At 43.6% G+C, this 57671-nt stretch carries 55 protein-coding genes; 40 read left to right on the top strand and 15 right to left on the bottom strand.

Annotated elements, in window-relative coordinates; genetic code table 11:
• Nucleotides 1-281 precede the first annotated feature (281 nt).
• Both ppc and argE read right to left on the bottom strand, forming a co-directional pair.
• Complete coding sequence (ppc, locus tag I1A42_RS15000; protein ID WP_196123936.1) at nucleotides 282-2915, bottom strand: phosphoenolpyruvate carboxylase; 2634 nt, start codon at nucleotides 2913-2915, stop codon at nucleotides 282-284.
• A 238-nt stretch (nucleotides 2916-3153) separates the two neighbouring features.
• Entirely contained in the window at nucleotides 3154-4293 is a 1140-nt protein-coding gene (gene argE / locus I1A42_RS14995; RefSeq protein ID WP_196123935.1) for an acetylornithine deacetylase, read from the bottom strand.
• Between the two features lie 457 nt (nucleotides 4294-4750).
• Between argE and argB the strand changes: the two genes are divergently transcribed.
• The 3 genes from argB to argH all read left to right on the top strand — a co-directional run bounded on the left by argB (nucleotide 4751) and on the right by argH (nucleotide 8898).
• Nucleotides 4751-5542: an acetylglutamate kinase gene (gene argB, locus I1A42_RS14990; RefSeq protein ID WP_161153599.1), complete on the top strand. Its 792-nt coding sequence runs from the start codon at nucleotides 4751-4753 to the stop codon at nucleotides 5540-5542.
• A gap of 71 nt (nucleotides 5543-5613) precedes the next feature.
• Entirely contained in the window at nucleotides 5614-6828 is a 1215-nt protein-coding gene (locus I1A42_RS14985) for an argininosuccinate synthase (protein ID WP_161153600.1), read from the top strand.
• Between the two features lie 195 nt (nucleotides 6829-7023).
• Nucleotides 7024-8898: an argininosuccinate lyase gene (argH, locus tag I1A42_RS14980; protein ID WP_196123934.1), complete on the top strand. Its 1875-nt coding sequence runs from the start codon at nucleotides 7024-7026 to the stop codon at nucleotides 8896-8898.
• 239 nt (nucleotides 8899-9137) lie between these two features.
• Here the strand turns inward: argH and I1A42_RS14975 are convergent, their stop codons facing one another.
• The 3 genes from I1A42_RS14975 to I1A42_RS14965 all read right to left on the bottom strand — a co-directional run bounded on the left by I1A42_RS14975 (nucleotide 9138) and on the right by I1A42_RS14965 (nucleotide 11854).
• Nucleotides 9138-9407, bottom strand: coding sequence for a DUF3624 domain-containing protein (locus I1A42_RS14975; RefSeq protein WP_161153602.1), 270 nt, complete (start codon nucleotides 9405-9407; stop codon nucleotides 9138-9140).
• Nucleotides 9408-9541: 134 nt separating this feature from the next.
• A complete protein-coding gene (locus I1A42_RS14970; RefSeq protein WP_196123933.1) occupies nucleotides 9542-10999 on the bottom strand; it encodes a dihydrolipoyl dehydrogenase in 1458 nt (485 codons plus the stop codon).
• Between the two features lie 123 nt (nucleotides 11000-11122).
• On the bottom strand, nucleotides 11123-11854 hold the full coding sequence (locus tag I1A42_RS14965) for a glutathione peroxidase (protein WP_196123932.1): 732 nt from the start codon (nucleotides 11852-11854) through the stop codon (nucleotides 11123-11125).
• 158 nt (nucleotides 11855-12012) lie between these two features.
• Here I1A42_RS14965 and oxyR point away from each other — a divergent pair, with 158 nt between their 5' ends.
• Complete coding sequence (oxyR, locus tag I1A42_RS14960; protein ID WP_196123931.1) at nucleotides 12013-12936, top strand: DNA-binding transcriptional regulator OxyR; 924 nt, start codon at nucleotides 12013-12015, stop codon at nucleotides 12934-12936.
• A gap of 75 nt (nucleotides 12937-13011) precedes the next feature.
• Here oxyR and I1A42_RS14955 read toward each other — a convergent pair whose 3' ends face one another.
• On the bottom strand, nucleotides 13012-15549 hold the full coding sequence (locus I1A42_RS14955) for a penicillin-binding protein 1A (RefSeq protein WP_196123930.1): 2538 nt from the start codon (nucleotides 15547-15549) through the stop codon (nucleotides 13012-13014).
• Nucleotides 15550-15693: 144 nt separating this feature from the next.
• Between I1A42_RS14955 and pilM the strand changes: the two genes are divergently transcribed.
• The 16 genes from pilM (at nucleotide 15694) to I1A42_RS14875 (ending at nucleotide 30872) form a co-directional block, all read left to right on the top strand.
• A complete protein-coding gene (gene pilM / locus I1A42_RS14950; protein WP_196123929.1) occupies nucleotides 15694-16644 on the top strand; it encodes a pilus assembly protein PilM in 951 nt (316 codons plus the stop codon).
• The gene (locus I1A42_RS14945; RefSeq protein ID WP_196123928.1) at nucleotides 16628-17170 is read left to right on the top strand and encodes a PilN domain-containing protein; all 543 of its coding nucleotides are present in this window, start codon (nucleotides 16628-16630) and stop codon (nucleotides 17168-17170) included. The genes pilM and I1A42_RS14945 overlap by 17 nt, the downstream gene beginning before the upstream one ends.
• A complete protein-coding gene (locus tag I1A42_RS14940) occupies nucleotides 17171-17749 on the top strand; it encodes a hypothetical protein (RefSeq protein WP_196123927.1) in 579 nt (192 codons plus the stop codon).
• Nucleotides 17746-18273 carry a hypothetical protein gene (locus I1A42_RS14935; protein ID WP_196123926.1) on the top strand — a complete coding sequence of 176 codons (528 nt, stop codon included), beginning with the start codon at nucleotides 17746-17748 and terminating at the stop codon, nucleotides 18271-18273. Before I1A42_RS14940 ends, I1A42_RS14935 begins: the two co-directional genes overlap by 4 nt.
• The gene (locus tag I1A42_RS14930; RefSeq protein WP_230389533.1) at nucleotides 18270-19616 is read left to right on the top strand and encodes a type IV pilus secretin PilQ; all 1347 of its coding nucleotides are present in this window, start codon (nucleotides 18270-18272) and stop codon (nucleotides 19614-19616) included. Before I1A42_RS14935 ends, I1A42_RS14930 begins: the two co-directional genes overlap by 4 nt.
• A gap of 186 nt (nucleotides 19617-19802) precedes the next feature.
• Nucleotides 19803-20321, top strand: coding sequence for a shikimate kinase AroK (gene aroK, locus I1A42_RS14925; protein ID WP_161153612.1), 519 nt, complete (start codon nucleotides 19803-19805; stop codon nucleotides 20319-20321).
• A 28-nt stretch (nucleotides 20322-20349) separates the two neighbouring features.
• Nucleotides 20350-21435, top strand: a complete 1086-nt coding sequence (gene aroB / locus I1A42_RS14920; protein WP_161153613.1) for a 3-dehydroquinate synthase — start codon at nucleotides 20350-20352, stop codon at nucleotides 21433-21435.
• Between the two features lie 44 nt (nucleotides 21436-21479).
• On the top strand, nucleotides 21480-22982 hold the full coding sequence (locus I1A42_RS14915; protein WP_161153614.1) for an SPOR domain-containing protein: 1503 nt from the start codon (nucleotides 21480-21482) through the stop codon (nucleotides 22980-22982).
• 70 nt (nucleotides 22983-23052) lie between these two features.
• The gene (locus I1A42_RS14910; RefSeq protein ID WP_196123925.1) at nucleotides 23053-23895 is read left to right on the top strand and encodes a Dam family site-specific DNA-(adenine-N6)-methyltransferase; all 843 of its coding nucleotides are present in this window, start codon (nucleotides 23053-23055) and stop codon (nucleotides 23893-23895) included.
• Between the two features lie 105 nt (nucleotides 23896-24000).
• Nucleotides 24001-24705, top strand: coding sequence for a ribulose-phosphate 3-epimerase (gene rpe, locus I1A42_RS14905; RefSeq protein ID WP_161153616.1), 705 nt, complete (start codon nucleotides 24001-24003; stop codon nucleotides 24703-24705).
• A gap of 100 nt (nucleotides 24706-24805) precedes the next feature.
• Nucleotides 24806-25486: a phosphoglycolate phosphatase gene (locus I1A42_RS14900; RefSeq protein ID WP_196123924.1), complete on the top strand. Its 681-nt coding sequence runs from the start codon at nucleotides 24806-24808 to the stop codon at nucleotides 25484-25486.
• A 169-nt stretch (nucleotides 25487-25655) separates the two neighbouring features.
• Nucleotides 25656-26672: a tryptophan--tRNA ligase gene (trpS, locus tag I1A42_RS14895; RefSeq protein WP_161153618.1), complete on the top strand. Its 1017-nt coding sequence runs from the start codon at nucleotides 25656-25658 to the stop codon at nucleotides 26670-26672.
• Between the two features lie 106 nt (nucleotides 26673-26778).
• The gene (locus I1A42_RS14890) at nucleotides 26779-27372 is read left to right on the top strand and encodes an aminodeoxychorismate/anthranilate synthase component II (protein WP_196123923.1); all 594 of its coding nucleotides are present in this window, start codon (nucleotides 26779-26781) and stop codon (nucleotides 27370-27372) included.
• 356 nt (nucleotides 27373-27728) lie between these two features.
• On the top strand, nucleotides 27729-28940 hold the full coding sequence (locus tag I1A42_RS14885) for an aspartate aminotransferase family protein (protein WP_196123922.1): 1212 nt from the start codon (nucleotides 27729-27731) through the stop codon (nucleotides 28938-28940).
• A gap of 101 nt (nucleotides 28941-29041) precedes the next feature.
• Nucleotides 29042-30061 carry an arginine N-succinyltransferase gene (gene astA / locus I1A42_RS14880; RefSeq protein ID WP_196123921.1) on the top strand — a complete coding sequence of 340 codons (1020 nt, stop codon included), beginning with the start codon at nucleotides 29042-29044 and terminating at the stop codon, nucleotides 30059-30061.
• 13 nt (nucleotides 30062-30074) lie between these two features.
• Entirely contained in the window at nucleotides 30075-30872 is a 798-nt protein-coding gene (locus tag I1A42_RS14875; RefSeq protein ID WP_196123920.1) for a DUF1338 domain-containing protein, read from the top strand.
• A gap of 81 nt (nucleotides 30873-30953) precedes the next feature.
• Here the strand turns inward: I1A42_RS14875 and crp are convergent, their stop codons facing one another.
• The 6 genes from crp to I1A42_RS14845 all read right to left on the bottom strand — a co-directional run bounded on the left by crp (nucleotide 30954) and on the right by I1A42_RS14845 (nucleotide 36434).
• On the bottom strand, nucleotides 30954-31586 hold the full coding sequence (crp, locus tag I1A42_RS14870) for a cAMP-activated global transcriptional regulator CRP (RefSeq protein WP_004728582.1): 633 nt from the start codon (nucleotides 31584-31586) through the stop codon (nucleotides 30954-30956).
• Nucleotides 31587-31827: 241 nt separating this feature from the next.
• Entirely contained in the window at nucleotides 31828-32697 is an 870-nt protein-coding gene (locus I1A42_RS14865; protein ID WP_161153623.1) for a phosphoribulokinase, read from the bottom strand.
• 84 nt (nucleotides 32698-32781) lie between these two features.
• Nucleotides 32782-32991, bottom strand: coding sequence for a YheU family protein (locus tag I1A42_RS14860; protein WP_161153624.1), 210 nt, complete (start codon nucleotides 32989-32991; stop codon nucleotides 32782-32784).
• Between the two features lie 43 nt (nucleotides 32992-33034).
• Complete coding sequence (locus tag I1A42_RS14855) at nucleotides 33035-34003, bottom strand: hydrolase (protein ID WP_196123919.1); 969 nt, start codon at nucleotides 34001-34003, stop codon at nucleotides 33035-33037.
• Nucleotides 34004-34032: 29 nt separating this feature from the next.
• Nucleotides 34033-34515 carry a TIGR02444 family protein gene (locus tag I1A42_RS14850; RefSeq protein ID WP_161153626.1) on the bottom strand — a complete coding sequence of 161 codons (483 nt, stop codon included), beginning with the start codon at nucleotides 34513-34515 and terminating at the stop codon, nucleotides 34033-34035.
• Nucleotides 34515-36434: an ABC transporter ATP-binding protein gene (locus tag I1A42_RS14845; protein ID WP_196123918.1), complete on the bottom strand. Its 1920-nt coding sequence runs from the start codon at nucleotides 36432-36434 to the stop codon at nucleotides 34515-34517. Before I1A42_RS14845 ends, I1A42_RS14850 begins: the two co-directional genes overlap by 1 nt.
• A 236-nt stretch (nucleotides 36435-36670) precedes the next feature.
• Between I1A42_RS14845 and kefG the strand changes: the two genes are divergently transcribed.
• The 7 genes from kefG to motX all read left to right on the top strand — a co-directional run bounded on the left by kefG (nucleotide 36671) and on the right by motX (nucleotide 43603).
• Nucleotides 36671-37231, top strand: coding sequence for a glutathione-regulated potassium-efflux system ancillary protein KefG (kefG, locus tag I1A42_RS14840; RefSeq protein WP_408063535.1), 561 nt, complete (start codon nucleotides 36671-36673; stop codon nucleotides 37229-37231).
• Between the two features lie 9 nt (nucleotides 37232-37240).
• A complete protein-coding gene (gene kefB / locus I1A42_RS14835; RefSeq protein ID WP_196123917.1) occupies nucleotides 37241-39049 on the top strand; it encodes a glutathione-regulated potassium-efflux system protein KefB in 1809 nt (602 codons plus the stop codon).
• Nucleotides 39050-39057: 8 nt separating this feature from the next.
• Nucleotides 39058-39258 carry a YheV family putative zinc ribbon protein gene (locus I1A42_RS14830; RefSeq protein WP_161153629.1) on the top strand — a complete coding sequence of 67 codons (201 nt, stop codon included), beginning with the start codon at nucleotides 39058-39060 and terminating at the stop codon, nucleotides 39256-39258.
• 102 nt (nucleotides 39259-39360) lie between these two features.
• Entirely contained in the window at nucleotides 39361-39894 is a 534-nt protein-coding gene (gene slyD, locus I1A42_RS14825; RefSeq protein WP_196123916.1) for a peptidylprolyl isomerase, read from the top strand.
• 148 nt (nucleotides 39895-40042) lie between these two features.
• Nucleotides 40043-40984, top strand: a complete 942-nt coding sequence (locus tag I1A42_RS14820) for an isoaspartyl peptidase/L-asparaginase family protein (RefSeq protein WP_196123915.1) — start codon at nucleotides 40043-40045, stop codon at nucleotides 40982-40984.
• Between the two features lie 127 nt (nucleotides 40985-41111).
• Nucleotides 41112-42410: an adenylosuccinate synthase gene (locus tag I1A42_RS14815; protein ID WP_161153632.1), complete on the top strand. Its 1299-nt coding sequence runs from the start codon at nucleotides 41112-41114 to the stop codon at nucleotides 42408-42410.
• 548 nt (nucleotides 42411-42958) lie between these two features.
• Nucleotides 42959-43603 carry a flagellar protein MotX gene (motX, locus tag I1A42_RS14810; protein ID WP_161153633.1) on the top strand — a complete coding sequence of 215 codons (645 nt, stop codon included), beginning with the start codon at nucleotides 42959-42961 and terminating at the stop codon, nucleotides 43601-43603.
• A gap of 41 nt (nucleotides 43604-43644) precedes the next feature.
• On the opposite strand, the gene I1A42_RS14805 is transcribed toward motX, so the two are convergent.
• The 3 genes from I1A42_RS14805 to I1A42_RS14795 form a co-directional block, all read right to left on the bottom strand.
• Nucleotides 43645-45441: an ABC transporter ATP-binding protein gene (locus tag I1A42_RS14805; protein ID WP_196123914.1), complete on the bottom strand. Its 1797-nt coding sequence runs from the start codon at nucleotides 45439-45441 to the stop codon at nucleotides 43645-43647.
• Nucleotides 45434-47176 (bottom strand): ABC transporter ATP-binding protein, encoded by a 1743-nt coding sequence (locus I1A42_RS14800; RefSeq protein ID WP_196123913.1) that lies wholly within the window; start codon nucleotides 47174-47176, stop codon nucleotides 45434-45436. Before I1A42_RS14800 ends, I1A42_RS14805 begins: the two co-directional genes overlap by 8 nt.
• Before the next feature lie 198 nt (nucleotides 47177-47374).
• Nucleotides 47375-48778 (bottom strand): amidohydrolase, encoded by a 1404-nt coding sequence (locus tag I1A42_RS14795; protein ID WP_196123912.1) that lies wholly within the window; start codon nucleotides 48776-48778, stop codon nucleotides 47375-47377.
• Between the two features lie 233 nt (nucleotides 48779-49011).
• On the opposite strand from I1A42_RS14795, the gene rnr reads away from it, so the two are divergent.
• The 13 genes from rnr (at nucleotide 49012) to rpsQ (ending at nucleotide 57576) form a co-directional block, all read left to right on the top strand.
• A complete protein-coding gene (rnr, locus tag I1A42_RS14790) occupies nucleotides 49012-51456 on the top strand; it encodes a ribonuclease R (protein ID WP_161153637.1) in 2445 nt (814 codons plus the stop codon).
• Nucleotides 51457-51463: 7 nt separating this feature from the next.
• Nucleotides 51464-52204 carry a 23S rRNA (guanosine(2251)-2'-O)-methyltransferase RlmB gene (gene rlmB, locus I1A42_RS14785; protein ID WP_161153638.1) on the top strand — a complete coding sequence of 247 codons (741 nt, stop codon included), beginning with the start codon at nucleotides 51464-51466 and terminating at the stop codon, nucleotides 52202-52204.
• A gap of 434 nt (nucleotides 52205-52638) precedes the next feature.
• Nucleotides 52639-52950 (top strand): 30S ribosomal protein S10, encoded by a 312-nt coding sequence (gene rpsJ, locus I1A42_RS14780; protein WP_001181007.1) that lies wholly within the window; start codon nucleotides 52639-52641, stop codon nucleotides 52948-52950.
• A 13-nt stretch (nucleotides 52951-52963) separates the two neighbouring features.
• Nucleotides 52964-53599 carry a 50S ribosomal protein L3 gene (gene rplC / locus I1A42_RS14775; protein WP_161153639.1) on the top strand — a complete coding sequence of 212 codons (636 nt, stop codon included), beginning with the start codon at nucleotides 52964-52966 and terminating at the stop codon, nucleotides 53597-53599.
• Between the two features lie 16 nt (nucleotides 53600-53615).
• Nucleotides 53616-54218, top strand: coding sequence for a 50S ribosomal protein L4 (rplD, locus tag I1A42_RS14770; RefSeq protein WP_161153640.1), 603 nt, complete (start codon nucleotides 53616-53618; stop codon nucleotides 54216-54218).
• Complete coding sequence (gene rplW / locus I1A42_RS14765) at nucleotides 54215-54517, top strand: 50S ribosomal protein L23 (protein ID WP_161153641.1); 303 nt, start codon at nucleotides 54215-54217, stop codon at nucleotides 54515-54517. The genes rplD and rplW overlap by 4 nt, the downstream gene beginning before the upstream one ends.
• Before the next feature lie 16 nt (nucleotides 54518-54533).
• A complete protein-coding gene (gene rplB, locus I1A42_RS14760) occupies nucleotides 54534-55358 on the top strand; it encodes a 50S ribosomal protein L2 (RefSeq protein WP_161153642.1) in 825 nt (274 codons plus the stop codon).
• Nucleotides 55359-55378: 20 nt separating this feature from the next.
• The gene (gene rpsS, locus I1A42_RS14755) at nucleotides 55379-55657 is read left to right on the top strand and encodes a 30S ribosomal protein S19 (RefSeq protein WP_161153643.1); all 279 of its coding nucleotides are present in this window, start codon (nucleotides 55379-55381) and stop codon (nucleotides 55655-55657) included.
• A gap of 10 nt (nucleotides 55658-55667) precedes the next feature.
• Nucleotides 55668-56000: a 50S ribosomal protein L22 gene (gene rplV, locus I1A42_RS14750; RefSeq protein ID WP_161153730.1), complete on the top strand. Its 333-nt coding sequence runs from the start codon at nucleotides 55668-55670 to the stop codon at nucleotides 55998-56000.
• Nucleotides 56001-56019: 19 nt separating this feature from the next.
• Nucleotides 56020-56709, top strand: a complete 690-nt coding sequence (rpsC, locus tag I1A42_RS14745; RefSeq protein ID WP_161153644.1) for a 30S ribosomal protein S3 — start codon at nucleotides 56020-56022, stop codon at nucleotides 56707-56709.
• Nucleotides 56710-56720: 11 nt separating this feature from the next.
• Nucleotides 56721-57131 carry a 50S ribosomal protein L16 gene (rplP, locus tag I1A42_RS14740; RefSeq protein WP_161153645.1) on the top strand — a complete coding sequence of 137 codons (411 nt, stop codon included), beginning with the start codon at nucleotides 56721-56723 and terminating at the stop codon, nucleotides 57129-57131.
• Nucleotides 57131-57322, top strand: a complete 192-nt coding sequence (gene rpmC, locus I1A42_RS14735) for a 50S ribosomal protein L29 (RefSeq protein WP_004728606.1) — start codon at nucleotides 57131-57133, stop codon at nucleotides 57320-57322. Before rplP ends, rpmC begins: the two co-directional genes overlap by 1 nt.
• Nucleotides 57322-57576: a 30S ribosomal protein S17 gene (rpsQ, locus tag I1A42_RS14730; protein WP_161153646.1), complete on the top strand. Its 255-nt coding sequence runs from the start codon at nucleotides 57322-57324 to the stop codon at nucleotides 57574-57576. Before rpmC ends, rpsQ begins: the two co-directional genes overlap by 1 nt.
• Nucleotides 57577-57671: the final 95 nt, after the last annotated feature.

Raw genomic sequence — 57671 nt, 5'->3', positions numbered from 1 at the left:
CTAATGGCACTCATTATTTGTAGTTTAAGCAGCCTCGAGCACGATACTGCTGTGCTATTTTTGCCACCTTTAAAGCCGTTAATCACCTAGAACTGCGACTTATAATTATTAAAGGGTTATCGCAAAGGAAACGTAGTATATCTAAATAATAAGCATAAAGTGGAACAGCAATAAGGAACCTCTAAAAAAACTGACATTATTCTCAATATAGATCCTGATGCCAAATAAAAGGCCGCATCACTGCGACCTTTTGGGGTATTTACAGAATAATATACTGAACGTTAACCTGTATTACGCATACCTGCGGCGATTCCGGCAATGGTTACCATCAACGCTTCTTCCAATTCTGGACTCGGAGTCTCAGTTTTACGGGTACGGTAAAGCAGCTCAACTTGCAACATATTCAATGGTTCAACGTAGATATTACGTAAACGGAATGACTCGTGTCCCCATGGGTCACTCTGCATAAGATTGTCGTTGTTTTCGACGTTCAATACCGCTTTGATGTCTTTCTCTAGCTGAGTACGCAAGTGTTCGCCTAGCGGACGTAACTCTTCATCCACCAAACGTTCATCGTAATGTTGTGCCACTTTAGCGTTACATTTGGTGTATACCATTTCTAGCATACCCAAGCGCGTTGAGAAAAAAGGCCACTCACGGCACATTTCTTCCAATAAAGCTTGATGGCCCTTATCAATTGAATATTGAATGGCTTCGCCAGCACCTAACCAAGCCGGTAAAACTAAACGGTTTTGACTCCATGAGAAAATCCAAGGAATCGCACGCAAGCTTTCAACACCACCTTTTGGATTACGCTTAGAAGGGCGAGATCCCAAAGGTAACTTACCCAGTTCTTGTTCCGGAGTCGCTTGACGAAAGTAAGGGACAAATTCAGGCTGACCACGAACAACTTTGCGGTATGCTTCGCAAGACACTTCAGAGAGCACTTCCATTAGGTCACGCCATTCTTGCTTCGGCTCAGGAGGCGGTAGCAAATTGGCTTCGAGAATGGCACTGGCGTACATGTTGAAGCTATTTACCGCAACTTCAGGTAAGCCGAGTTTAAAGCGAATCATTTCTCCTTGCTCTGTCACTCGCAAGCCGCCTTTCAAACTCTTCGGTGGCTGAGAAAGCAAAGCTGCATGAGCTGGCGCACCACCACGACCTGTTGTACCGCCACGACCATGGAACAGTGTTAATTCGACATTAACGTTTTCACATACGCGAACCAATGATTCCATTGCATGATACTGTGCCCAGCCAGCAGCCATGCCGCCAGCGTCTTTCGCTGAGTCGGAATAACCAATCATGATCATCTGATGATTGTTGATAAAGCCACGGTAGAGATCGATATTCAATAACTGTGTCATCACACCTTCGGCGTTATTCAAGTCATCAAGAGTTTCGAATAGTGGGCAAACATCAATGCGATAAGGGCAGCCAGCTTCTTGCAGCAATAGGTGTACAGCAAGTACATCTGACGCAGTACGAGCCATAGAGATGACGTAGGCACCAAATGCTTCACGCGGTTGTGCTGCCACGATACGGCAAGTATCAATGACCTCTTGTACTTCAGGAGATGGCTCCCAATCAAGCGGTAGCAGTGGGCGTTTAGATGCGAGTTCATTCGTTAAGAACGCGATTTTGTCTTGTTCAGTCCACTGATCATAATCGCCAATGCCAAGGTGGCGAGTTAATTCTGAAAGAACGTCTGAGTGACGGGTACTTTCTTGGCGAATATCTAACTGAACCAAGTGAACGCCAAATGCTTTTACTCGACGTAGTGTATCGAGTAACAGGCCATCAGCGATGACTCCCATGCCACATTCATGTAAAGACTCATAGCATGCATGTAGCGGTTCCCACAGCTGTTTTGATGTTCTAAGTGGCGCTTTGACCGCTAAGATTTGACCGCTGATTTTTGCATCCAACACATCTTTGGTTTCTTGAAGCAAAGCGCGAATACTTTTCAAAATGGCACGGTAAGGTTCATGCTCTTCTGGACCAGCCAGTTCACGAACTTTATCGTTACATTTAACCATCGATAACTCACTGATTAAGTCATTGATATCAGCAAGATAAAGGTCAGCTGCTTTCCAGCGTGACATCCGCAAAACTTCACGAGTTATGGTATGTGTGACAAATGGGTTGCCGTCTCGGTCTCCTCCCATCCAAGAAGAAAAGTGCACGGGGCGGGCATCAATAGGTAAGCCTTGGTCATAGTAATCTTTTAGGCGGTCATCCAAGTCGCGTAAAAAATCAGGTACTGCTTTCCATAGTGAGTTTTCTACAACTGCAAAGCCCCATTTAGCTTCGTCGAGCGGAGTTGGTCGTTGTTTACGAATGGCATCAGAATGCCATGATTGTGCGATCAATTGTTCCAAACGCAATTCAGTGCGGTGACGCTCTTTCTCTGAGAGCTCACTTAACTCTAATTCTGATAAACACTCATTGATTTTGACCAGTTTATTGATCATCGTACGGCGAGCGATTTCAGTTGGGTGAGCAGTGAGAACAAGTTCGATGTTTAAGTCTCGGATAGCTTGAGCGCTATCGAGTTTACTCACTTGGTTTTCATCTAACTTATCGAAGAGTGCACTGAGGGGATTGGGTTCACAGATATACTCGTCACAGTGACGAGAAATGCTGTGATATTGATCGGCAATGTTGGTGAGATTAAGAAATTGGTTAAATGCTTGAGCGATAGGAGTCATTTGATTATCGGGAAGATTTTCAATTAGCTCTATCAGTCGTTGTCTGTCTTCTTCATTCCCTTTACGGGCTGATTTTGACAGTTTTCTTATTGTTTCTACTTTCTTTAAAATAACGTCGCCGTCAGAATCTTGGATTGTTTTACCCAAGAGTCGTCCAAGCATACTCACGTTACTTTTGAGAGCAGCGTATTTCTCGTTCATTGTCGTCGTCCTGCTTTGAAAAAAAATTACATCCAATGTTTTTTTGTTAGCTACACAATCTAACTACAGTTGTATACTGGCGTCAAATCGCACGGCTTTGCTTGAGTTGTATCAAAAATTGAACGGATTTCGTCGTAATCTGTTGCTTATCAACATCTCAAGTGAAACTTTCTTTCATGTAAAGTGCATATGAATGAAAGATCGTGCTTCAAAAGTACGATCTTTCAGTCTTTATGCATCAAAAACAATATTTGTACATTGCTTTTGACAGTATATCGATCGTCGGGTCGATATACTCAAAGGCGAGGTATTCATCTGGTTGGTGAGCTTGGTCAATTAAGCCAGGCCCCATAACGATAGTTGGACAGACTTCTTGTAGGTATGGCGCTTCAGTACAGTAGTTAACTGTTTCAGCTTCTTTACCTGCTATTTCACTGACGTCATGCACGAATGGATGATCGTGATCACATTCATAGCCTGGAATTGAACCGTGTAAAGGCGTAACTTGAATTCTATCTGGCCACTTAGCTTCAACTTCTTTAAGTGCATCTTTCAGTAAATTGTTTAGTCCATCTAAACTCATTCCTGGTAATGGGCGCACATCGTAATGCAGTTCACAACAGCCACAAATTCGGTTGGCACTGTCGCCCCCGTGGATATGACCAAGGTTAAGTGTGGGGTGTGGTATTTCAAAACCAGGGTGATGGTATTTCTTCACTAAAGTATCACGTAGTTGCATAAGTGCGTACAGCACTTCGTGCATGATTTCGATCGCATTCACACCAAAGGCCGGGTTAGAAGAGTGTCCCGATTTACCGGTGACACGCACCGCATTAGCCATATGACCTTTATGTGCATAGATAGGCGTTAATCCTGTGGGTTCACCAATGATGCAGTAATCAGGGTTAAAGGGTGAGTTTTTTGCGAAGTGCTGTGCACCAAGCATTGTGGTCTCTTCGTCACAGGTTGCTACGATATAAATAGGCTTTTTCTGTTTACTCCAATCATCGATCTTTTTCACAGCTTCCATCACAAAAGCAAAGTAACCTTTCATATCAGCGGTACCAAGACCATAGAAACGGTTGTCGGCTTGGGTGAGAGCGTGAGGATCAAAATTCCAGCGGCCAGCATCGTAAGGGACGGTATCGGTATGGCCTGCAAACATTAGCCCACCTTCACCTTCACCTTTTTTAGCCATTAGATTGACTTTACCGGGTTCAACTTGTTCTGTCTCGACTTTGAAACCTAGCGAAGTAAGCCAAGTGGCGAGTAATTCGGCCACTTTTGCGTTTCCTTCATCCAATTTTGGATCGGTCGCGCTGATTGAAGAGGTTGAAATGAGTCCTTCATAAACCTCAAGAAAACTAGGTAATTGCATAGAAACTTTGCTCCTACTATTGACAGAAATACGCTGAGAAGGTAAAACACATATTAAATCACTTTTAATGAATAAAAAACCGAATTAAGCTTTATTTTAAAAATTTATACTCAATTTTAAATGTCGGCTTTTATCGAGTACTTTGAATAAGTTTAGGTGCTAAAACCATCATCATAGGCACAAATGGCGACACGAAAGCCAAATAGAACTTGATGGTGAGAAAACGCCCAGAGCTCAAGCTAGCAGCTTTACATGTTCACGCCAATAGTGAGGTCGCAGGAAAATAATTTTGTAACGACCTGGCGAGTACATCATTGTTATTACAGCGATGGAAAATTTGTTAAAGGGTGCATCAGCGTAAGCAATGCAATGTTTAAACATTCATTACGGTTTCGGTGACATAAGTTCATCGACTTACTGCCTCTAAGAGTTAACCGTGTAGAGTTAAGGATCCAACATGTCGGATACACAACAACGTCCTTTGGTGATTAAGTTAGGTGGTGCTGCTTTATCAAGCACAGAGACACTAAGCAAATTGTTTGGTGCCATGGCAGAGTATCAAAACCAAGCCCACCGACGAATCGTCGTAGTGCATGGTGGTGGTTATTTGGTCGACGATCTAATGAATAAACTGCAGCTTGAGACCATCAAGAAAAATGGTTTGCGTGTCACCCCTTATGATCAAATTCCAGTGATTGCTGGGGCGTTAGCCGGAACTGCAAATAAAATACTGCAAGGTCAAGCAATTAAAGATGGTCTGAATGCTGTGGGGCTATGTTTAGGTGATGGTGGTTTATGCCAAGTAGAAGAACTCGATCCTGAACTTGGTGCTGTTGGCAAAGCATCAGCTGGCGATGCCACGATTCTAAATGCTCTACTAGACGCGCATGCATTGCCTATCATTAGTTCTATCGGCCTAACAAAAGAGGGCCAAATGATGAATGTGAATGCTGACCAAGCGGCTGTTGCGGTTGCTGAAACATTGGATGCTGAAGTTGCTCTGTTATCCGATGTGAGTGGTGTACTTGATGGCAAAGGCCATTTGATTCATCGCTTAGATGAACAACATGCTGATGAGTTGATTGAAGCAAAAGTTATTACAGATGGGATGATCGTAAAAGTGAAAGCAGCGTTAGAAGCTGCGAAAGATTTAGGTCGTCCTGTTGAGGTTGCGAGTTGGCGCTACCCTGAAAAATTAACCCAATTATTTGCCGGTGAAAATATTGGCACCCAATTTTTACCTCACTAAGTCGTAGAGTTTTGTATATAGCCTGAGCACTGACCGCCAAGCGCAGAGCCAGGAAATGGAGAGTAGAACAAATGAGTAAAGTAAACGTAAATAAAGTAGTAGTGGCTTATTCTGGCGGTCTTGATACCTCAGTAATCATCCCATGGCTAAAAGAAAACTATGGTTGTGAAGTTGTGGCTTTCGTGGCCGATGTTGGTCAAGGTGCTGATGAGTTGGTTGGCGTTGAAGAAAAAGCACTAGCATCAGGTGCTTCTGAATGTTACGTCGTTGACCTGAAAGAAGAAATGGTAAAAGACTACATTTACCCAACACTAAAAACAGGCGCATACTACGAAGGTAAATACCTTCTAGGTACTTCAATGGCTCGTCCAATCATTGCTAAAGCACAAGTTGAAGTGGCTCGTAAAGTTGGTGCTGATGCACTGGCTCACGGCTGTACTGGTAAAGGTAATGACCAAGTTCGTTTCGAAGGTGCATTCGCTGCACTAGCACCAGACCTACACGTAATTGCACCATGGCGTGAATGGGATTTAGTGAGCCGTGAAGAGTGTCTAGACTACCTAGCAGAACGTAATATCCCATGTACTGCATCGCTGACTAAAATCTACTCTCGTGATGCGAACGCATGGCACATCTCAACTGAAGGTGGCGTTTTAGAAAGCACTTGGAACGCGCCAAACGATGATTGCTGGGCTTGGACAACCGATCCAGAAAAAGCACCAAACGAAGCTGAATACTTAACCATTAAAGTTGAAAAAGGCGAAGTGGTTGCGCTAAATGGTAAAGAGTTATCACCATACGAAGCATTGATTGCGCTTAACGAAGTGGGTGCAAAACACGGTATCGGTCGTATCGATATCGTTGAAAACCGTCTTGTTGGTATGAAATCTCGTGGTTGTTACGAAACTCCTGGAGGCACCATCATGATGGAAGCGCTTCGTGCAGTAGAGCAACTTGTACTAGATAAAACGTCGTTTGAATTCCGTGAAGAGCTAGGCATCAAAGCTTCTCAACTTGTTTACGATGGTCGTTGGTTCACTCCACTATGTAAATCAATCATGGCGGCAGCGGAATCATTGGCTGAAGACGTAAACGGTGAAGTCGTGATTAAACTTTACAAAGGTCAAGCAACTGCAACGCAAAAACGTTCAGATAACAGCTTGTACTCAGAAGAGTTCGCTACATTCGGCGCTGATGATGTTTATGACCAAAGCCATGCTGGTGGTTTCATTCGTCTTTACTCGCTAGCAAGCCGTATCCGTTCTCTAAACGCAGCAAAAAAATAATCGAGAACAAGATAGATTAAATGAAGAGGGAGCGTCTATCGGCGCTCCCTTATGTAACCAAGTAATATGTAACCAAGTAATTTATACTCAAGTGACTTTATTTAAGGTGACTTCGGTATAACAAACACTGGCAATAATGAAGCAATTCTAGTCACCTCCTTAGTGATTAGGCACTAAAGTAGCAGGAGAAACGCAATGGCATTATGGGGCGGAAGATTTACCCAAGCAGCAGATACAAGATTTAAACAATTTAATGATTCATTGCGCTTTGATTACCGCTTGGCTGAGCAAGATATCGTTGGCTCAATTGCCTGGTCGAAAGCCTTGTTGTCAGTGAATGTACTGACAGAAGAAGAACAGCAACGTTTAGAACTTGCTCTAAATGAACTTAAGATGGAAGTGATGGAAGATCCGGAGCAGATTCTTGCTTCTGATGCAGAAGATATTCACTCTTGGGTTGAACAGCAGTTGATTAACAAAGTGGGTGACTTAGGGAAAAAACTGCACACGGGCCGTTCACGTAACGACCAAGTGGCAACCGATTTAAAACTATGGTGTCGCCAACAAGGTCGTCAAGTATTGATGACACTTGATCACCTACAAAACAAACTGGTTCAAGTGGCCAGCGAGCATCATGACACTGTATTGCCGGGTTATACCCACTTACAGCGTGCTCAACCAGTGACATTTGCACACTGGTGTTTAGCCTACTCAGAAATGTTTGAACGTGACTATTCACGTTTACAAGATGCCATTAAACGTTTGGATACATGCCCGCTAGGATCTGGTGCTTTGGCTGGTACTGCTTATCCAATTGATCGTGAAAAACTGGCTTACAATTTAGGCTTCCGTCGTGCAACTCGTAACTCACTTGATTCTGTTTCTGACCGTGATCATGTTATGGAGCTGATGTCTGTTGCTTCTATCTCTATGCTCCACTTATCTCGTCTTGCTGAAGATATGATCTTCTATAACTCTGGTGAGTCTGGCTTTATTGAACTGTCAGATACCGTTACTTCTGGCTCTTCTTTGATGCCACAGAAGAAAAACCCAGATGCATTAGAGTTGATTAGGGGGAAAACTGGTCGTGTTTATGGCTCTTTGGCTGGCATGATGATGACAGTTAAAGCATTGCCTTTAGCCTACAACAAAGATATGCAGGAAGATAAAGAAGGCCTGTTTGATGCGTTAGATACTTGGAATGATTGTATGGCGATGGCGTCACTTTGCTTTGATGGTATCAAAGTAAATGACAACAGAACGATGGAAGCAGCAAAACAAGGTTATGCGAACGCTACTGAACTAGCCGATTATTTAGTATCAAAAGGTATTCCTTTCCGTGAAGCGCACCATATTGTTGGTGTTGCGGTTGTTGGCGCTATTGAAAAGAGCTGTGCATTAGAAGAATTATCTTTGGATGAGCTCAAAGTTTTCTCTCCGGTGATTGAAGATGATGTGTATGCCATTTTAACGATCGAATCGTGTTTGGAAAAACGCAGTGCGAAAGGCGGCGTTGCTCCTCAACAAGTGGCTTACGCAGTTGAAGAAGCACAGAAACGGTTAGCAAAACGCGATAGTGCGTCGGTACAAGTACGTCCCGCTCGTTTGACGGATGTTGAAGCCTTAGAAGGTATGGTGACTTACTGGGCGAACATGGGGGAAAACCTACCTCGTTCACGTAATGAAATTGTTCGCGATATCGGTTCGTTTGCTGTTGCAGAGCATAATGGTGAGATTACTGGGTGTGCATCACTTTATGTTTATGACTCTGGTCTGGCTGAAATTCGCTCGTTAGGGGTTGAAGCTGGTTGGCAAAGCCAAGGGCAGGGAACGGCAATTATTCATTATCTAGTGAATAAAGCGCGTCAAATGGCAATCAAAAAAGTGTTTGTCTTAACTCGTACTCCTGAGTTCTTTATGAAACAAGACTTTATTCCTACATCAAAAACACTGTTGCCGGAAAAAGTATTGAAAGATTGTGAACAGTGCCCTCGCAAACATGCTTGTGACGAAGTGGCTCTAGAAGTTAATCTAGTTGAAAACTTGATTGCAAAATCGAGCGTCGCTTAATCATCGATAGGATTTAGGGAGCAAATAATGTTCAGCTCCCTATGGATAGGGTTGCATTTTTTACTAACTTAATGATCTTTAAGTATTAGCAAAAAATATTAAAAAAAGCGCTTTTTCTAGGAACCAAGTCTAAAAAGTAGTGTCTATTAAAGTACCACTGCTTTTTCTTAGATGAATCTAAGAGAGCCTCAGAATAACTGCTAGTTCTGAGGCTTTTTTTATGTCTGTTATTTCGATAGTTATTGGTGTGGATCGTGATGCTCTCGCTTCTGACGTTTACGCCATGGCAGAATCACAAATTTCATCCATAAGTGTAAAAACAGTAAGGCATTAAAAGCGAATCCCGCAAAGAGCAGTGCAATCGAGCCGATACTCTTCGGCGTATCTCGAAAAAAGAAATACCAAATCACCCAGCACACCACAGAAAGACTGGTTAATTGATCCATACAGCGTTGGCAGCGCCCAATTTTTTTCCAGAACCAATTTTCTTTACATGAATTACACGCCATGATGTCACTTGAGTTGTTGTGATATTGAATGTGAATAGTATATCGAATAAAAAAGCCCAGCTCTATTGAGCTGGGAAAAGTAGGGCGAGTTATGATTTAATATTTCTGGTTATTGGAAGTCTTAATAACTTGAATTAGCAACCTGGACCGCAATCAAGGCAATGTTTCACCATTTCAGGGCCAAGGTGTAACTTAGCATTCACATCACGTAGTGCAGTGCGAACCCCTTCTTCGATGACTGGGTGATAAAATGGCATATCGAGCATTTGCGAAATTGTCATTTTGTTCTGATGCGCCCAAGCTAATAAGTGAGCCAAGTGCTCGGCATTTGGCCCCATGATTTCAGCTCCTAGGAAGCGGCCGGTGCCTTGCTCTGCATAGACATGTAGCAAACCTTTGTTACGCAGCATGACGCGAGAACGTCCCTGATTTTCAAACGATACCTCACCCGTTGCAAAGCAACCGCAGTTCCCTAGACGGGCAGAAAGCTGTTTGAAGTTTTCGCCTACCATTGCAATTTGAGGATCGGAAAAGACCGCAGAAATTACTGAGCGACGCAATCCGGCCCGAATATCAGGGTAACGACCTGCATTGTCGCCTGCGATACGAGCTTGATCAGCGGCTTCATGCAGCAATGGAATTTGGTTGCTCGCGTCCCCTGCAATAAAAATATGTTTTACTGAGGTTTGTAGTGTGAAGTAGTCGGCGGTTGGTACGCCACGCTCATCCAGCTCAAGCTCCGTGTTTTCCAAAGCAAGCTTATCAACATTTGGTCGGCGCCCTGTTGCGGCTAATACATAATCTACGATAAAGGTTTCTAATTCACCTTGATGGTTAATGAACTGAATTTCCACTTTATCTTCGCCAGCTATACGCTGCATGCTTTCGACTTTTACATCAGGGTCTAGATAGAATTCTTCTTGGAATGCCTTAGTAGCATAGTCCATGACTTCTGGATCGGTGAGCGGGCCAACTTGGCCACCTAAGCCGAAGACTTTGACCTTTACACCTAGGCGGTGTAAAGCTTGGCCTAGTTCTAAACCAATCACTCCTGGGCCAAATACCGCAACCGATTCTGGTAAGTCATCCCAACTGAATACGTCATCATTGACAACTAAGCGATCACCCAACTCATTCCACACGGCAGGATAGGCTGGACGAGAGCCAGTCGCGATCACGATTCTTTCTGCATGAATTTCAGTATGGTCATCGACAAGTAACGTGTTTTGATCTTTGAACTTAGCGTATCCAGCAATTTTATCTTCTGCTGGAATCTCATCGACCCCTTCTAGTACAAAGCCAACAAAGCGGTCGCGTTCACGCTTAACGCGGTCCATCACTTCTCGACCATTAATATGGATGTCACCTTGTGGATGAATACCAAATCCAGGTGCTTTTTCAATTTGGTGTACACTTTCAGCTGCGGCAATCAGTAGCTTAGAAGGCATACAACCAACGCGCGCACAGGTCGTGCCGTATGGGCCGCCTTCAATCATAACGACGCGATTTGAATGAGCTTTAGCGGCGCGGTAAGCACCTAAACCAGCGGTACCACCACCGATAACAGCAACATCAACATTTATTTTATGCATAACGGGTCCTTAGCGATGATGTAGCTACCATCACTGATAATCATAGTGTTTGAATATCGGACCCATCATGGGTCCCGAGAAGAATGAAACAGTAGGTGCATGATGCACCTACTGTTGGGGTGCTTATTTAGCTAGGTAAGTATCTAGTTCTTCGCTACCACCGATGTGTTTACCACCGATGAATACCTGAGGAACTGTTGCACGGCCAGTCACAGCACGTAGGCTAACCGTTGTTGCATCTTTGCCTAGAACCACTTCTTCATACTGTAGGTGCGCATCTTGAAGTGCTTGTTTCGCTTTTGCACAGAATGGGCAGCCTGGTTTAGTGAATACAGTAATGGATTCTTGAGTTTTGTAATCAGGCGCGATGTATTTCAACATAGTATCTGCATCAGACACTTTGAACGGGTCGCCTGGTTCGTTTGGCTCGATGAACATTTTCTCAACCACGCCATCTTTTACTAGCATGCTGTAACGCCATGAACGCTTACCGAAGCCTAGGTCGTTTTTATCAACTAACATACCCATGCCGTCAGTGAACTCGCCGTTACCATCTGGAATAAAAGTAATATTCGCTGCTTCTTGGTCGGCTTTCCATGCATTCATTACAAATGTGTCGTTCACTGATACACATAGAATGTCATCGACGCCGTGTTCTTTGAATACTGGGAATAATTCATTGTAACGAGGTAAGTGGCTTGAAGAACAAGTTGGAGTGAACGCGCCTGGTAGGCTAAATACGATCACAGTCTTACCTTTGAATAATTCATTAGTAGTCACCTTAACCCATGCATCACCTTGGCGAGTTGGGAAAGTCACTTGAGGGACGGCTTGGCCTTCTTTAGCAATAGTCATATCTTGGAATCCTTAACATTTTTTAATTAATGGTGAATTACTTAACAGCATAGTGATCTGTGTTCGTTTTGATGTGATTAAGATAAAAGAAATGCTTTGATAGTTCTAATCGTTTGATGCTATGGTTTCGATAGGTTACTTCTATGAGAGGGCGATAAATGAACATTCGAGACTTTGAATACTTAGTCGCGTTGGCGGAACACAAGCATTTTCGTAAAGCTGCTGAGGCTTGTTTCGTGAGTCAGCCAACCCTAAGTGGACAAATTCGTAAGTTAGAAGATGAATTAGGCTCAGTGTTACTTGAACGTAGCAGTCGCCGAGTGCTTTTTACTGATGCAGGCCTTAAGTTAGTTGAGCAAGCAAAACGTATTCTTAGTGAAGTAAAAACCTTCAAAGATATGGCCAATGAGCATGGTGGGTCTATGAGTGGACCGATGCATATTGGCTTCATTCCAACGCTTGGTCCGTATTTATTACCGCGTATTGTACCGGAATTAAAAGATCACTTTCCTGAATTAGAGTTGTATCTTCATGAGTCGCAAACGCATGATCTTGTAAAGCAGCTTGAAGAAGGAAAATTGGATTGCTTGATTCTAGCTTCGGTCGAAGAAACAGAGCCATTTAAAGAGATCGAGTTTTATCAAGAACCATTAAGTCTTGCTGTACCGAGTGATCATGAATGGCATGATCGTGATGAAATCGATATGCATGAACTGAAAGGGCGAACAGTCCTTGCTCTAGGTGATGGTCACTGTTTACGCGATCAGGCATTAGGTTTTTGTTTCGCCGCTGGTGCAAAAGATGATGAGAGCTTTAAGGCCACGAGCCTAGAGACATTACGCAATATGGTAGCTGCGGGGGCGGGAATTACATTATTGCCTGAATTAGCTTTGCCAACTGAACATGAGAAAGATGGTGTAAGTTACATTAAAGCCGTCAATCCAATTCCATCTAGACGTTTGGTTGTTGTTTATCGCCCAGGTTCACCACTGCGTGAACGTTTTGAAAAACTAGCAGAAGTGATCGAGCAACGATTACTACAAATGAAGAAAAAGGCGCTAGATTTGCAATCCCAAGCGTAAACTATTTGCACTACTTTGCGCATAAAAAAAGGCTGCCAGCGTATTGAACTGGCAGCCTTTTCACTTTGATGACGACTAGAACAAGCTACTGTCATCACCTGATGGCGTCGTATAGATGTTGTCTGAAACACCATCAGACACATACTCTTTGGGTTCGGTCCCTTTAATAAAGTATTCGAACATGGATGTGTAATCAGGTTTATTGGTTAGCAGACCTGTTGCGCGGTCAATACGCACTCGAATAATGCCGTCAGGGATTTGTTTATTCTGGTGCGGTACGTCGGCTAATGCATGTTTCATAAACTCTATCCAAGCTGGTTGGGCGGTTTTTGCTCCCGCTTCTGCACCATGAATATCGTCTTTGATATTTGGATTTGGTGTTGTATGACCTAAATCGCGGCTATGGTCATCGAATCCGACCCAAGCTGTTGCAACAAGGTCTGGGGCAAAACCATCATACCAAGCATCTTTTGAATCGTTGGTTGTCCCTGTTTTACCACCGATATCACGACGGTGTAGGACTTGAGCTCGCCAACCAGTACCGTTCCAACCCGTGCCATGAGACCAGTTACCGCCACCCCAAATGTTGCTGTACATCATTTCACGCACTAAGAACGCATTTTGTGCAGAGATGACTTGTGGAGCATATTCTGTATTGGCATCGTGTTCATCAAAACCTGCATTATCTTTGTTGGTCTGACAATCTTTACGACAAATTATCTTTGGATTCGCTTTATATTCCACGTCACCAAAAGGACCTTCAACTCGATTGATATAGAAGTGTTGTACGTAGTAACCACCGTTGGCGAAGACAGAATAGCCTTGAGCCAATTTCACGGGAGTTAAGCTACCAGCACCTAATGCAATGGTCTCTGAGCGAGGTAATTTGTCCAAGTCAAAACCAAAACGTGTTAAGTAATGACGAGTTTTATCCAAACCAACTTCACGCAGAGTTCGTACTGCCATCACGTTTTTCGATTGTGCTAAACCAATACGAATACGTGTTGGGCCACCATACGTTGGAGGTGAGTTTTGTGGACGCCATGCTGTACCTTGGCTTTTATCCCACTGGTTAATCGGGGCATCATTAATCAAGGTGGCTAGAGTCATGCCACTATCAATGGCTGCGGAATAGATAAATGGCTTGATACTTGAACCGACCTGACGTACCGATTGAGTGGCACGGTTAAATTTGTTATGCACAAAGTTAAATCCGCCAACCAACGCTTTTACCGCACCATTTTCAGGGTTCATCGCAACGAAGGCGGTATTCGCGTTAGGTACTTGGCTAAGTTTCCAATGAGTAAATCTCTGTTCATTTAGCACTTCAGGATCTTCTGAAGGTAAATCTTCAGACTCTTTCTTATCATCAGTTAGCGGTTGTACCCAAATCTGATCGCCTGGGCTGAGTATGTCACTCGCCGTTTCTGGAAGTGGACCTTGTCTGTTGTCAGTGATAAAGCGACGAGCCCAGTTCATATCTTGCCAAGCAATCACTTGTTGGCCGTGGTTTTTCACTGTAACTTGCGCTGTTTGATCATTAACTTGAGTAACGACTGCAGGATAAAGCTCACCATAAGTAGGTTGGTCAGTGAGATAATCTTCTATTTTGTCTGTATCCCAAGCAGGCTGATCATCTTTCCACAATTGCTTAATCGCACCACGATAGCCGTGACGTTCGTCGTAAGCTAATAGGTTATTTACTGCCGCGTGGTTAGCTGCTTCTTGTAGTTTCGAGTTCACCGTGGTGTAGACTTTTTTACCTGAGGTATAAACGTCATCACCATAGTGTTTTACCATCCATGCACGGGCTAGCTCTGCGACATAAGGAGCATTTAGTTCGACTTCTGCGCCATGATATTTTGCTACCAATGGCTCTGCTTTCGCTTGCTCATATTGTTCGCGAGTAATGTAGTTCTCATCGAGCATACGAGCTAAAACAACGTTACGACGTTTTGTCGCACGCTTAATTGAGTAAATAGGATTCATGGTGGATGGCGCTTTAGGTAAGCCAGCAATCGTCGCCATTTCACCTAATGTGAGGTCTTTTACTTCTTTACCAAAATAGACTTGAGCGGCAGCACCAACACCATAAGAACGATAACCCAAGTAAATTTTGTTGAGGTAAAGCTCGAGAATCTCATCTTTAGTCAGCAACTGCTCGATGTGAACAGCGATAAAAATTTCTTTTATCTTACGCATAATTTTCTTCTCATTACTTAAGAAGAAATTTCGCGCTAATTGCTGTGTGATAGTACTTGCCCCTTGTGTCGCACTGCCAGAAATCATCACTGCAACGGCGGCGCGAGCAATCCCGATAGGGTCGAATCCATAGTGTTCGTAAAATCGGGAATCTTCTGTGGCAATAAATGCGTCGATCAGTTCTTTTGGCATCTGATCGAGTTTTAAAGGAATGCGGCGCTTTTCACCAAATTGAGCAATCAATTTGCCGTCTTGGCTATAGACCTGCATTGGGGTTTGTAATTTGACGTCCTTTAGTGTCGCTACATCGGGCAATTCTGGTTTCACATAAAGGTAAAATCCAAAAATAGTAGTGACTCCAAGAAATGTGCAAATTAATGAAAATATTACTAATCGCTTTATGAACTTCACCGGAGAATCCCTGTTTAATAGAGGCCGCTGTTAGGCAAACCCTTGTACTCTAGTGATCCTCTGAGCTTGGTGCAAATCTTGTTGCACTACCTTACAACATTGTAAAGGCATATTGGGCTAAGATGATCACAGGAGTTGAGCTGCATGGGTATATCATCACGAGTTACAGGTGTCGATATTGGCCATTACAGTATAAAAGCTGTCACTTTAACGCCGACACACCATGATATGTATTCAGTGGTGTTCTGTGCGGAGTTGCTCGTACCCTGTGGTATTTTCGCTGATAACCACATGCTGGATTATCAGAAAATTGTAAAGAAACTCAAAGAACTAAAAAAGACCTTACCGGTATTTAGTTATAAAGTTGCTACTAGCATTCCTGACTCAGCAGTAATAACTAAACAATTACAGTTAGATAGCTACCAACTTTCGCATTTAGACATCAAGTCTCATGTTCAAGAACAATTGCCATTTTTATCAGAAGACCTTAGTTTTGACTACATTCCGAGCGTGGAAGTTCACTCTAGCACTCATTTAGGTCCTCGTTATCAAGTCGTTGCAACGCGCCAGTCCTTAATCGCAAATAGAACCTCATTATTCGAAAGTGCCGGTTTTACCCCATTAATGGTAAATCAACAAGCGAATAGTTTATCTGCTGTATGGCACTTTTTAGCTCAGAAAATGGGGCAACAACATTGGTTCATTTTAGAGATAGGTTTAACCCAAGTGACTTTATGTCATGGGGGTGCTGATGAGATGTCTTTTTACCAAACCAATACCCGATATGAAGAATTGACTGACTCTGGACGACCATTATGGGTGGAATGGGTTGAACAGCAAATTGCTATGTATCGTTCAGGTGCTGATGTTAGACGTATTGATGGTATCTGGGTTGGTGGTGGGGGTGGCTGTTCAGCGCAACTACTCCATGATCTCAATCGTTGGTTGGCTTTACCAACGAAGGCTATTCCAATAGATCAACTTTGTGATATGCGCAGTACTCAGCTCGTTCTGAGTTCTAACTATACCGCTGCCTTTGGTATGGCACTTAGTGGGTTGCACTGGATGAGGACTCGCCATGCATTATGCAATTAACTTACTTCCGTGGCGGGAGCAACGAAGTGTTAGGCTGCGGCGTCGGCTGCTTATGTGCTCGACTGGCGTTGCGGTATTGCTACTTGTTATTCAAGTTACTTTGTACTTTGTGTTACAGCAGGAAAGTGATTTGATTGAGCAGCAAATGAATGCTTCTCGATATAGACAACATCAACTACATAGCCAGCACCAAATATTGCAATCTATCCACCGTGAATACCTGAGCTTACGAGACAAAGCGAGTGTTTTAGCTCAATTACGTCAGCAAAATAACCAAGTGTTATACGTGATGAATGTTCTGCCAAGACTATTACCTCAAGATATGGTTTTGAATAGAATTGATTGGCAGTTAAATCAAATAACTTTAAAACTAAATGCAGTGAAAAGTGCCGAGATCGGACATTTTATTCGTCAATTGGAGCGTGAACCTCTTATTGAGCGTGTTTTGCTAGGTTCTCTTGTTGAACAAGGCAAGAAACAAACACGAGAACTGGAACTTTCTCTCTGGATAAAAGGGGAGTTCTAGATGCATGAATTAGCGTTGAGAAGCTTTGTGTGCTGGCCGTGGCGATATCAAATGATATCGGTTTTGGCGTGTTTTTTCGCAATAGGCGTACTCAGTTACTGGTGCTTGTGGCAGGAGCCATTCCAAGAGCTCGATAAACGACAACATCAGTTACAGCTTTCACAGAAAGCATTACTCGAAATGCAAGATGAGATAACGACATGGCAAAAATCACAACAATTAAAATATGAATTGGAAGTGTTATTGGCACAGGACAAGCAGTCGCTCACTTCTCCAATAGAGCCTAAACACGCGCGACTTGCGAGTGATAGTGAGCGATCTTCTATATTGGCAAGGATGAATCTGTTAGCGCAACGATTTGAGCTAACAACGGTGTCCATGACATGGATGAATAAAGGCAAAGTATCACGTTTACAATTTGGGGTAAGAGGTTCATATCATCATATAGGACTGTTTTTTCAAGCAGCAACGCATGAGCTTAACTCGGTGATATTCGAGTCTGTAATTTGGCAGCCAACCGCTGACGCTGAAATTTTGTTAGTGAAGGGTGTCGCACAAGTTCAGAGTGCAGACCGATGAATATTCAGTTATTGATGACATCATTCATCGTGATCATTTTTAAATGGGGAATGGTATCTGCCATGGCAAATGATGCTGTTCAGGGAAGCGCTAAATTCACCGAAAATGAAAAGGCGTCAACTTTCCCTATACATATTGCCCCTAGACTGGCTTTTAATGCTTTGGGTTATCGTAACCCTTTTGCTCACTCTACTAGACAATCATCAAAGCAACCTGTTGATTGTCATTCTTTTTTTTCTAAAACAGTTAGTGACACAACGCTTTTCCCTACTCTCGATTTTCAACAATTACGGTTAGTTGGGGTTGTGCTAAGCACTCCTTCATTTGCCATCGTTCAATTACCTAATCAAGAGTTAACTCGACTATATGTTGGGCAGCATGTTGGCACTAATCGCGTTCTGATTACGCACATTGGCCAAGCAAGCTTAATTGCCATGGTACAAAAGCAAGAACCCCATCAATTACAAGAATGTGAGCGCTATGTTTTGTCGTTTAAACCAATGGCAAAGGAGGGAGCAAAATGATGAAGAAAGGTCATATAACGGCTTGGTCAAAATACTTTTTAAGCACTTGGTTATTTTGTATCTCTATGTTTATTAATGATTTGGCTTGGTCTCAATCTGCTGAGTTATCAAGCCAAACTAACAAAACGGTATCACTTAAGTTTCAACAGATTGACGTACGGCGCATATTAACTTTGTTGGCTGAACAGAGACATCTCAATCTTGTTGTCGGAGATGAGGTGTCAGGAAAAGTGTCGCTAAATTTAGAACATGTGACATGGGAGCAGGCTTTACAGGCTGTAATGAAGAGTCAAAATCTTGCTCATCGAATGGACGGACAGGTGCTTCATGTTTTTCGCGCAGCACCAAATCCTGAGCCGATAAACAGTGTTCCAGAACAGACCCGTGATGAAAGGGAGCGATTTGAATATCGTCTGATCTCAGTTCATTACGCGCAGGCGAAAGAAGTTTACGCATTACTCACCAGCCAAGGGACACCTCCCATGCTCTCAGAGAGCGGTAGTTTACATGTCGATAATCGCACTAATGGTTTGTTAGTGTTTGATGATCCAAAACGTATTCAGCGCTTAGAACAGCTCGTTGCTACTTTGGATGTGCCGATGAAACAGGTGCTGATTGAAGCAAGAATTGTCACGTTAAGTGAAGGTGAACTGGAGGATTTAGGTGTCCGTTGGGGAATACTACATGGTCAGCAACATGATATTGGCGGATCATTAGAATCCCTTAAAGGTGAGGATGGGGTAGATTTAAGTCAGCAGCTCAGCCTCAATTTACCTTCAGCACCGCTTAACTCGTCTAGTATTGCATTTCAGGTGGCCAAATTAGGTGCAAACACATTGCTAGATTTAGAGCTTTCGGCATTGCAAAGAGAATCGAAAGCAGAAATTATTTCTAGTCCTCGGTTATTAACGACCAATAAAAAGCCCGCTTTTATCGAGCAAGGTACTGAAATTCCTTATTTAGAAGCCGCAGCGAGTGGGGCAACATCGGTTTCTTTTCGTAAAGCGGTGTTAAGTTTGAAAGTTACTCCACAGATTACACCAGATAATCGACTTATTCTTGATTTGAACGTCACGCAAGATCGCCCAGGAGAAACGGTGACGACTGGAACTGGAGGTGCCGTTGCGATTCAAACTCAGAGAATCGGGACTCAGATCATGGTTAATAATGGTGAAACTATCGTGTTAGGCGGCATTTATCAGCACAGTTCTGTGCAGCGTGTAGAAAAAGTTCCACTGCTGGGAGATCTCCCCATTTTGGGGGCTCTTTTTCGCCGCAGCTACCAGCAGAGCGGGAAAAATGAGTTGTTTATATTCGTCACTCCGAAAGTGTTCATTCAATAACTTAGATAATTTATCGCCCGATAAGTGAAATTAAAGTTGCATTAGTGCAGTCAGATCTAGATAATTTCGGGTCTTATCACGAATTATCTGTGAGGAATAGGTGCCGCAAGCATTCCTATCGTTTAACTCTATCTAGCGAATCTTGTGGCGATGTCATTGAATTAACGTTGTAAATTACTGCTAAACATGGCTGAAAAACGCAATATTTTCCTTGTTGGCCCGATGGGTGCTGGCAAAAGTACAATTGGTAGACACCTCGCTCAACAACTTCATATGGAGTTTGTTGATTCTGATACCGTTATCGAAGAGCGCACTGGCGCAGATATCGCTTGGGTGTTTGATGTAGAAGGTGAAGAAGGTTTCCGCAAACGTGAGGAAGCTGTTATCAACGATCTGACCGAACAGCAAGGTATTGTTCTCGCTACTGGCGGCGGTTCAGTTAAGAGCAAAGAAAACCGTAACCGCCTTTCTGCTCGTGGTATCGTTGTTTACCTTGAAACTACTATTGAAAAACAACTTGCGCGAACTAATCGCGACAAAAAACGCCCATTATTACAGACTGAGCACCCTCGCGAAGTCCTAGAAGAACTGGCTAAGGAACGTAATCCTCTGTATGAAGAAATCGCAGATGTTACTGTTCGAACTGACGATCAAAGTGCAAAAGTGGTAGCCAACCAGATCGTAAAAATGCTAGAAGAACACTAAGTCGTTCTTTTTATGAGGAGTGCATACCATGGAGCGGATTACGGTCAACTTAGGTGAACGTAGTTACCCAATCTCAATTGGTGCCGGGTTATTTAATGATCCGGCTCTTCTTTCTTTGTCACCAAAGCATAAAGTGTTAGTGATCAGTAACGTAACAGTTGCACCACTCTATGCAGCTAAAGTGACAGCCATGCTTGATGCTATCGGGTGTGAATCATCAGTGCTAGAACTCCCTGATGGTGAGAAGTACAAAAGTCTAGAAACGTTTAATACCATTATGACTCACCTTATTGAGCATAATTACAGCCGAGATATGGTTGTGATTGCGCTTGGTGGGGGAGTTATTGGTGATTTGGTTGGATTTGCTTCTGCGTGTTATCAGCGTGGTGTCGATTTTATCCAGATCCCAACCACATTATTATCTCAGGTAGATTCTTCAGTTGGTGGTAAAACTGCGGTGAATCATCCGATGGGTAAGAATATGATTGGGGCGTTTTACCAACCAAAATCAGTGCTGATTGATACTGACTGCTTGAAAACTCTTCCCGACCGTGAATTTCCTGCGGGTATGGCAGAAGTGATTAAGTACGGCATCATCTATGATGAAGCCTTTTTTGTTTGGCTAGAAGAAAACCTTGATGCTCTATATGCGCATGATGTGAAAGCATTAACTCACGCGATTGCTCGTTGTTGTAGCATTAAAGCTGAAGTCGTTGCTCAAGATGAAAAAGAGTCAGGTATTCGGGCTTTATTGAATCTTGGTCATACATTTGGTCACGCGATTGAAGCTGAATTGGGTTATGGCAATTGGCTGCACGGTGAAGCAGTGGCTGCAGGTACTGTTATGGCTGCTAGAACCGCGCATTTGCAAGGATTGATTACTGAGCAACAAGTCGATCGTATCATTGCTATCCTTAAACGAGCAAAACTACCGGTACATACTCCGGACAGTATGTCGTTTGAAGATTTCATGAAGCACATGATGCGAGATAAAAAAGTACTTGCTGGTGAGCTTCGATTTGTATTACCGACCAGTATCGGTACTGCAGAAGTTGTGAAAGGCGTTCCAGAAGCAGTGATCAAACAAGCAATAGATCTTTGCCGTATAGATTAAACCTTTCATTATCAGTAACGCGCTGATTACTATAGGGTGTTCACATGAGTTTGGCACATGAACTGGAGTTAAATTCTCAAACAGAGCTGTTAGAACGATTGCAGTTATTAACCCGCTTTGGTTCTAATTTAGTGAATGTGTTTGGTGTCGAAGGATCAGGCAAGTCTTGGTTAGCTCAACGTTATCTAGAACAGTGGGCTGATGATAAAAACCAAGCCTTGCTGATGTGTCACCCTAATCAAAGCGATGAACAGCATCGCACAACGATTCTTTCCCAATTGGTTTCTGAACCACTTTTCGATCCTAAAGATTCTCTCTCCGATAGTTTTGCTCAGTTATTTGCTGAAACAGGTTGCGATATCGTTGTCACCATTGACGATGCCCATCTTTTATCCGAAGCACTTGTCTCTGAATTATGGATGTGGATTCTTGAAAGTCAGGCAAATCCGCTCTGGACGGTGAACGTTGTGCTTTTTGTCGAGTCTAACCGTTTAGAGCCGTTATTAACACGTTTAAGTTACGGCCAAGAACAGAAACCAATCGACCTTGAAATTGAGCAGCTTAGTGAAGAAGAAGCTGATCGATTATTCGAAAATCGGGTAATGCGTTACGTTGATGATTCGATGGAACGAAGAGCACGTAATGCTTATAAAAAGGTCAAACGTATTCCAGGAGATATTATGGCTTTGGCTGAACAAAAAGCTGAAAAGAGAATTGTAATTCGCTCTATTGTCGCTTCCCCTCTTAATTTAACTTTGATTGTTTTAGTGCTACTGCTTTTAATCGGTGGAGGTTATTGGTGGATGCTGTCTCAGCCTCAGCCCGGTGAGCATAACTCAAAGGCGGTTCAAGGTGCTGGAGAACAAGGTAATGCGAACAATCCTGAACAAACGGCGATCCCAACATTACCTGATACTGTACAAAAACCGTCTCAATCGATGACTCAACAATCTGAGGATGAGGCAAATAATGAGAATAGCTCTTCGGCTAACGCTGCAGTATCTATGGATGGGGCAGTAGATGATTCAAGTGCTCTTCCTCCTGATGTTAAAGTAAATAATGAAGGTGTGGGAGAGAGCGAAGATAACCAGCAACGTGTTGTAATCGACTCTAATGTTGTTGATAAGCTGATGGAAGATAATGCGTCATCGGCTGACACAAAAGCAATTGATGCGGTTGTGGATCAATCCCGTTCAACAGAAGAAACGGCTCCCGCTTCTAAATCTGTGCCATCTGACCAATCTTTTGCTTTGGCTCGTCAAGCACTTAAAGAGATGTCACCAAGAAGCTACACCTTACAACTCGCGGCTGTAAAATCATTACCTGAAGTACAAAGCTTTTTAAGTCAGTACCAGCTGGAAGGTAAAGTGAATGTCTACCCAACCATTCGTAATAGCGAGCAGTGGTACATCATCACTTATGAAAACTACCCAACCATTCAACTGGCCCGTGATGCAGTGGATACACTCCCTGGACGTCTGCAAGCGCTTGGTCCTTGGGCTAAATCTTTGAGTCAAGTTCATCGAGAGCTAGATCGGGTGAAATAATCCTGAGCTCGAGCCAAAAATATGTTACATTCCGCAGCCTTATTTAGTGGTGATTGAATTAGAGCAGTAGATGAAGAAGCAGCGTGCCTTTTTAAAATGGGCTGGCGGTAAGTTTGGCCTGGTTGAAGACATACAACGTCATCTTCCCGACGCTAACGAATTGGTAGAACCGTTCGTTGGCGCTGGTTCTATATTTCTGAATACGGATTACGAACGCTACATTTTAGCAGACATCAATCCGGACTTAATCAATCTTTACAACCTCCTTAAAACGGAGCCTGATCGCTATATTGAAGAGGCTCGCCGTTGGTTTATTCCAGAGAATAATCGGAAAGAAGCGTATCTTGATGTACGTAAGCAGTTTAATGATACCTCCGATACCTTCTATCGTTCGTTAGCCTTCTTATATATGAACCGTTTTGGTTTTAATGGCTTATGCCGTTACAACAAAAAAGGCGGTTTTAATGTGCCGTTCGGCTCTTATAAAAAACCCTACTTCCCAGAAAAAGAGTTGGAATTTTTTGCTGAAAAAGCCAAAAAAGCCGAGTTTATTTGTACGGGGTATGAAGAGTCGTTTGCGAAAGCGTCTCAGGGGAGCGTTGTGTATTGTGATCCTCCTTACGCACCTTTATCCAATACAGCGAATTTTACGTCTTATGCGGGTAATGGTTTCACGCTAGACGATCAAGCAAAGCTGGCAGACATTGCAGAAAAGACTGCCGGAGAGCGGGGCATTCCTGTTCTAATCTCTAACCACGACACAATTTTAACTCGCCGTTTGTACCATGGGGCGAAACTGAGTGTGGTTAAGGTGAAACGAACTATCAGTCGTAATGGTGCTGGCCGCAATAAAGTGGATGAGTTACTCGCTCTGTTTAATACAAAAAGTGTCGAACAAGTCGATTCTGAGTAAAAAGCGTTTTGTCTCTGAGTGTAATGCTGGGATCTGCTCGCCCCCTTAGGTAGAATGTTGAACATCGTTTGTTCAGTTTGCATTGATTACCTTAAGAGGTCAGGAATGAAAGATTTTATCATTGCGCCATCTATACTCTCCGCGGATTTAGCTCGATTAGGCGAAGACGTTGAACGCGTTCTTGCTGCTGGAGCGGATGTTGTTCACTTCGATGTGATGGACAACCACTACGTTCCCAACCTTACTTTTGGTGCTCCTGTATGTAAGGCGTTACGTGATTATGGGATTACAGCACCGATCGATGTCCATCTAATGGTTAAGCCTGTTGACCGAATCATCCCTGATTTTGCCAAAGCTGGCGCTTCAATGATTACTTTTCATGTTGAAGCATCTGACCATGTTGATCGTACTTTGCAATTGATTAAAGAGCACGGCTGTAAAGCGGGTGTCGTGATCAATCCTGCTACTCCACTGCATTACCTTGACCATATTATGGATAAAATCGATATGATTTTATTGATGTCGGTAAACCCTGGTTTTGGTGGCCAAGCCTTTATTCCTCATACTCTAGATAAGCTTCGAGCAGTACGCCAGCGCATTGCACATAGCGGGCATAATATCCGTTTGGAAATTGACGGTGGCGTGAAAATTGACAATATTCGCGAAATTGCGGAAGCTGGAGCGGATGTATTTGTCGCGGGTTCAGCCATTTTTGGTCAACCTGACTATAAAGCGGTGATTGATGAGATGCGTGCTGAGCTTGCTCAAGTGGTTAAATGTAAATCTGAAAACCTTCCCGATCGTTCATAACATCGGTCATGGTAAGTATATCAATCGTATGAGGGGGCGCAGCATGTGTCCCCCATTTGTGTTCACTGATTGGTAACACTCATAAGACTAGGAAACTATTTTGGCTGAAATAAAACTGATTGCTTTTGATTTAGATGGCACTTTACTCGATAGCGTGCCTGACTTGGCGGTTGCGGCTGACCAAGCGGTTCAAGCGCTAGGCTACCCATGTGTAAGCGAAGAGCAAGTCAGAGAGTATGTGGGTAATGGTGCTGATGTTTTAATTGGCCGAGCGCTTAGTCAGGATATTGCAGTATCTCCAACCTTAGATGCTGAGCTATTGCATAAAGCACGTATTCTGTTTGATGATTTCTATGCAGAAACGGGTCATCAACATAGTAGTTTATACCCTAATGTTGTTGAAACTATTGCTGCGCTATATGCTGCAGGTTATACGCTGGCTGTTATTACCAACAAGCCTTCAAAATTTGTGCCTCATATTCTAGAGCAGCACAACATCATTCAGTATTTTACTGATGTGTTGGGAGGGGACGCATTTGAGAAGAAAAAACCCAACCCGATGGCTTTGAATTGGTTATTGGACAAACACCAAGTGTCTGCGGAGCAGATGGTAATGGTTGGTGACTCAAAAAATGATGTGTTAGCCGCCAAAAATGCGGGTTGTATATCATTTGGCCTCACCTATGGATATAACCATGGTGAACCTATTGCTAATGCTGAACCAAACTACGTGGCTGATGACATTAAAGATCTTCTATCGATTGAAGGTATTGAGCTCTAAAATTATCGTTTGCTACTAGCAAAATACTCGTCAATGAGTACACTGGCAAAACCGTATTGTAAAACGTACGATACGGACTAATTATTTTTCTATCGTTGTGTCACAGCAGAGTAGGCGTGCCACGTTAGTATTTGTTTTACTTATTATTTGTAACAAGGAAATCATTCTCATGAGCAAACCCATCGTATTGAGTGGTGTTCAACCGTCAGGTGAACTTAGTATCGGTAACTATTTGGGTGCTCTACGTCAATGGCAACAAATGCAAGACGACTATGATTGCCAATACTGTGTTGTTGATTTGCATGCGATTACCGTTCGCCAAGATCCGAAAGCATTGCATGAAGCGACCTTAGATGCGTTGGCAATTTGTTTAGCCGTTGGTGTTGACCCTAAGAAGAGCACTCTATTTGTTCAGTCTCATGTACCGGAACATGCTCAATTAGGTTGGGTGTTAAATTGTTACACACAAATGGGTGAGCTGAATCGTATGACTCAGTTCAAAGACAAATCGGCTCGTTATGCAAATGATGTGAATGTAGGTTTGTTTGACTATCCAGTATTGATGGCGGCAGACATTCTACTTTATGGTGCTCACCAAGTCCCGGTAGGTAGTGATCAAAAGCAACACTTAGAACTGGCACGTGATATTGCGACACGCTTTAACAACATCTACAGCCCAGAAGCGCCAATCTTTACGGTTCCTGAACCGTATATTCCACAAGTGAATGCACGTGTTATGAGTTTGCAAGATGCGACGAAGAAAATGTCGAAATCAGATGATAACCGTAAAAACGTAATTACCTTGCTTGAAGAGCCTAAATCGATCATCAAGAAAATCAATAAAGCGCAAACAGACGCTGATAATCCACCGCGTATCGCCTATGATCCGGAAAATAAAGCTGGCATTGCTAACCTTATGGGTCTTTACTCGGCTGCAACAGGTAAAACATTTGCTGAGATTGAAGAGCAATATGCTGGTGTAGAGATGTATGGCCCATTTAAGAAAGATGTCGGTGAAGCGTTAGTGGCAATGTTAGAGCCTGTACAAGCAGAATATCATCGAGTACGTAACGACCGCGCTTACTTGGATTCTGTGATGCGTGAAGGGGCTGAAAAAGCGTCTGCGCGTGCTGCGGAAACATTAAAGCAGGTATTCGAAGCGGTTGGTTTCGTTGGTCGTCCATAAGCGACTTTAGATACTAATCTTAAGAGAGGCCTCGGTTTTAGCTGGGGCTTTTTATGTTATACAAGGGTAACCTTGCTCTTATTACAAACTGTTAGTGGATTAAGACGTGCTACTGATTATTGATAACTATGACTCTTTTACCTACAACTTGTACCAATATTTCTGTGAGCTGAAAGCGGAAGTGAAAGTTGTTCGAAATGATGAGGTCACCATCGCTGAGATTGAAGCCATAGCTCCTGATCATTTAGTTATTTCTCCAGGGCCATGTACTCCAAATGAGGCAGGTATATCGCTTGAGGCTATCCGCCATTTTGCCCAAAAATTGCCAATTCTTGGGGTATGTTTGGGTCATCAAGCGATTGCTCAGGCTTTTGGCGGGAATGTCGTTCGAGCTAGGCAAGTTATGCATGGCAAAACATCCGCTATTCGTCATAATAATAAAAGTGTTTTTAATGGGTTAAACAACCCTTTAATCGTGACTCGTTACCACTCTTTAGTGGTGGAGACTTCATCACTACCAGATTGCTTTGAGTTGACTGCTTGGACCGAAAATGGGCAAGGTAATGTGGATGAAATCATGGGGTATCAGCACCGATCATTACCAATACATGCAGTGCAGTTTCATCCTGAATCGATAAAAACTGAGCAAGGTCACGAATTGCTCGCGAACTTTTTAGCGGTGAAGCAGGCGGTTAAATAGCCGTTTATCTTGTTATCAACTGCGTTTTTACTCTTTTCTTAAAAAGAGAGGGAATGAAATTTTATTCGCTCTCTCTTCCATTTGCACTTCTGATGCCTTTTAACTTGTGGTTAAAAAATAAATTTTCACGAAGTGATCGAAATTTGCTTCATAAAATCTTATTATTAGTGCATAAATAATCATTGGTGTTATTTCGGTGCTACGGCATGAATGTGATGACACAATGTGCCACTATCAAATTGGTTTATTTTAAATTGCAATGCTCAGACAGCTTGTCCGCAATATAAAGCTTATAGTTAGTCTAAAATGTAAGTAATTGCTCATAGCTCAGCATGCGTATCTGGAGGGGATGTGCAATGACAGTGAAAAATAGTGTAGAACGTAGTGTATTTGATGAGGTGATGGTGCCTTGTTATAGCCCAATGGATTTCATTCCAGTAAAAGGTCAGGGATCACGCGTTTGGGATCAACAGGATAATGAATATATCGATTTTGCTGGTGGTATTGCGGTAAGTTGTTTAGGTCATTGTCATCCTGCAATGGTGAAAGCGCTCACTGAGCAAGGCAACAAAATTTGGCATTTAAGTAATGTCATGACCAATGAGCCGGCTCTACGTTTGGCGAAGAAGTTAACGGAGTTAACTTTTGCGGAAAAAGTTTTTTTCGCTAATTCAGGTGCAGAAGCAAATGAAGCGGCACTAAAATTAGCTCGTCGTTATGCCGTCGATACTTACGGACCAGAAAAAACAGAAATCTTAGCGTTTGTGCAAGGATTCCATGGCCGTACTTTCTTTACTGTTACGGTGGGTGGGCAATCTCATTATTCAGATGGTTTTGGCCCTAAACCATCTGATATCACCCACATTCCATACAATGATATTGATGCATTGAAAGCGCACATCTCTGATAAAACTTGTGCCGTTATGATGGAGCCACTTCAAGGTGAAGGTGGTATCGTCTCGCCATCTGATGAATTTGCTCAAGCAGTGCGCGAGTTGTGTGATAAACACAATGCGTTACTTATTTTTGATGAAGTGCAAACAGGTAACGGTCGTACAGGCGATTTCTATGCTTACCAAGGTTTGGGTATTACTCCTGATATTTTAAGTACAGCAAAATCATTAGGTGCTGGTTTTCCTATCGGTGCCATTATGACGACCACTAAAATTGCTGAGCATTTCAAAGTTGGTGTTCATGGTTCTACATACGGTGGTAACCCACTAGGTTGCGCTGTTGCAGAAGCGGCGGTCAATATTATTAGCCAACCAGAAACACTGGCAGGCGTAAAAGAACGTGAAACACTTTTCCGTGCGGGATTAGAAAAAATTCACCAAAAATACCACATCTTCTCGGAAGTGCGTGGTAAAGGTTTATTACTTGGTGCCGCATTGAATGAAGCATGGGAAGGTCGTGCACGTGATATTCTTGTTGCTGCTGGTAAAGCAGGATTGATGATGTTGGTGGCTGGGCCAAATGTGTTGCGTTTCACTCCATCATTGATCATTCCTGAACAAGATATTGAAGAAGGTTTAGCTCGCCTAGATAAAGCTATTTCGACACTAGTGTGAGCTGGGGATCGCCATCTCGCTCCATGAGGACTTTGAGCTTCATGGCGATAGACTAGGTAGGGCCCGATTTTTCGGGCCCTTAGCATCTGGAGGATATATTGATGCTAGTTGTTCGCCCTATTGCAATGTCAGATTATGAAGCACTACATACTTGTGCCGTTGAGTCGGGACATGGATTTACTTCTCTTCCGGTTAATGAAGAGCTCTTAAAAAACCGCATTCAACATTCCGAATACAGCTTTGCTAAAGCCAATGTGATTGAGCCCTATGATGAGGGGTACTTGATGGTTGGTTATGATAGTGAAACTGGAGAAATCGCTGGCACGACAGGCATAGAAGCCGCCGTGGGTTGGGATGTCCCTTTCTACTCTTATCACATCAGCACCATTGTGCACCATTCTCGTAAGCTGAATGTGAAAAATACAGTTAAGTTACTGACGTTTGGTAATAACTACACCGGGTATAGCGAAGTCTGCTCACTATTTTTACGGCCACAATTTCGTGGCGGATTAAATGGGCGTTTGCTGTCGAAATGCCGTTTTCTGATGTTAGCAGAGCATCCGCAACGGTTTTCTCAAACCATTTTTGCTGAAATGCGTGGTGTGTGTGATGAGCAAGGTAACTCACCATTTTGGCAATGGCTCCAACAACACTTCTTTTCGATAGATTTCACTATGGCTGATTACCTAACCGGTATTGGAAATAAGGGATTTATCGCTGATTTAATGCCCAAACTGCCGATTTACATTAATCTCCTTAGTAAAGAGGCTCAGGCTGTCATTGGTCAAGTCCATGACAACACTAGGCCCGCGCTAAGCCTCTTGAAAAAAGAGGGCTTCGTGTGTCGAAACTATGTGGATATTTTCGATGCCGGACCTGCTGTTGAGTGTGATTTAGAACATATCGCTTCGGTGCGAGATTCACTGCGTTTAAAGGTAAAAGTGGTAGAGCACACCAGTGCTCAATGGTTTCTTATTGCTAACACTAGCTTTACTCAGTTTAGGGCAACAGCCGCGAAGGCAGCTGTGAATCATGAGAACCATAGTGTCATGTTAGCCCCTGATGTTGCCGCTGCTTTACAGGTACAAGACGATGATTTCGTCCGGGTGTTAGCACAATAACGAGGAGTAAGTCATGACAGTAAACCAATTGTTTGACAGCTTATGGCTGGATTACACCACTCGCTTGTGTCCGTCGGCAGAAAAGGTCCATCACTTATTACAGGAGGACACGCCACTCATTAATGATCATATTGCTCTGAGAACGTTTAAAAGCGATCACTTAGGTATTGAAGCGTTGGCAAAAACGTTTATTGCATTGGGTTATGAGATGGGCGGTGAATATCATTTTCGGGAGAAAAAGCTCTATGCTCGGCACTACCAACATCCGGCTCCAAGTTTACCAAAAGTGTTCATTAGTGAATTATTGGTTGAACAATTAACGTTGGAAGCCCAACAAATTATTGCGTCGCTATTGGGGCAAAGTGAAGAGTTAGATATAGCATCAGGGGCATTTTTGTATCGAGGGCGACCTTGGTCTATCACCATTGATGACTATAAGCAGTTAGCTCTAGAGAGTGAATATGCCAGTTGGCTCGCTGCGCATGGATATGGTGCTAATCATTTTACAGTGAGTGTGAATCAGCTAAAGGCATTTGATGAGGTAAGCACTGTGAATGCATTCTTGCGTCAGCAAGGTTTTGCTATCAACCAATCTGGTGGTGAGGTTAAAGGTTCACCGGAAGTGTGTTTAGAGCAATCCTCCACGCTTGCAGATACGGTTAATGTGACATTTAGTGATGGTGTGTTGTCGATTCCAGGTGGCTTTTATGAATTTGCCAAACGTTATCAGCAACCGGATGGTCAACTCTATCAAGGGTTTGTTGAAGCATCCGCCAATAAGATTTTTGAAAGTACTCATCGGCAACGCTGAGTCAGCTTTCTTGGATTACCCACTAAGAAAAAGCCACCTGCGAAAGGTGGCTTTACATATTCATATGCTTGTTAAAAAGAATTAACGTGTGCCGTATACCACGATAGTTTTACCGTGTGCGGAAATAAGGTTTTGTTCTTCAAGCATTTTAAGAATACGACCAACAGTTTCGCGAGAACAACCCACGATTTGACCGATTTCTTGACGAGTAATTTTAATTTGCATACCGTCTGGGTGAGTCATTGCATCTGGCTGTTTCGCTAGATTCAATAGTGTTTGTGCAATGCGGCCAGTTACGTCAAGGAATGCAAGATCACCAACTTTTTGGCTAGTAACTTGTAGACGACGTGCCATTTGCCCTGATAAACGCATTAGAATATCTGGGTTTACTTGGATTAACTGACGGAATTTCTTAAATGAAATTTCTGCCACTTCACATGGTGATTTAGCACGAACCCAGGCTGTACGCTCTTGACCTTCTTCGAAAAGACCAAGTTCGCCGATAAAATCACCCTGATTTAGATAGGAAAGAATCATCTCCTTACCTTCTTCATCTTTGATCAATACCGCAACAGAACCTTTGACGATGTAATACAACGTTTCTGCCTTTTCACCCGCGTGTATCAAAGTGCTCTTTGATGGGTATTTGTGAATATGACAGTGTGAAAGAAACCACTCTAATGTTGGGTCTGTTTGAGGTTTACCTAGAACCATAATATCTCACTTCCTCTGCAGGGTACGCTTGCCGCTATCCATAATTTAGCGAAGCCTTATTCAGGCTTACTAGAATAAGAAGAGTTTGGATTCACTGCAAGTTATCTTGTTTCCGTTAAAGAATAGTATCCTTTTTCACTTCGAATTTCTTGACTTTAATCGTGTCGTTTGGCCGAATTTTTGCGCAAAAACGTGCTTATGATCACGGTATGAAAAGTAAGCGAAATTCGTATGTGATGAATCAACCAATTTTACCGCTTTCTATGAGTTGTTGCAGGATCGGTCTCACGATTAATTCCATTGCAAAACTCATTTTCCCCCCAGGAACGACAATGGTGTTATGCCGAGACATAAAGGATCCATCTATCATTGCTAGCAAGTAGGGAAAATCGACATTTTTTATCCCGCGAAGTCTGATTACGACAAAACTTTCATCTAAACTTGGAATGCCCTTCGCATTTAATGGGTTTGACGTATCTACTGTGGGTACTCGCTGAAAATTGATATGAGTACGAGAAAACTGCGGGGTAATATAATTTAAATAATCATCCATCGAGCGTACGATGGAATCCATCACTGCTTCTCGAGAATGCCCACGATCTCGGGTATCTCGAACGTACTTTTGAATCCACTCTAAGTTAACAATTGGTACCATACCGATCAGAAAATCAACATGTTGTGACACATTGACGTCACCATCGACGACACCACCGTGTAGTCCTTCGTAAAAAAGCACATCGGTATTACTTGGAATATCTTGCCAAGGTGTAAAGGTGCCAGGCATTTGGTTGTATGGTACGGCTTCATCAAAGGTATGAAGATAGCGACGTATTTGGCCTGTTCCGCTTTTTCCATATTGGCGGAAAAAGTCTTCTAATGCAGGAAAGTTATTAGCCTGAGGGCCAAAATAGCTGATATGGCGGCCTTGTTCACGAGCTTTACGAATTTCGACATCCATTTCTGGACGAGTAAAACGGTGAAAGCTATCGCCTTCAACCCAAGCAGGTTGCACCGACATCATATTGAACATTTTTCGGAACGCTTCCGAAGTTGTTGTTGTTCCGGCTCCTGATGAACCTGTTACAGCAATAATGGGGTGTTTCGCTGACATGACAAACCTTGTCTAGTGATCCTGAACAGGAAATTCCTAATAGTGGATTCACTATAGCATGGAATTTCCAACCTTTTTGGGGATTTACTGATGCTTAAGCTTTATGTCTACAGTTTCATGTAATTCGGAATAAAATACTACCGCATCTCCCGTTTGGATTTGATGCTTTACCTGATCGACTTTCTGTTGCAGTGGTATTTCATGGTCACCGTAATCGGTTCCTTCACGTAGGACGAACTCGCGAATCAAATTTTCAAGTGTCTCTGGATCAATTTGCTGCCAAGGAACAATCATTCTTCACCTCTGTTTTTTTCTGAAGTCATTATACCTCAGTTAGCTAGAGATATTCTTGATAGTATTGGGGGAGTGTTTCTTCTAACCACATTTGGGGTTGGTTCCAGCTGCCCGTAATAAACCCTACATGCCCACCATGCTCAGTCAGCTGATAATCCAAATTTTTGGGTAGCGTGAAGGTTGGAATGATTTCATCAGTCATGAATGGGTCATCTTGTGCTTGAATCAGTCGCGTTGGAATGGTGATATCTGATAAGCGCGGTAACCCTGAACAGCGTTGATAGTAATCTTGCGCATCGCGAAAACCATGCAGTGGGGCGGTAATCAAATCATCAAAATCGATAAGCCGTGTGACTTGTTTTATTTGGGCCGCAGTAATACCTAATGCTTCTTTCATCTTCTGGTGCTTCAGGAGTGCAGTGTTTTTTAGCGAGCTAAGTAAGTAATTGCGATACAGGCGAGAGAATCCACGTTCAATACGTTGGGAACACGCGCCTAATTCAAGCGGGGCTGAGATGATAGTGGCTCCCGATACTATGGGATCATCATTGTATTGGGCTAAATAGTTCACCAGCATATTGCCACCGAGTGAAACACCTGCTGCGACAATTGGGCGATTTGGGCAACGTTCGCGAACATATTCTAATACTTGCCTTGCATCTCCGGTTTCACCCGAGTGGTAAGCTCGGGCAAGATTATTTGGCCTTCCACTACAGCCACGAAAGTGCATCATCACACTGAGCCAGCCCTGTTTCGCAAAGGCGTTCATCAAGCCGTGAGCATATGGGCTGAAAAAACTCCCTTCCAACCCATGAAAAAGCACAAAAACTGGTTTGGTAAGGGATTCGAGTTGACGATAATCTTCACTCCAAACAAGATCGAGAAAATCACCGTCCGGTGTATCTATGGTTTGCCAGTGTGGTGATAGTAGTGGTTTGCGGCGAAATAAGCGCGGCAGCAAAGTTTGTAAGTGAGCGTTAGTTATGCCGTGAGCAGCAACAAATGAAGGCATGGTATGCACCTGAATCAAGAAACAACGAATTAGGATTTAGAAGAGAAAGGCTCAATAGGTTTGGAAAAAATACGACCTAAGTGCTCCGCACCTAGATGACGACAATAACGAGCGGCGAGAGCAGGAGTATCTGTCGTGGCAAGGGAAAGATTGGCGATACAGTGAACCAAATCAGACTGCTGTTGTTTTTCTAATTGTAATTCAAACTGCAACGCTTCGCGGTATAAGGTTTCGGGAACGGATAGCTTCAGCTTTCGCCTCAGTTCCCGATAGCTATGCAGCAAGGTTTCTGAACTACTCAAACAGTCTGAAACGGTTGGCCAGTCGTGCTCGGCAAACGTTAACTTCTCTTCATCAAGCCATTTCAATAGCAGCAATAAGTTAACGTTGCCGTGGAAATTATTCTGTAGGCTTAAACACGCTTCTTTCACCTCGCGCACGCTGTAATACTGGAGGCTAAATTGCCACAAGCGTTCGAGCGTTAAGGTGGTCGTGACGTGTTTTTGGCTCATCAGCTATTAAATTCCTTTTCCATTTCTTCGAGTGTTTCTTGCTCTGCCATCCAGTCCATCTCTACTTCTTCAAGCTCGGATTTACTATTGGCTTGTACCGCGAGTATTTCCGTAAGTTTAGCTTTATTTTCGCTTTCATAAAGGCTGGAGTCAGATAACTGTTCTTCAGCCTTTGAGATAATGGTGTTTAACTTATCCATTTTCTCTTCTAGCTGTGTCAGCTTCTTGCGAATTGGTGCGGTTTGTTTACGAAATTCGGCTTCACGGCGCTTTTGTTCTTTTTTCGCAACGGCACTATTTGCATTGGATTTACTGTCGCTTTGTCCGGCGGCTTCTTTCCGAATTGCTCGGTGTTGCTCAGTGAGCCATTTATAGTAATCGGTTAAATCACCATTAAATGGTTCTACTTGATGATCATGAACTAGGTAAAGATCATCGGTGGTCGCCCGCAATAAGTAACGGTCGTGGCTGACAATCACCATTGCACCTTCATAACTTTGTAATGCGAGCGTTAGAGCTTGACGCATATCGAGATCAAGGTGGTTGGTTGGTTCGTCGAGCAGAAGTAGGTTAGGTTTTTGCCAAACCAGCAGTGCTAACACTAGACGAGCCTTTTCCCCACCAGAGAATGGCCCGACAGGATCTAACGCTTTATCTCCTTGGAAACCAAAACTCCCTAAATAATCGCGTAATTGTTGCTCGGTCTGATCGGGCGCAATTTGCATCATATGCTGGAGTGGGGTTTCTTCTGGATGTAAGGTTTCTAATTGATGCTGGGCAAAGTAACCAATTTTTACACCTTGCGAGTACGTTAATTCACCCGCTTGAGGATTCAGATCGCCAGAAAGCAGTTTGATTAATGTGGATTTACCCGCACCGTTGCGGCCAAGAAGGCCAATTCGGCTACCCGGAACTAGGTTAAGACGAATTTTATCCAAAATGAGCTTATCGCCGTAGCCGGCGCAAACTTCATCCATCATTAAGATAGGGTTAGGCAGCGCATGAGGTTCACGAAATTCAAAGCTAAATGGGTTATCAAATTGCGCTGGTAGCGTTTTTTCCATTTTTTCTAAGGCTTTGATTCGACTCTGTGCTTGGCGAGCTTTGGACGCCTTGTAACGGAAGCGATCGATGTAGCTTTGCATATGCGACATCTGTTTCTGTTGCTTCTCATACATCGCTTGTTGTTGCAGCAGTTTCTGTGCACGTTGTTCTTCGAATGAAGAGTAGTTGCCGGTGTACTCGTTGAGCTTTTGGTTTTCAATGTGAATGATGCGGCCTACGATCGGATCAAGGAAATCACGGTCGTGCGAAATAATAACCAAAGTGCCCGGATAGGTTTGTAGCCAACGTTCTAGCCACATCACCGCATCAAGATCTAAGTGGTTGGTTGGCTCATCGAGCAGCAGTAAATCAGAGCGACATAACAGAGCTTGGGCTAAGTTTAAACGCATACGCCAACCCCCAGAGAATTGTGTGAGACACCAATTCATCTGTTCTTGACTAAAGCCTAGGCCATCCAATAGCTCAGCGGCGCGTGCTTGGATACTGTAACCGCCGACAGTTTCGATCTTGCCATGTAACTCTGCGACACGTGTACCTTGATCTTTGGCTTCTGCTTCAGCCAGTTGTCGTTCTAGATCACGATATTCACGATCTCCATCAATAACATAATCTAATGCGGTTCGTTCTAATGCTGGTGTTTCTTGAGAAACCCATGCTAATTCCCAGCTAGAAGGCTGGCTAATTGAACCTGCATCGATAGACAGTTCGTCTTTCATCAAAGCAAAGAGGGTGGATTTACCGCAGCCATTTTTACCGACCAAGCCCACTTTATCGCCTGGGTGAATGGTGGCTGAGGCGCCATCAAGCAGCGGCTTACCGCCACGAAGTAACTGTATGTCAGAGAAGATAATCATAAATTTCGCTTTTCCTCAGGTTTGCGCGAGGAATAGTAGGGGTTATGAGGTGAAATGTCGATTGTTATACCAAAGTATGGATAAATAACCTTTGTGTTCAGATATGGCTGAATCCTACCCAATAAAGGATAAAATAGTGGGTAAAGTTCAATTGCTTATGTGCTTATCTTGCAGTCGCTTGATGATAGGTTATGATGCTAGTAACAAATAAATAACATAAGGAGTTGTGTTAGAGAATGGTGATGTCGCTAGATGCAGGGAAGCCAATACCTAAAGTATTGATAATTTATGCTCATCCCGATCCCGATCAATCTAAAGCCAATAAAGCGCTGATCAAAAAGATCCGCTCACTTAAACACGTCACTATTTTAGATCTCTACGCAACGTACCCAGATTTCTTTATTGATATTCATGCTGAGCATCAACGTTTACTCTCTCATGATGTCATTGTTTTTCAACATCCACTCTACATGTATTCCTGCCCAGCGCTGTTAAAAGAGTGGATAGATACGGTACTCGGTAAGGGGTTTGCTTTTGGGGAATCTAGTGCCTTAAAAGGGAAATATTGGCGCAGTGTTATTACTACTGGAGGGCGAGAGCAAGCATTCGGCGAGCAAGGTTATAACCGCTATTCTCTTAATCAAATTCTGCAACCTTTTGAATTGACCGCCTCTCTATGCCAAATGGAGTGGGTTGAACCGCTCGTTCTTTATTGGGCTCGAAACGTCACTGATTTAGAGCGTTACCAACATGCTGAGAAATATCGCCAATGGCTCATCAATCCACTGAACAATTAAGGAGTCGCCATGGAATCGACGACAAGTGAATTACTACAAAGTGGAGCGATATTCTTAACTGCTGCGGTTGTCGCAGTCCCACTAGCTCAAAGGGCGGGATTAGGTTCCGTTATTGGTTACTTGCTGGCTGGTGTGGTTATTGGCCCGTGGGGGTTAGGGTTAATCAGTGATGTGGATGCCATCCTTCATTTCGCTGAATTTGGCGTTGTATTGCTGCTGTTTTTGATTGGATTGGAACTGAACCCGAAGAAGCTATGGCAAATGCGTATGCCAATCTTGGGGCTGGGTGGTGCTCAAGTTGTTGTGACCACAGGGATCTTATCGAGTATCGCTTCAATGGCTGGCTTAGATTGGCGTACCAGTTTAGTGATTGGCATGGGGTTGGCACTCTCTTCTACAGCCATTGCACTGCGTGTGATTGAAGAGCAAGAATTAACCCACACAGAGACAGGACAAAGTGGATTCTCAGTGCTGCTGTTTCAAGATATCGCGGTGATTCCTATGTTGGCATTAATGCCGGTATTGGCGGGAAACTCTGGAGGTACTTGGATCGATGGCGTATGGATGATTGCTGGTATTGTTGGCTTAATGGTTGGCGGCCATTTTCTGTTAAGTCCGATATTTCGTTACATCATTTTGAGTGGTGTGCGCGAGCTATTTACGGTTGCAGCATTGCTGTTGGTGATTGGTATTGCGCTAATGATGGAACAAATCGGGCTTTCTATGGCGCTTGGGGCATTTATCGCTGGGGTGTTATTAGCGGAAAGTGAATTTCGTCATGAACTAGAGATTGCAATTGAACCATTCAAGGGATTGTTACTCGGATTGTTTTTTATCGCGGTTGGGATGTCTGTCGACTTAGGGTTACTGTTGGTTGAGCCGTGGTTAATTTTGCAGGCTGTGGTTGGGTTGGTCGTCATTAAGGGAGCGATTTTATATCTCCTAGCAAGAATTGTTGGTACTGGCGCGAAAGCGCGTAGCAATATGGCCGCTATTTTGAGCCAAGGTGGAGAGTTCGCTTTTGTTATTTTTACCGCAGCGAATGCAGAGCAACTTTTGTCTCGGGATCTGGTGTCATTTTTATTAGTTGTTGTGAGTTTATCTATGGTTACCACACCACTATTGCTGAGTATTCAAAAGCGCTGGTTTGCTCGTTCTCTTAATCAAACGACTCATGATGATTCAATGCCTGTTGATGTTGAAGATAAAGAACCTCGCGTTATCATTGCGGGTTTTGGCCGTTTTGGGCAAATTGTTGGCCGTTTGATGTCGGCCAATAAAATTAAAGTGACTGTGCTTGAAAGTGATGCCAGTCAGATTCGGCTGTTACGTAAATTTGGTTATCAAGTATTTTATGGTGACGCATCGAACTTAGAACTGTTGCGCGTTGCAGGGGCAGAAAAGGCAGAAGCCATTGTCATTTGTACTGACGTTCCAGATGAAGTGATGAAAATTGTCGATTTATGCCAGCATCATTTTCCGCAACTCAAAATATTAGCCCGAGCTCGTAGCCGAGTTGAGGCTTACCAGCTAATCAGCCAGGACGTAGAAGGCTATTCACGAGAGACGTTTCTTGGGGCATTAGAATTGGGACGTAAGACTTTAGTCTCTTTGGGAATGCATCCATATCAAGCAAAACGAGCCGAAGCACATTTTCAACGTTTAGATACTGCTATGCTGACCAAATTGCTGCCACAGCATATGGAAGATAAGAAAATGACCCTAAGAGCCAAAGAAGCGCGCCAAGAACTCGAAGAGATATTTGGTCGCGAAATGGAGAATGATCGTATCGGTCGTGGCTATTGGGATGAGGAGTAGATCAAGTCGTGACAAACAAAAAGCGTTTTATTGCAGGGGCAAGTTGTCCATCCTGTCATTCGCAAGATACACTTCGTTGGTGGATTGAAAATAACATCGAGCTGGTAGAGTGCGTCGAATGTGGCTACTCTGAGCAGCGTAAACCGCAGTCTGTCGAAAAGGCAGGTAGAACCAGTGAACAGATGATAGGAATCTTTAAGCCAGAATAATCATTTGAGTTTCTGCTGAGGATCTTCATAATATCGCCCATCTTATATGTATGCTTGGGTCAGTTCACTGATGCTAAGAGCAATAAACTCCTTGGAGCTTGTATGAAAATTGAAAAGAACGTGGTAGCCGCTTTGGCATACCAAGTGAAACTAGAAGATGGTGTTGTTGTAGATCAGTCAACTACTGATGCGCCTCTAGAATACCTTCACGGTAACAACAACCTAATCACTGGTTTGGAACGTGAACTTGAAGGCAAAGTTGCAGGCGATAAGTTCTCTGCGACATTTGCTCCTGAAGATGCTTACGGTGAACACAGCGATGATCTAGTTCAACGCGTTCCTGCGAACGTGTTCCAAGGTGTTGACGAACTAGAAGTTGGTATGCGTTTTCTAGCGGATACAGACCAAGGTCCAATCCCTGTAGAAATCACTGAAGTTGATGGCGATGAAGTTGTTGTTGACGGTAACCACATGCTTGCTGGTCAAACTCTAACGTTTGACGTTGAAGTGGTTGCAGTTCGTGAAGCAACTGCTGAAGAAATCGATCATGGCCATGTTCACCAAGCGCATGGTCACGACCACGATCATGGCGAAGGTTGCTGTGGTGGTAACGGTGGTTGCGGTTGTTCTCACTAAGAACAAACGTTACGCTGGAATAAAATATTCCTCTAAGTAATAAATACTTATAAACGCTGTTGAGCTCTGCTTAGCAGCGTTTTTTTGTTGACTCTGCAGAAAAAATCGACAAACTCGTATAAAAAGCACAATTATACTGGGAGTTTACATGTCGCAACCTTTCTCTATCGCTATTCATGGCGGCGCAGGCACGATTTTGCGTGAAAACATGAGTGAAGATCTTAAACAGTCTATTTTGGCGGATTTAGAAAAATCAGTTCAAGCAGGGCACCATATTTTAGCGAATGGGGGAACTGCTGTTGATGCAGTTGTTGCTGCGGTAAAGGTGATGGAAGATTCTCCCAACTTTAATGCAGGCCACGGGGCAGTATTAACTCATAAAGAGATGGTTGAAATGGATGCCTCTGTAATGGACGGTAGTAATTCTAACGCTGGTGCTATTGCTGGTGTTCGCCATATTAAAAACCCGATTGAGCTGGCTCGTGATGTCATGCTTCATAGCGACCATGTTTTTTTAATGGGAGAGGGGGCTGAAGAGTTCGCATTCCAGCATGATTATGCTTTCACAGAACAAGACTATTTCTTCACAGATCGTCGTTATGAGCAGTTGCTGGCGATGAAAAAGCAGGGACATGTTGCTTTATCAGAAGCAAAATACCCAGATGATCGCAAACATGGCACCGTTGGCGCTGTCGCATTGGACCAGCATGGCAATCTCGCCGCAGCAACAAGTACCGGTGGGATCACGAATAAGAAATTTGGTCGTATTGGTGATTCACCTATCATTGGTGCAGGAACAGTAGCAGAAAATAATAATGTTGCGGTTTCTTGTACTGGGATGGGGGAATTTTTTATTCGTAAAATGGTAGCTGGTGATGTCGCAGCACGAATGAAATACTTGAAAGAAGATGTGGCGACGGCATGTGAGACGATCATTCAAGGCGATCTGAAAACGATCGGTGGTGAAGGTGGTTTGATAGCCATTGATGCGCAAGGGAAAATTCATTTTGCGATGAATAGTTCGGGGATGTATCGTGCCGCAATCGATTGCGATGGGCAATTGTCGGTAAAAATCTATTCGGACGAATAATTGCGCTTAAATAACCAAAAGTAATAACTAGTACTGATCTTATGATTTTTTCATGCTTAAAAAGTGACTGCATCAAAAAACGATCAGTGCTAGAATCCATTTTTAACTAGCAATCAGACTTGGAAAAATGGGAAATAATGTAGTTGTCCTCGGCACTCAATGGGGTGACGAAGGTAAAGGAAAGATCGTTGATCTTCTAACTGAAGACGCAAAATACGTTGTTCGCTATCAAGGCGGCCACAACGCAGGCCACACACTAGTTATCGACGGTGAAAAAACCGTACTCCACCTAATCCCATCAGGTATCCTTCATAAAAACGTTAAATGCATCATTGGTAATGGCGTAGTGCTATCACCAGATGCAATGCTGCATGAAATGAAAGAACTTGAAGAACGTGGTGTTCCTGTTCGTGAGAACCTATACATTTCTGAAGCGTGTCCACTAATTCTGCCATATCACGTAGCTCTTGATCAGGCTCGTGAAGCGGCACGCGGCAAGAAAGCGATTGGTACAACTGGTCGTGGTATCGGTCCTGCTTACGAAGATAAAGTAGCTCGTCGTGGTTTACGTGTTGGTGATTTAGCTAATAAAGAAGAGTTCGCTGCCAAACTGAAAGAAGTCATGGAATTCCATAACTTCCAGTTAGAACATTTCTACAAAGTTGAACCAGTAAGCTATGAAGAAGTGCTTGAACAAGTGATGGGTTATGCAGACCTATTAACTTCTATGGTTATCGATGTGACTAACGAACTAGACGCTGCTCGTAAACGTGGCGACAAAATCATGTTCGAAGGTGCTCAAGGTACTCTTCTAGACATCGACCATGGTACTTACCCATATGTTACCTCTTCTAACACGACTGCTGGTGGTGTTGCTGCAGGTTCAGGTTTTGGTCCTCGCCATTTAGGTTATATCTGCGGTATCGTGAAAGCATATTGCACACGTGTTGGTGCAGGTCCATTCCCGACTGAACTATTTGACGAAGTTGGCAACCACTTAGGCACTAAAGGCGCTGAGTTTGGTGCAACAACGGGTCGTGCACGTCGTTGTGGTTGGTTTGATGCAGTAGCTCTACGCCGCGCAGTTCAAATTAACTCTGTAACTGGCTTCTGCCTAACAAAACTTGATGTTTTAGACGGCCTAAAAGAAGTGAAAATCTGTACAGGTTACCAACTAGAAGACGGTACAGTACTAGAAGTGTCACCTCTAGCTGCTGATGCATACGAAGGTATTACTCCGATTTATGAAACTCTGCCAGGTTGGTCGGAAAGTACTTACGGTGCAACATCTATCGATAAACTACCTCAAGCGGCTCTTGATTACATCAAACGCATTGAAGAGTTAACTGGTGTGCCAATTGATATCGTATCAACAGGCCCAGACCGTCGTGAAACCATCATCAAATCTCACCCATTTGATGCATAATCCTTGGTGATTATTTGAGAAAAACCGGCTGACTAGCCGGTTTTTTTTATATTTATACCCAAGTAACTTCAAGATGCTGTTTCAGCGAGAATGGTTTCGCTCTTAGGCAAGGCACTGATTTGAAGACATAGTCATTCTACGTTGAAAGGGAATGACTATTCCTACCGTGATTGAGTTTGATCTAGGCTCGTTGATGAAGCTCTGAATCCTGCATCTTGAGGTCATTTGGGTATATACTTTCTTGGTTGGGTTAAATTTTGTTCAATCAAAACTCTTGGTCAGATGATAACTGAGCATGGTTGAGGAAAATTTTAATAGACAACCAGCACGCCATTTAATATCGAGCGGATCCGATTGGTGCAAATATGTTTCGGCTCTAACTCATTGTTGTGGCAAAAACATGTGATCTGGAGGCAAAAAATTGCCGCTGATCGACAAGTTTTGCCTAAAGAGATACTCTAGATGGTCGATACAAAGATCAAGCTTAGCCAGTGTGCACGTCGTACACTAAAAAAATGATGGCTAATAGAATTGATAAGAGTACAGCAATGAAGCTACGAACTATCGCAGCTTCGCTGATATTGGTGCTCCATGCTTCCTTGGCAACAGCAAAAGCAGCTGAGCTAACGGACGTAGGTGAACCTGTACCGATTTACAGCGAATCTGAGCTCATCAAACTGATTGAGCAGAACAAACATTTAGAACGTGTAAAAGCGGATAAGTGCCAGTTAGTGGAAGATATCGTTGCGCGTGCGACTCGTATCAACTTGCCTTCTTATGAGTTTCTGTATGGGGATATGTTAAGTTGGGGAGTCTGTGTTGATCGAGATATCGAGCTTGGTTTGTACTATATCGAAAGCGCGGCTCATCAGGGGTTACCTGCCGCTTTAGAGCGAATGGGGTCGTATTACGCTCATGGTACTTTTGTACAGCAGGATCGCGAAAAGGCTATCCCATATCTAAGAGAGGCCGCTAAAATGGGCGACCTTAATGCCCGTATTCAGCTCGCTGAATTATTGTTGAGAGATTATGGTAGCCCGTTAGACTACGAAGATGCGTACCGCTGGTTATACAACTCGGTAACGGCAGATAAGCGTCAGCATAAACGTATTACCTTATTACGTGAGGGGCTTGAGCAGAGAATGCCACAAAACATTATTGCTCGAGCTAAACGTAAAGAGACCTATTGGTAACCAGAACTCATCTGGTTATCACTGCTAAATTAGTATCCTTATCAACTGTTCTGTGACTGCTCGGCTTGCGAAACTTTCTGTTCTTGTTGTTGCAGTTGATACATTGCCCGATATTTTCCGTTTTCAATATTCATTAATTGCTCATGGTTACCTTGTTCGATTAACTGACCACGGTCGAGAACTAATATTTGATCGGCATGATGAATCGTTGACAATCGGTGGGCAACCACAATCATAGTGACTTTCCCTTGTAAGCGTTTCAGTGCTTTTTGCACCACTTGTTCTGTTTCACTATCGACATTCGCGGTGGCTTCATCAAGGAGTAAAATTTTCGGCGACCCTGCTAAAGCGCGTGCAATGATGAGTTGCTGTCGTTGTCCCGTGGATAAACGTAACCCGCCTTCCCCCAGTTCCGTTTGATAACCTTCTGGCATCTCCATGATGACATCATGCAGGTGTGCTTTTTTCGCTGCTTCTTCAATGTCGTGTTGATTCAGGTTTCGTCCCATATCGATGTTATCGAATAGCGTTGAAGCCAAAATGAAAGGCTCTTGTGGAATAAACCCCATCCCTGCACGGAGTGTGTCATGGTCAAAATCTGTGAGTGGGTGTCCATCAATCTCTATTGTGCCTTGTTGAGGTTGATAAAAATTCAGCAACAGACTCAGCAGGGTACTTTTACCGCTGCCAGTATGTCCGACAACTGCGAAAAACTGCCCTGCGCCAATTTCAATATCTAGCTGGTGCAATACGGGCTTGTTGTCTTGGTAGCCAAAAGAGACCTGGTTGAAATTAAGTTTTCCATACTCAATTTGGGCGTGAGTGTGATTGTCAGGCGTCATTGTTGGCTCTTGCAGAAGTTCGAATACTCGATCCCCGGCCACTATTGCTTGTTGGTAAAGGCTAAAACGCTGAGTAATTTCAACCAATGGTTCAGTAAAGCGACCTAAATAGTTGAGGTAGGCATAAAGCACACCAATTTCCGTAAACCCTTGGACGACTTTTAAACCAAAGAACCACACGACGCCAGCGAGTACCATAATGCTCAGTAAGTTGATCGCAGGGCGTAATAGAAATGATCCTATCGTAATGGTACGTAGGCGGGTGCCATAATAACGCTGGTTAATATGATCGAATTGATCGAGTTTTGTCTGTTGTTGATTAGTGGCTTGAATGACGGCCATACCACCGATAGATTCGCTGATCGTAGCGTTGATATCTGAACGGAGTTGACGGCTATCGGCGACGATATTGCCACTCAACTTTTGATAGATATAAATCATAATCACAATCGCTGGTATCAAGGCGAGTGCTACCAACATTAGGTGGACATCTAATATTGCCATGGCAGTAAGGATACCAATTAATAAAATTACGCTAGACAAGACATTAGAGAGAAACTGCACATAGATGTCTTTGATTGATTCCGTATCATTGGTGATACGACTGACCAATTGGCCAGTTCGAGCATAGTCGAAAAAAGACATGGGTAAGCGTAATACGTGGCCAAAGACGCGCTCACGAATATCAAGAACTGCATTTAAGGCAATATCAACGAACTTGAGTGTCTGCTGATATTTTAAATAGGTGCCTAAGAGTGTGGCGATAACGTATAGAGAGACCACCCCAGCAATCGGCCAGAAAGGGTAGTGATCGGGCATAATAAAACGATCGATAAATACCTTGCTCAACATTGGACCAAGTACATCAAGGGCGGTTGCAAACACAACCAACAAAACGGCTTTGATTAAGAGCGGACGGTCGGCAAAGACATAGCCCATTAGCAGCTTAAAAGAGCCAGATGGGTTGTTTGTGGAATCTGTGTTGGGATTAGTCATTATCCGCCCCTTCTATTGCTTGAGCCATTTGTTGATAAGCGGCCATTCTGGAATACCAGCCATCTTGGGTTATTAAATGTTGATGAGTTCCCCGTTCGGCGATAGATCCATGAGCGAGTACGATAATTTCATCAGCATGCTCAATCGCGGATAAGCGATGACTGATAATAATGACGGTTTGTGCTTGACGTTCGCGTAAGTGAGCGAGGATGGTTTGCTCTGTGCCTACATCGACAGCAGATAGAGCATCATCCAGAATAAGAACGGGCGCATTACTTATGAGGGCTCGAGCAATAGCAACCCGCTGGCGTTGCCCTCCTGATAGAGTGACACCTCTTTCTCCAACCAAAGTGACATAACCTTCAGGAAATTGCAGAATATCCTCATGAATCGCAGCAAGTTGAGCTGCTTGAAAAACCTCCTCATCACTTGCTCCTGCTCGTCCCATGCGAATGTTTTCTAAAATCGATGTACTAAATAAGAAGGAGTCTTGGGGAACATAAGCAAAGGTTGAGCGTAACTTTTCTAACTCTATATCCTGAATATTAATATTCCCAACGTATAGGGTATGATTTGTCGTTTCCCAATAACGCATGAGTACTTGGAGTAATGTGGTTTTACCGGAACCGGTAACTCCAGCCATTCCTAACACATGATTTTCCTCTAGGTTCAAATTGATATTTTTTAAACTAGGGTGTGGAGTATTGGGATAATTAAATGTCAAATCTTGGATTTGAATGTCATAGCGAATAGGCGTTTGCGTACCGTGATCAGCAATGGTGTCAGGTAAAGACAGTAATTCATGTAAACGGCCAATCGCAGCGTTACCTCGTTGCAAAATATTCATTAACCAGCCGAAAGCAAACATGGGCCAAATCAGTTCAGAAAGGTACATAGTAAAGCTGGTGAGCTGACCCACAGTGAGTAATCCTTGATGAATTTGCCAACCACCAACGAGTAGGGTGATAAGCAAAGACCCACCTAGGCTAATTTGAATGATAGGGTTAAATTTTGCTTCTGACCGTTGCACGCGATAATTACTTTCTGCCGCTTGTTCGGCAATTTTATTAAATTGTTGTTTCTCTATTTCTTCTCTGCCCATTGATTTGATCATTCTGATGCCGACCATGGCTTGTTGAGTTTGATCGTTAAGGGTCGAAAATTTATCAAGAGTTTCTTTAAATTGACGATGAATCAGGCTGGATAAGCGATAAAAAAGGAATCCCATAAAAGGAAAAGGAAGTAAGGCTAACGCTGCTAAGCGCCAGTCGATAAAGACGAACATCATAATAATGACTAATACAAAGGTGAGAAAGCCATCAAAGCCAGACAGTATCCCTTCACCAGCGGCGGTTTCTACCGCATCGATGTCGTTCGTTGCTCGAGCCATTAAATCGCCGGTCGAATTCGCGCTGTAAAATGCCTGGCCCTGTTTTGTTAAACGTTGGTAATACTGTTCGCGCAGTTTGTTTCCTAACAAGTAAGAAGTGCCAAACAGCAAACGTCGCCAACCATAGCGCAATAGATAGACACTCACCCCTGCAGCAAGCAGTAACCAGAGTAAATGCTCAGTATGAGCCATGTCTTTTGTCGCTAGTAATTGGTCAACAGATTGGCCGATGATCCATGGAATAGCCATATTAATTAGCCCAACTGAAAAGAGCATCAGTAGAGCTAGGGAATAGGTATGCCAATAGCGACGGAAAAACCATCCTAGGTGATTAAATAATTGCATATAAGTTTTGGTATTCCTGGTAACCGATTGCCAGTGTAACCTGTGCGATGTTTGACTATCTACCGCCAGATAAACCGAAAGTGACGTTTAACGAGATTTTTATGGTTACTTATGGTGTGAATTAAAGAGTGATAACTATATATCACTCTTTACTAATTTAAAATTCAAATGGGCGATTACCATACAAGTAACGGTTTGCTATAACACCTGTTCGCCAGACTTGATGACTGTGTCGCGTACGACTTGAGTGTAGTCGATGGCTTGTTGGCGAATTTTGTCTTCATCAACAGTTAATACACGACGATTTTGCATGATCAGTCTACCGTTGATAATGGAATCTTTAACGTTAGCAGAGTTTGCCGAGTAAACCAGCGCAGAATATGGGTTATAGATAGGTACCATGTTAGGCGCTTTGGTATCTATGACAATAACATCTGCAAGTTTGCCAACTTCAAGAGAACCTATTTTATCTTCCATATGTAATGCTCTGGCTCCGCCAATCGTTGCCATTTCAATGACTTTAATTGGTGGCATTGCACTACGATCGTGATTGACGAGTTTATGAAGTTTGGCCACTTGGTTGAATTCATCAATGATACTTAATGTATTACCAGACATTGGCCCATCCGTACCTAAACTTATACGTAATCCATCATCAAACATTTTGAGAGCAGGGGAGACACCTTTGGCGGCTTTAATATTGGCGCTCATGCAGTGCGCAATGCCAATATCTTCTTTCTTCGCAATCGCGATATCCTTGTCATTCACCAAAATCATATGCGCAGCGACAACATGGTGATTCAGAGCGCCGATACTTTCCATGTATTGCACGGGTGATAGGCCATTGGAGCGTTTGGCTATCACTTCAGCTTCATGATGAGTTTCTGCCAAGTGAATGAGTACAGGGACATTTTCCTGCTCTGATAGTTTAGCGACCTTTTGCAGTGTTTCGGTCGTGTTACTGTAAGGAGCATGAGGTGCGAACGCTGGCGTGATGAGCGGGTTATTGCGGTATTGCTTAATGAATTTCATCGCGTAATTGATGCCTGCGTCTGCGTTTTTAGCATCTGCGACCGGAAATTTTATGACGGTTTCGCCTAGTATTGCTCGCATCCCGATGTTTTCGACGGTTTTGGCCACTTCATCTTCGAAGTAATACATGTCGGCGTAAGTGGTAACGCCCCCTTTAACCATCTCAACGTTACCTAAGTTAGCGCCGATACGAACCATGTCACGAGAAACCAATTTGGATTCCAAAGGGAAAATATAGCGGTGCAAACGGTCTGGTACATCGTCGGCTAAAGAACGAAATACGGTCATTGATACATGGGTATGGGTGTTAATTAGACCCGGCATAATGATATCGCCATCGACATCCATTGTCTTTTTCGCTTGGAACTGATTGGTAATTGAATCATCGCCTACGGCAATGATTTCGTGATCTTTAATCACAACTGCGCCTTTGGAATAAACCGTTTTATCCCCATTCATAGTTAATACAAGGCCGTTTTTCAAAACAATATCGGCAGATTGGGCTGCTGATGCCGTAAAGGGTAATACACCTGCCATGGCTGTCAGTAATAGGGGAAGAGAAAAGCGCATAAAATGATGTCCTATCGAGCTATAAAATCCAGTGGCTATGATAAATCAGTTGGTTAGGGTTGTAACCCTGATGTATCAGAATGAGCAATTTACGGAATTAAACTGGGATAAAACGTCAAAGTTTAGTGGTTTTCGCTCACATGGGTGTAGCTTACTCATAGACTTAGATATACTTACCCCTAATAGAGGTAGCTAATACCCCTCTTTTTTCGAGCACAACAGTAGGACGATGAATGTCAGACAATATCAAGAACGACCCTTTTGCAGAGCGTGAATCTCAAAAATATGAAAATCCGGTGCCAAGCCGTGAGTTCATATTGGCGTTCTTAAAGCAAGCTAATGTACCAATGAATCGCAATGACTTATTCGAAGCTTTGGAACTGGAAGGTGAAGAGCAGTATGAAGGCCTGCGTCGCCGGCTGCGTGCAATGGAAAGAGACGGGCAATTAGTGTTTACCCGCCGCCAGTGTTATGCCTTACCTGAAAAACTTGAGCTAGTAAAAGGCTATGTTATTGGTCATCGCGATGGTCATGGATGGGTTCGCCCTGATGGAAGCACTGGCAAAGATAATGACATTTTGCTGCCACATCACCAGATGCGCACCATCATCCACGGAGACTATGTATTAGTTCAGCCTGCAGGCACGGATAAGCGCGGTCGAAAAGAAGGCCGCTTGGTTCGTGTTCTTGAGGAACGTAAGACACAAATTGTCGGTCGTTTCTTCCTTGATCAAGGCTATGCCTACGTTGTGCCTGATGATTCGCGCATTCACCAAGATATTCTTATTCCTGAAGAGCACCGCATGGGAGCTCGTATGGGCAATGTTGTGGTGATTGAAATTACGGATCGAGGGACTCGCAATCGAGGTATGATCGGACGTGTAGTGGAAGTGCTTGGCGAAAATATGGCGCCAGGTATGGAAACTCAAATCGCAATTCGCACCCATCAAATTCCTCACGAATGGCCTGAAGCGGTTGAAAAACAGATTCAAGGTTTAGGAGAAGAAGTACCAGAGGAAGCGAAGCAAGGACGTGTTGACTTACGTTCTCTTCCTCTCGTGACCATTGATGGCGAAGATGCACGTGACTTTGACGATGCTGTGTATTGTGAAGCGAAAAAAGGCGGCGGTTGGCGTCTGTGGGTAGCCATTGCGGATGTAAGCTATTATGTTCGCCCTGATACTGCGTTAGATAAAGAAGCGATTAACCGTGGTAACTCGGTTTATTTCCCTTCACAAGTTGTGCCGATGCTTCCGGAAGTGCTGTCGAATGGGCTGTGTTCATTGAACCCGCAAGTTGACCGTTTGTGCATGGTGTGTGAAATGACGGTATCGCAAAGCGGTAAGTTGTCAGGCTATAAACATTACGAAGCGGTAATGAATTCTCACGCGCGCCTTACTTACAATAAAGTCGCTGACATGCTGGAAGGGGACGAAGAGTTACGTGAACGCTACTCTCCGCTTGTTCCTCATCTCGAAGAACTGTATCGCATGTACCAAGTGCTAAAAACAGCACGTGAAGCTCGTGGTGCGATCGAGTTCGAAACAGTTGAAACTAAATTTATCTTCAATGCGAATCGTAAGATTGATCGTATTGAACCTGTGATTCGTAATGATGCACACAAGATCATTGAAGAGTGCATGATTTTGGCCAATATTGCATCAGCCTCGCTGGTGGAAAAAGCGAAAGAACCTGCTTTGTATCGTATCCATGAATCTCCGGGAGAGCAGCGCTTAGTTAGCTTTAGAGACTTTTTGGGTGAACTTGGTTTGAACTTGAACGGTGGATTAGAACCATCACCAACGGATTATGCACACCTGATGCATCAAGTTTTCCAGCGTCCGGATAAAGAGCTTATCCAAACCATGCTGCTACGTTCTATGAAGCAGGCCGTTTACAATGCGGATAACTGTGGTCACTTTGGTTTAGCACTTAAACGTTATGCGCACTTTACCTCGCCAATTCGCCGTTATCCGGATTTATTACTGCACCGCGCTATAAAATATCTTATTGCGAAAGAAAAAGGCCAAAATAAAGATCGTTGGACACCAACCGGAGGGTTCCATTACTCCTTCGATGATATGGATTTCTATGGTGAGCAGTGTTCGACGACTGAACGTCGTGCTGATGATGCCACTCGTGAAGTGTCAGATTGGCTCAAATGTGAATACATGCAAGATCACGTTGGTGAAGTATTAGATGGTGTGATTGCTAATGTGACTGGTTTCGGTTTCTTTGTACGCTTAACTGAGCTTCACATTGATGGCCTTGTGCATATTTCGTCACTGGCAAATGATTACTATCAATTTGATCCCGTCGGTCAACGCTTGGTAGGTGAATCTTTTGGTGCAATCTATCGTTTGGGGGATTCTGTAAAAGTTAAAGTCCAAGCAGTTAATCTAGATGAAAGACAAATTGACTTTGCTTTAGTCGAAACAAGTCGTAAAGTACGCGGCCGTGGTAAAACTGCGAAAAAACGCGCAGCAGAAGCAAGAGCCAAAGTTCGTGGCAATAAACCTAACCAATCGTTAGGAAAAGCTCAAAAAGCCATGCCGGATATAGAGCCGACTAAACGTCCTGATGAAGATGGCTCAACTCGGACTCGTAACAAGACCAAAGCTCAGAAAGCGCGTAAAAACAAAGCCCGTAATAAAACCGGCAAAGCGAAAAAGAAATAGGTAACGAATGAGTAACGAAATGATTTATGGAATTCACGCAGTAAAAGCTGTGCTTGAGCGTGATCCTGCCCGCTTTATTGAAGCGTATGTTCTAAAAGGACGTCAAGATGAGCGGTTACTGCCAGTATTGAATGAATTAGCACGTCTTGGTGTATCTATTCAGGAAATGGGGCGTAAAGCGCTAGACGATAAAGCGAAGGGAGCAAATCACCAGGGGTTGATTGCTCGAGTAACGCCTGCCAAAGTCCTTAATGAACATGATATTGATGGCATTCTTGCTCAGCATGAGCAGCCTTTGTTACTTGTACTTGATGGTGTTACAGACCCTCACAACCTCGGAGCATGTTTACGTAATGCAGATGCAGCTGGCGTTGCCGCGGTTATCGTACCAAAAGATAAATCAGCAGCGATGAACGCTACCGTGAGTAAAGTCGCGTGTGGCGCAGCAGAAACAGTACCTTTAGTCCGAGTAACAAACCTCGCTCGTACTATGCGTGCATTGCAAGAACAAGGCATTTGGTTTGTAGGAACAGCTGGTGAAGCGACACACGATATTTACCAAAGCAAACTTACTGGTCCTTTAGCGATCGTGATGGGTGCGGAAGGGGATGGCATGCGTCGTCTAACTCGTGAAACGTGTGATGACCTGATTAAAATTCCAATGGCAGGTTCGGTTTCGAGCTTGAACGTGTCTGTTGCCTCTGGTGTATGTCTGTTTGAAGCGGTACGTCAGCGTCTAGTGCGCTAAACGTATTACGTATTGATAGTGACTTACCTAGGTAAGTGATCAGCACAATATATCTATGTTTGAGCCCTACTCGTGAGTAGGGCTTTTTTGTAGCAGAATAAAGATATAGCAAGCACAAAATTAATTTCGTTTAATTTTCGACCAGTACTTGCATGTGCTCCAGCAACCTGTATAATGCGCCCCACTGGTTAAGCCAGTTGTGAACCAATGAGCGGCGAGGAGCTAGTAAATCCTTGTTGATTTATAAGGTAATGTATACTCTGCTTATGTTCGCAGTTAATAATTTTTGATATATAATATCTTTTTTTGTTAGCTGACAATGTGTCCAATCAGGACACTACGGTTTCACATAAATCAATCGGCATTCTCTCGCCCTATGCGAGCCAGAGTGGCGATATTGTTTGTGTAATTTTTAATAATTGGAGCTCTGTCTCATGCAGAACCAACGCATCCGTATCCGCCTTAAAGCGTTCGATTACAAACTAATCGATGCTTCTACTGCGGAAATCGTTGAAACAGCTAAGCGTACCGGCGCACAGGTTCGTGGTCCTATCCCACTACCTACTCGTAAAGAGCGTTTCACTGTTCTTATCTCTCCACACGTAAACAAAGATGCACGTGACCAGTACGAAATTCGTACTCACAAGCGTCTGATCGACATCGTAGAACCAACTGACAAGACTGTTGATGCTCTGATGCGTCTAGATCTTGCGGCTGGTGTTGATGTTCAAATCAGCCTAGGTTAAGGGAGTTAGAATAATGATTGGTCTAGTCGGACGTAAAGTGGGTATGACCCGCGTATTTACCGAAGAAGGCGTTTCTATCCCAGTAACTGTTGTGGAAGTTGAAGCGAACCGTGTGACTCAAGTTAAATCTCTTGATTCTGATGGTTACTCAGCAATCCAGATCACAGCTGGTGCTAAGAAAGCTAACCGCGTTACTAAACCAGAAGCTGGTCACTTTGCGAAAGCAAATGTTGAAGCTGGTCGCGGTCTTTGGGAATTCCGTTTAGAAAACGGCGAAGAGTTTGAAGTTGGTTCAGAACTAACTGTTGAACTTTTCAACGAAGTAAAAAAAGTAGACGTTACTGGTACATCTAAAGGTAAAGGCTTCCAAGGCGCAGTTAAGCGTTGGAACTTCCGTACTCAAGATATGACTCACGGTAACTCCTTGTCTCACCGTGCTCCTGGTTCTATCGGTCAATGTCAGACTCCAGGTCGCGTATTTAAAGGCAAGAAAATGGCAGGTCAAATGGGTGCTGAGCGTGTAACGACTCAAAACCTAGAGATCGTACGTGTTGACGCTGAGCGCAATCTGCTTCTTATCAAAGGTGCAGTACCAGGCTCAACTGGCGGTAACGTGATCGTGAAACCAGCTGTTAAAGCTAAAGCATAACGTCTAGGAGTAAGTAATGGAATTGATGGTTAAAGGTGCTAACGCACTAACTGTTTCCGAAACTACTTTCGGACGTGAGTTCAACGAAGCTCTTGTACACCAAGTAGTTGTTGCATACGCAGCAGGTGCTCGTCAAGGTACTCGTGCTCAAAAGACACGTTCAGAAGTTTCTGGCGGTGGCGCTAAGCCATGGCGTCAAAAAGGTACTGGCCGTGCTCGTGCTGGTACAATCCGTAGCCCAATCTGGCGTACAGGTGGTGTTACTTTTGCTGCGAAACCACAAGATCACAGCCAAAAAGTAAACAAAAAAATGTACCGTGGTGCTATGAAAGCAATTCTTTCTGAGCTAGTTCGTCAAGAGCGTCTAATCGTTGTTGAAGAATTCTCAGTAGAAGCACCAAAAACTAAAGAACTAGTAGCTAAGCTTAAAGAACTTGAGCTTAACGATGCACTTATCGTTACTGGTGAAGTAGACGAGAATCTATTCTTAGCTGCTCGTAACCTATACAAAGTTGACGTTCGTGACGCTTCTGGTATCGACCCAGTAAGCCTAATCGCGTTCGACAAAGTTGTAATGACTGCAGCTGCAGTTAAGCAAGTTGAGGAGATGCTAGGATGATCAAACAAGAGCGTCTACTAAAAGTTCTACGTGCTCCGCACATCTCTGAAAAAGCAACTATGGCTGCTGAAAACGGTAACACTATCGTATTCAAAGTAGCGATTGATGCGACTAAAAAAGAGATCAAAGCAGCTGTAGAAAAGCTATTTGAAGTTGAAGTTAAGTCTGTAAATACTCTTATCACTAAGGGTAAGACCAAACGTCAAGGTCTACGCCAAGGTCGCCGCAGCGACGTTAAAAAAGCGTACGTTACTTTGAAAGAAGGTCAAGATCTTGACTTTGTTGGCGGCGCGGAATAACAGGAGTAGTTGAAAAATGGCTATTGTTAAATGTAAGCCGACTTCGGCTGGTCGTCGTCACGTTGTTAAAATCGTAAACGCTGACCTATATAAAGGTAAGCCTTACGCACCACTTCTAGAGAAAAACTCTAAGAACGGTGGTCGTAACAACAACGGTCGTATTACTGTTCGTCACATCGGTGGCGGTCATAAGCAACACTACCGTGTGATTGACTTCAAACGTACTAAAGATGGTATCCCAGCTACAGTTGAGCGTATCGAATACGATCCAAACCGTAGTGCGAACATTGCTCTAGTACTATACAAAGACGGCGAACGTCGTTACATCATTGCACCTAAAGGTATCAAAGCTGGAGATCAAATCCAGTCTGGTGCTGACGCTGCAATCAAAGCGGGTAACGCACTACCTATGCGCAACATCCCAGTAGGTTCAACTGTACACAACGTTGAGCTTAAACCTGGTAAAGGCGCACAGCTAGCTCGTTCTGCTGGTGCATACGCACAAATCGTTGCTCGTGATGGTGCATACGTAACTATCCGTCTACGTTCTGGCGAAATGCGCAAAGTTCTTTCTGAAGGTCGTGCGACTATCGGTGAAGTTGGCAACCACGAACACATGCTTCGTGAGCTTGGTAAAGCAGGTGCAACTCGCTGGCGCGGTGTTCGTCCTACCGTTCGCGGTGTGGTAATGAACCCGGTTGACCACCCACACGGTGGTGGTGAAGGTCGTACTTCTGGTGGTCGTCACCCTGTATCTCCATGGGGCATGCCAACTAAAGGCTTCAAGACCCGTAAGAACAAACGCACTGACAAGTACATCGTACGTCGTCGTAATAAGTAATCTATTAAAGAGGATAAGCCATGCCACGTTCTCTCAAGAAAGGTCCATTTATTGACCTACACTTGCTGAAGAAGGTAGAGAAAGCGGTGGAAAGCGGAGACAAAAAGCCTATTAAGACTTGGTCCCGTCGTTCAATGATCATTCCTACAATGATCGGTTTGACCATCGCTGTCCATAATGGTCGTCAACACGTGCCAGTTTTCGTAACTGACGAGATGATCGGTCACAAACTGGGCGAATTCGCGCCTACACGTACTTACCGCGGTCATGCTGCGGATAAGAAAACTAAGAAGAAATAAGGAGTAGATGATGGAAGCTTTAGCTAAACATAACTTTGCTCGCATTTCTCCTCAGAAAGCTCGCTTAGTAGCAGATCTTATCCGTGGTAAAAGCGTAGACCAAGCTCTAGAAGTTCTAACTTTCAGCAACAAAAAAGCTGCTGAGCTAGTGAAGAAAGTTCTTGAGTCAGCTATCGCTAACGCGGAACACAACGAAGGTGCTGACATTGACGATCTACGTGTCGCTAAAATCTTCGTAGATGAGGGCCCTATCATGAAGCGTATTATGCCTCGTGCTAAAGGCCGTGCGGATCGTATCTTGAAGCGTTCAAGCCACATTACTGTGGTTGTCGCAGATCGCTAAGAGACTAGGAGAGTAAGCAATGGGTCAGAAAGTACATCCTAATGGTATTCGTCTTGGCATCGTTAAGCCTTGGAATGCTACATGGTTTGCTAACACCAACGAATTCGCTGACAACCTAGACGGCGACTTCAAGGTACGTCAATTCCTAAACAAGGAATTGGTAAAAGCGTCAGTATCACGCATCGTTATCGAACGTCCTGCGAAGAGCATCCGTGTGACTATTCACACTGCTCGCCCAGGTGTTGTTATCGGTAAGAAAGGTGAAGACGTTGAGAAGCTACGCGCAGCTGTAGCGAAAATTTCAGGTGTACCAGCACAAATCAACATCGCTGAAGTACGTAAACCTGAGCTAGACGGTCAATTAGTGGCTGATAGCATCGCGTCTCAGCTAGAGCGTCGTGTTATGTTCCGTCGTGCTATGAAGCGCGCGGTACAAAACGCAATGCGTCTAGGCGCTAAAGGTATCAAAGTTGAAGTAAGTGGTCGTCTAGGCGGCGCTGAAATCGCACGTACTGAGTGGTACCGTGAAGGCCGTGTGCCTCTACACACTCTTCGTGCTGACATTGATTACGCGACTTCTTCTGCTCACACTCAATACGGTGTGATTGGCGTTAAAGTTTGGATCTTCAAAGGTGAGATTCTAGGCGGTATGCCAGTTGCTGAACCTAAGAGTGAAAAGCCTAAGAAGCAGCGCAAAGGCCGTAAGTAAGGAGTCGACAGATGCTACAACCTAAACGTACTAAGTTCCGTAAGGTTCATACAGGTCGTAACCGTGGTCTAGCTAAAGGTACTGAAGTATCATTCGGTACTTTCGGTTTGAAAGCTGTAGGCCGTGGTCGTCTAACTGCTCGTCAAATCGAAGCGGCACGTCGTGCTATGACACGTCACATTAAGCGTCAAGGTCAAATCTGGATCCGTGTTTTCCCAGACAAACCTATCACAGAAAAACCACTTGAAGTTCGTCAAGGTAAGGGTAAAGGTAACGTTGAGTACTGGGTAGCCCAAATCCAACCTGGTAAGGTTATGTACGAAGTTGATGGTGTACCTGAAGAATTGGCTCGTGAAGCGTTCCGTCTAGCGGCACGTAAACTGCCATTCAAAACTACATTTGTAACTAAGCAGGTGATGTGATGAAAGCACTAGATCTACGCGAAAAGAGCGTTGAAGAGCTTAATGCTGAGCTATTGAATTTGTTGAAAGAACAGTTCAACTTGCGTATGCAAGCTGCAACTGGTCAACTACAGCAAACTCATACTCTGAAAGCTGTACGCCGTGATATCGCACGTGTGAAAACTGTTTTGACTGAGAAGGCAGGCGCATAATGAGCGACAAAATCCGTACCCAGCAAGGTCGTGTTATCAGCAACAAAATGGACAAGTCTATTGTTGTTGCTATCGAACGTTTCGTAAAACACCCAATTTACGGCAAGTTCGTTAAACGTACGACTAAACTGCACGCACACGACGAAAACAACGAATGTGGCCAAGGCGACGTAGTTGAAATTCAAGAGTGTCGTCCACTGTCTAAGACTAAATCTTGGACATTGGTAAAAGTTTTGGAAAAAGCGAAAATCTAATTTTCCTTTTCTAAAAACAAAAGCGGCTCCGGAATTTTTTGGAGCCGCTTGTTTTTTGACTACCCTTTCTAAAAAAAGGGTGGTACAATTCGCGT

Origin of the sequence: Vibrio nitrifigilis (assembly GCF_015686695.1) — a bacterium.
GTDB classification, from domain to species: domain Bacteria; phylum Pseudomonadota; class Gammaproteobacteria; order Enterobacterales; family Vibrionaceae; genus Vibrio; species Vibrio nitrifigilis.
Note: the sequence above shows the minus strand (reverse complement) of the source record. Positions and strands in the feature narration are given on the sequence as shown.

What these genes read in the sequence shown, in the direction of transcription:
- rpsC (WP_161153644.1), top strand. Translation starts at nt 56,020, where the DNA reads ATGGGTCAGAAAGTACATCCTAATGGTATTCGTCTTGGCATCGTTAAG.
- motX (WP_161153633.1), top strand. Translation starts at nt 42,959, where the DNA reads ATGAAGCTACGAACTATCGCAGCTTCGCTGATATTGGTGCTCCATGCT.
- I1A42_RS14885 (WP_196123922.1), top strand. Translation starts at nt 27,729, where the DNA reads ATGACAGTGAAAAATAGTGTAGAACGTAGTGTATTTGATGAGGTGATG.
- I1A42_RS14935 (WP_196123926.1), top strand. Translation starts at nt 17,746, where the DNA reads ATGAATATTCAGTTATTGATGACATCATTCATCGTGATCATTTTTAAA.
- rpmC (WP_004728606.1), top strand. Translation starts at nt 57,131, where the DNA reads ATGAAAGCACTAGATCTACGCGAAAAGAGCGTTGAAGAGCTTAATGCT.
- aroK (WP_161153612.1), top strand. Translation starts at nt 19,803, where the DNA reads ATGGCTGAAAAACGCAATATTTTCCTTGTTGGCCCGATGGGTGCTGGC.
- I1A42_RS14910 (WP_196123925.1), top strand. Translation starts at nt 23,053, where the DNA reads ATGAAGAAGCAGCGTGCCTTTTTAAAATGGGCTGGCGGTAAGTTTGGC.
- I1A42_RS14970 (WP_196123933.1), bottom strand. Translation starts at nt 10,999, where the DNA reads ATGCATAAAATAAATGTTGATGTTGCTGTTATCGGTGGTGGTACCGCT.
- oxyR (WP_196123931.1), top strand. Translation starts at nt 12,013, where the DNA reads ATGAACATTCGAGACTTTGAATACTTAGTCGCGTTGGCGGAACACAAG.
- rplP (WP_161153645.1), top strand. Translation starts at nt 56,721, where the DNA reads ATGCTACAACCTAAACGTACTAAGTTCCGTAAGGTTCATACAGGTCGT.
- rpe (WP_161153616.1), top strand. Translation starts at nt 24,001, where the DNA reads ATGAAAGATTTTATCATTGCGCCATCTATACTCTCCGCGGATTTAGCT.
- I1A42_RS14845 (WP_196123918.1), bottom strand. Translation starts at nt 36,434, where the DNA reads ATGATTATCTTCTCTGACATACAGTTACTTCGTGGCGGTAAGCCGCTG.
- I1A42_RS14875 (WP_196123920.1), top strand. Translation starts at nt 30,075, where the DNA reads ATGACAGTAAACCAATTGTTTGACAGCTTATGGCTGGATTACACCACT.
- I1A42_RS14860 (WP_161153624.1), bottom strand. Translation starts at nt 32,991, where the DNA reads ATGATTGTTCCTTGGCAGCAAATTGATCCAGAGACACTTGAAAATTTG.
- I1A42_RS14865 (WP_161153623.1), bottom strand. Translation starts at nt 32,697, where the DNA reads ATGTCAGCGAAACACCCCATTATTGCTGTAACAGGTTCATCAGGAGCC.
- rlmB (WP_161153638.1), top strand. Translation starts at nt 51,464, where the DNA reads ATGAGTAACGAAATGATTTATGGAATTCACGCAGTAAAAGCTGTGCTT.
- argB (WP_161153599.1), top strand. Translation starts at nt 4,751, where the DNA reads ATGTCGGATACACAACAACGTCCTTTGGTGATTAAGTTAGGTGGTGCT.
- I1A42_RS14965 (WP_196123932.1), bottom strand. Translation starts at nt 11,854, where the DNA reads ATGACTATTGCTAAAGAAGGCCAAGCCGTCCCTCAAGTGACTTTCCCA.
- I1A42_RS14940 (WP_196123927.1), top strand. Translation starts at nt 17,171, where the DNA reads ATGCATGAATTAGCGTTGAGAAGCTTTGTGTGCTGGCCGTGGCGATAT.
- rplV (WP_161153730.1), top strand. Translation starts at nt 55,668, where the DNA reads ATGGAAGCTTTAGCTAAACATAACTTTGCTCGCATTTCTCCTCAGAAA.
- argH (WP_196123934.1), top strand. Translation starts at nt 7,024, where the DNA reads ATGGCATTATGGGGCGGAAGATTTACCCAAGCAGCAGATACAAGATTT.
- rplB (WP_161153642.1), top strand. Translation starts at nt 54,534, where the DNA reads ATGGCTATTGTTAAATGTAAGCCGACTTCGGCTGGTCGTCGTCACGTT.
- I1A42_RS14945 (WP_196123928.1), top strand. Translation starts at nt 16,628, where the DNA reads ATGCATTATGCAATTAACTTACTTCCGTGGCGGGAGCAACGAAGTGTT.
- I1A42_RS14800 (WP_196123913.1), bottom strand. Translation starts at nt 47,176, where the DNA reads ATGCAATTATTTAATCACCTAGGATGGTTTTTCCGTCGCTATTGGCAT.
- pilM (WP_196123929.1), top strand. Translation starts at nt 15,694, where the DNA reads ATGGGTATATCATCACGAGTTACAGGTGTCGATATTGGCCATTACAGT.
- I1A42_RS14975 (WP_161153602.1), bottom strand. Translation starts at nt 9,407, where the DNA reads ATGGCGTGTAATTCATGTAAAGAAAATTGGTTCTGGAAAAAAATTGGG.
- I1A42_RS14985 (WP_161153600.1), top strand. Translation starts at nt 5,614, where the DNA reads ATGAGTAAAGTAAACGTAAATAAAGTAGTAGTGGCTTATTCTGGCGGT.
- kefB (WP_196123917.1), top strand. Translation starts at nt 37,241, where the DNA reads ATGGAATCGACGACAAGTGAATTACTACAAAGTGGAGCGATATTCTTA.
- crp (WP_004728582.1), bottom strand. Translation starts at nt 31,586, where the DNA reads ATGGTTCTAGGTAAACCTCAAACAGACCCAACATTAGAGTGGTTTCTT.
- I1A42_RS14930 (WP_230389533.1), top strand. Translation starts at nt 18,270, where the DNA reads ATGATGAAGAAAGGTCATATAACGGCTTGGTCAAAATACTTTTTAAGC.
- argE (WP_196123935.1), bottom strand. Translation starts at nt 4,293, where the DNA reads ATGCAATTACCTAGTTTTCTTGAGGTTTATGAAGGACTCATTTCAACC.
- rplW (WP_161153641.1), top strand. Translation starts at nt 54,215, where the DNA reads ATGATCAAACAAGAGCGTCTACTAAAAGTTCTACGTGCTCCGCACATC.
- I1A42_RS14915 (WP_161153614.1), top strand. Translation starts at nt 21,480, where the DNA reads ATGAGTTTGGCACATGAACTGGAGTTAAATTCTCAAACAGAGCTGTTA.
- rplD (WP_161153640.1), top strand. Translation starts at nt 53,616, where the DNA reads ATGGAATTGATGGTTAAAGGTGCTAACGCACTAACTGTTTCCGAAACT.
- rpsS (WP_161153643.1), top strand. Translation starts at nt 55,379, where the DNA reads ATGCCACGTTCTCTCAAGAAAGGTCCATTTATTGACCTACACTTGCTG.
- I1A42_RS14805 (WP_196123914.1), bottom strand. Translation starts at nt 45,441, where the DNA reads ATGACTAATCCCAACACAGATTCCACAAACAACCCATCTGGCTCTTTT.
- rpsJ (WP_001181007.1), top strand. Translation starts at nt 52,639, where the DNA reads ATGCAGAACCAACGCATCCGTATCCGCCTTAAAGCGTTCGATTACAAA.
- I1A42_RS14855 (WP_196123919.1), bottom strand. Translation starts at nt 34,003, where the DNA reads ATGCCTTCATTTGTTGCTGCTCACGGCATAACTAACGCTCACTTACAA.
- I1A42_RS14820 (WP_196123915.1), top strand. Translation starts at nt 40,043, where the DNA reads ATGTCGCAACCTTTCTCTATCGCTATTCATGGCGGCGCAGGCACGATT.
- aroB (WP_161153613.1), top strand. Translation starts at nt 20,350, where the DNA reads ATGGAGCGGATTACGGTCAACTTAGGTGAACGTAGTTACCCAATCTCA.
- kefG (WP_408063535.1), top strand. Translation starts at nt 36,671, where the DNA reads ATGGTGATGTCGCTAGATGCAGGGAAGCCAATACCTAAAGTATTGATA.
- slyD (WP_196123916.1), top strand. Translation starts at nt 39,361, where the DNA reads ATGAAAATTGAAAAGAACGTGGTAGCCGCTTTGGCATACCAAGTGAAA.
- I1A42_RS14795 (WP_196123912.1), bottom strand. Translation starts at nt 48,778, where the DNA reads ATGCGCTTTTCTCTTCCCCTATTACTGACAGCCATGGCAGGTGTATTA.
- rpsQ (WP_161153646.1), top strand. Translation starts at nt 57,322, where the DNA reads ATGAGCGACAAAATCCGTACCCAGCAAGGTCGTGTTATCAGCAACAAA.
- ppc (WP_196123936.1), bottom strand. Translation starts at nt 2,915, where the DNA reads ATGAACGAGAAATACGCTGCTCTCAAAAGTAACGTGAGTATGCTTGGA.
- I1A42_RS14815 (WP_161153632.1), top strand. Translation starts at nt 41,112, where the DNA reads ATGGGAAATAATGTAGTTGTCCTCGGCACTCAATGGGGTGACGAAGGT.
- rnr (WP_161153637.1), top strand. Translation starts at nt 49,012, where the DNA reads ATGTCAGACAATATCAAGAACGACCCTTTTGCAGAGCGTGAATCTCAA.
- rplC (WP_161153639.1), top strand. Translation starts at nt 52,964, where the DNA reads ATGATTGGTCTAGTCGGACGTAAAGTGGGTATGACCCGCGTATTTACC.
- I1A42_RS14850 (WP_161153626.1), bottom strand. Translation starts at nt 34,515, where the DNA reads ATGAGCCAAAAACACGTCACGACCACCTTAACGCTCGAACGCTTGTGG.
- astA (WP_196123921.1), top strand. Translation starts at nt 29,042, where the DNA reads ATGCTAGTTGTTCGCCCTATTGCAATGTCAGATTATGAAGCACTACAT.
- trpS (WP_161153618.1), top strand. Translation starts at nt 25,656, where the DNA reads ATGAGCAAACCCATCGTATTGAGTGGTGTTCAACCGTCAGGTGAACTT.